This window comes from Fusicatenibacter saccharivorans (genome assembly GCF_027667425.1).
GTDB lineage: Bacteria > Bacillota > Clostridia > Lachnospirales > Lachnospiraceae > Fusicatenibacter > Fusicatenibacter saccharivorans.
Map to the genome: position 1 here is coordinate 1 of NZ_JAQEGR010000018.1, position 57,671 is coordinate 57,671.

Below are 57,671 nucleotides of genomic sequence, written 5' to 3' on the forward strand. Positions count from 1 at the left end.
CCGAAACCATGCCGTCATTTTATCGGAAGAGATAAAGAACTGGAAGAATTATATACCATGCTTGAAGAAAACCGTCATGTTTTTCTTTGCGGAATTGCCGGTATTGGAAAAAGCGAACTTGCCAAAGCCTACGCAAAACATTACAAAGAGTATTACACTAACATTCTATATGTAGAATATACCGGCAATCTTCATCAGGATATTACTGACATGGATTTTATTGACGATCTGCCGGAAAGCACTGAACAGGAACGGTTTCAAAGACATAACCGTTTTCTGCGTTCCCTGAAATCTGATACTCTGTTGATCATAGATAATTTTAATGTCACTGCTACACAAGACAGCTTTCTGTCAGTAGTATTAAAATATCGCTGCCAGATTTTGTTTACAACCAGAAGCAGACTGGATGAATACTGTACTCTGCCATTAAAAGAAATATCAGATATGAACGCTCTCTTCCAACTGGCATCAGTATTTTATTCAGAGGCAGACACGTACCGGGCAACAGTTGAAAAAATCATCGAAACTGTTCACTCTCATACTTTTGCCGTGGAACTGGCAGCAAAACTTCTGGAAAATGGAATCTCGACTCCAGACCAGTTATTAACAAGACTTCAGGCGGAAAAAGCATCTTTCCATAACGAAGATAAAATTAAAATAATCAAAGATGGACAAAGCAGCAAAGCCACCTATTACAATCATATCCATACGCTGTTTTCTCTATACACTTTATCTCTTAAACAGCAGGATATCATGTGTAATCTATGCTTTCTTCCTTCCACCGGTATTTCTGCCCGTATATTTGCCAAATGGCTGGAACTGCCCACACTAAATGAAATCAACGATTTAATTGAGACTGGTTTCGTTCAGACAACAACACGTCGCACACTCTCTCTGCATCCGATGATTCAGGAAATCACTCTTTCAGAGACAAAACCATCTGTAAGTAGTTGCCACACATTGCTGGATTCTTTACAGCACATATGTTTAATGCATGGAATGGAAGTAGATTATTATAAAAAGCTATTTCAAACAATAGGAAATATCTTAGATCTGATTGAAAAAGATGATATGCCAAAGTATCTGCTTTTTTTGGAAAATGCATTTCCATACATGGATAACTATAACTATCACAAAGGTATGAAGGAAATCATTCAGGAACTGAAGGTACTGTTAAAGACAAAAAGCATTGGCACCGACTCTGACCGGGCGTTATTACTGGATTTTCAGGCAGCCCTTGAAACCCAACCTGAAAAAGCAATAAAACTGGAAAAAAATGCACTTGCCCAGATAGAAAATATCACTGCTGACAATGCTCGCCTCGTTTCTAACCTTCATGCCAATCTCGGAGGACTTTACCGCATGAACGGTTATCCCGATCCTGCAAGAGAACACATGGAAAAAAGCATCTCACTGCTTGACCAATTTAACCTGCTTCATATAAATGACAGCATACCTCAGATTGCCAATTATGCAATGTTCCTGACAGAACAGCAGGAACCCGAAAGAGGAATCTCCGAATTGCAAAAATTATCCGGTATCATCAAGGAATACCATTCCGATGAATGTCTGGATTATGCCAAAGTACAGGAAAACCTTGCAACCATTTATCTGATGACCGCCAATCTTTCACAAGCCAAAACACATTTTAAAAAAGCTTTCAAAATATATGAAAAGATCTGGGCTGATGAGCCTGAAATGATTGAAGCAAAATATCGGGAGATTCAGGAGTTATATCCACAGATTGGATTTTCCATTGGAAAAACTCTATCTGGTCTTTTAACATAATACGTGCAATTTAAGGCGGGCAACTTGCCCGCCTTAAATCTTTAAATTATGCTTTGATTTTTCCAGAAAATATTTTACTTACTTTGTTTTTCATGAGTATGAATACAATTTTTACTTATTTCCGTATCTGCGAAAACTCTTATAAATAAAAGGCAGTAAGGCTATTGCCATCACGGTATACATTACCATTACAAGCGGAATTTGTCGAAATACACAATTCCCAATCTGATAAATAAGTGGGACTTTTACACTTGCCTGTACATTTGTCAAAATTGTTGGTATCAAATTGAAAAGCGTTGTATACCCAGAAAGTGCCCGTCCTATAAATGGCAATAAGCAATATAAAAAGAACGGAATGCAAACAGCGACACTAATTGTATGCATTTTAGCCGCTACTAACATAGACACTGAAGCCGCCAGCATACTGGCTATAAATCCACATACAACTGTCAACAAATAGTATTGTCCATATGACATAATGTAAATACTATATGCCTGATACATTTGATAGGGTGTATTCATACCACTGGTTCCCATAATTCCAAAGCAAATCACACTAAGTAATATAATTCCCATACAATAAATCATAACTGTCGTAACTATTCCTGCCAGTATTTTTGTTTTAACAGCTTTTGTACGTCCATACTTTGTAGAGAAAAATACTGCATCTGCTTTTGTCTGAAAATCATCTGCAAATATTCCAGCACAAATAAAACCAACTATGATTGCCAGAATAATAGAATACGTTTCTACATACATAATCATAGTATCCCATGAACTATAAGATTCGTATTCTACTGGTAATTTTATTTCATTATATTTCCTTTCCAAGTATTTTTTCTGAACAGCAGTCTTTCCATATTCTTCTGCCACCTTTTTCATATTTTTATGATAAGTGTTATAGAACTCTTGTATATTTTCTTCTGTAATTTGATTCAGAACACTTTCATCATATTCTGCATCCGGTGTTAATACCGATATTATAAAACCCCTAATATCATCTATCGGTTGTAATGTCGTTCCGTAAATCGCATTTTCTTCTGAGGATTGTGTCACCGCATTTTTATTTTGTTCTATAACTTTTCCAAGTTCATCTTCTGTCAATGTACCTTTCCATGCTCGTCTGTTATCTGTAAGTTTTCTTGTTGCCATAATTCCAGTACTAGCATTTCCATTCTCATCCACATAGCGATTACTTGTAACTGCAAATCCGCTAAAAATGACAGCAAGTATCAATGCCAATCCGATTGCAAATACATTAATTTTCTTTGAAAAAATTCGTTTTAATTCTAATTTAAGCATCTTGTTTTTCCTCCGATTTTTCTCCAAAATAAAATAGAAATGCATCTTCCAGATTTTTTTCTACAGCCACAGCATCTTCTGTTGGCTTTTCTATTGAAATAATTCTAAGCTCTGCTCCGGTTTTTGTTGTTTTTATATTTCCAACCAAATATTCATTCATATATTTGTCTATCATACTTCTCGAAACATTACATTGCCATACCTTTTCTTTCATAGAAGATACTAAATCTTCCGCAGTACCTGCATAAAAAAGTTCTCCATCTTTCATTAACATAATGTTATTCGCAATGTACTCAATATCCGATACAATATGTGTAGACAAGAGCACCAAACGTTCTTCCGACAATTCACTAATTAAATTACGAAAACGTATTCTTTCATTCGGGTCTAATCCAGCGGTAGGTTCGTCCAGGACAAGAATTTGCGGATCGTTTAACATCGCCTGTGCTATTCCTACACGTCTAACCATTCCTCCAGACAAATTCTTCATTTTTCTTTTACTGAATTTTTCCATTCCTACTTGATTTAATAATTGCTTCACTTTTTTTCTGGCAAACGGCATTTTTAACCCTTTTATAGAAGAAATGTACATCATATAATCATATACGGTCAAATCTGGATAATATCCAAAATCCTGTGGTAAATATCCCAGAACTTCTCGGTATTCACCTCCTAGTTTCCATATATCTTTACCATTCCATAATATTTGTCCTTCTGATGGTTGAACAATCGTACAAAGCATACGCATTAATGTGGTCTTTCCTGCTCCATTTACTCCAAGCAGTCCATAAATTCCTTTTTCCATAACACAATTCACTTTATTAACAGCATTTACTTCTCCGTATTGTTTTGTTACATTTTTAAATTCTAATTTCATACGTGTAATCCTCCAAAATTTTTTCATCAAATACTAATGACTTCTGAACACAAAAAACAAAATATACAAAAGTCAATATCAGCATAGCCACCCATACCGGAGTTACAATTTTCTGATAAATAACATCATTTGCAACAATCATCATCCATAAACCAACCCATACCAGACAAGAAAGCACTGCTATATATTCTGATTTTTCCCATCTGCTGTACAATACACGAAAACATATACAACATGAAACATTTACCGGAAGCAAAAAATTAACCACCAAATCACTTAACGAGAGTATTGTTGTTTGATATGTAATTGCCAAAAACACCATAACGATCACCAGATCCACTACTCCAAACATTAACATTCTTGCTGTACAAATCTGACGCAGTGTGTAATAAGACGCCTGCTCAATCTCAATCGCACCATTTCTTCTGTTTTTCCAAATTTCCGGGATAACCAGAACCACAAATATTGTGGCAGATATTCCCATAATCCTCATCATATCTTTTATGTCTGACGTATAATTACTCAACCATATCCATAGACACATAAGAACACAACCTTGTAAAATCCACCATCTTTTTTTTATGAATTTTGTCTGCTCATACAAAAATTCAAAATAAGATGTTCTATGCGATTGTTTCGATAAAACCGACTCTGACAAAATATTCTGACATGCTTTTACTGTTTTGTTCTCTGCTTCAGCCCTTACATACTTTTCTTCAATCTCCTCTTTATATTCCTTTATTTGTTGCTTATAATTCTTCATCTTTTTTCACCTCCAACTCTTTCATTAAAAGTTCTTTTGCTCTTCCGATTCGATATTTTACAAGAGAAAGTTTGATATGAAGTAATTCTGCAATTTCTCTTTGCTTCAATTCCTGAAAAAAATATAAAACTGCCGTTTCTCTAATTTCTTCCGGTAACTTTCTCACTGCCTGTTCAATAGTTAATCGGACTCCTAGCTCTTCTACATGATTTTTACTACAGTCCTCTGATTTTAGCAGTTCCTCTGATGGAATATCTTTTTTCTTTTTGTAATAATTTTTAACGGTATTTCCGGCAATTGTATAAAGATAATTCTTAACTTTTCCATATTCTTTATATCTATATAAATTGGAAAAGAAACGTGTAAACACTTCTTGTGTCAAATCCTCTGCCTCATATGGATCATTGATATGTAGCAAACAATATTGATATATACTTGAGTAATATTTTTTGACCAGTTTTTCACACGCATCTTCATCTCCTGCTCTTGCTAGATGTACTAACAAAGAATCAGTTTTGTATTCCATTCGCAAATTTGCCTCCCTCTGTTTTCTAAATAATATAACAATCCTACTATAAAAAAAGTTAGGATTCTTTTGTTTTTATTTATATTTTTCTAAAAAGGCGCATGGATTCATCAAATCCATACGCCTAATTTACATATTGTTATTATTCTTTCCGAATCCTTTCAACAATGCTTTCCCGACTCATCTTTTCAAACTGATACTTTGGTATCACATACGCAATCCCAACCAAAATTGGAATCATAAGCACACATGGCACGATTGTAAGATGCAGCCGGAAGAAAAATGCCGTACCGAGCGTATTTACTAAAATCTGCTTTGCTCCAAATACAATTAGCAATACTGCAATCACAAATGCGCCTCCCAAATATAGGAATCCCTCAGTCACTAGCATTTTCGATACCTGTTTTTTCGTCATTCCCACAACTTCCAAAAGTGCCAGTTCTTTTTTTCTGCTGATTACAGAGGTTGCTGTTGTATTAAAGAAATTCATAATGCCAATAAAAGCTAAAATAACAACAAGAAAACTACCGATCATATAATATTTACTGACATACCGCTGAAAGCTCTCTTTCATGTCCAATACAGAAAACACGTTGATCATATCATTTTCTTTCAAAATATTTTTATCAATGTATTCTTTTATCTGCTTGTCCTCGCCCTTCTTTGCATCAATGGCAGCATACATGGCTGATTCATTTCCTGTCTGGGTGATATACTCCTCTTCGGGAACCAATACCGTGATATAGATACAGTCCGCATACGGATAATCCAATGCATATGGCATCAGTGCTTCTCCGATGACTTCGTAATCTTTTTGGTTTCCATTTTTGTAATCCATCTGAAAAATACCCCCAGTCTGATAATAAGAAACCGGACGCTCTGCATATTTATTACCATAATCTACAAGCACATAATTTCCGCTTTTAAATGTATCCCAAGAGCATTTTTCCCCTCTCCATTCTAATTTGTCAAACACCGACTCGCTGATTCCGAGAAAATGAACACTTACTGTATTGGAAGCCTTTGCCTCTTCCCAAACCTGTTTTTCATAATCGTTCCAGTTTTTTTCATATTTATCTGCGAATGCTTCCCATGTTTTCAGAAGTTCCGGCTCCATCTTGTGGGTTTCCTCAGAATAATACACATATCCTGTCTTAGCACTATCAGGACATTCGTCCAGAATCTCTTTGATTTCAGGTGTAATACCGTTGAAATTCGTATTTAACAAACTTCCCGTCATCTGATCCAGTTGAAAATCGGAAGCTAAAAGCACTTTTCGGTAAGAATCAAAATCATATCCCTGCACCAGCATCACGATACAGTTGACAACCACCATAGAAAGAGCGATAGAAAGCATAACAATCAATCCCTTTTTCCAATTTCGTAACACATTTTGAACTGCCATTCCCCACCAGGTTACAGAAGTATTCTTTTTTATTTTCCTATGTGACTGCTCTCCCTCTGCCAAACGCAGAGCTTCCACAGGAGATACCCTTTCCACCATTTTACAAGCCTGCAGACTAGAGAGATACACCGTTAAAAGTGTCAAAAGCGCTGCTGCAAGAAAAATCAAAGGATTTGCTGATACTACTGTCTGAGCAGTCTGTCCTGCCTGTGCACTAATTTCAGCATCTGCTGTCAAGGACGGAGCCATACAAAGACCTGCAAGATAACCACAAAGCAATCCGATTGGAATACCAATAGCTGATAATCTCCACGCCTGCATACGTACAATTTTTTTCAACTGCTTTCCCGTTGTTCCCACGTTCTTTAACAATCCGTAAGCCCGGATATCAGTTTTCACAGAAATGTTAAAGATATTATAAATAATCAGGTATCCAGCTAATATAACAAATAGAATCATTATAATTAAGGAAGAAAATGAAAATGAATCCTCTTCAAAGAGATTATATGCCGGATTGACTTCCATTCCTGTCCCAGCTCTCGTAAATCCCGCTGCTTTAGATATCTTTTCCGTTTTCTTTTCCAGATTCCAAAGGTTCTTGTACCAGAGAAAATACTCTTTTCCTCCATTGTAGATACCATTTTCTAATTCTTCCTGCGTAACGGGATAACGATTCTCCTTTGCATAGGCTTCGGATACCCAGACCATCTGACCTAAAACAGCTTTGTCTCCTTGCCAGAATCCACATATCTTAAACGTATCTGTCTTATATTGTTTCAGCATGGGATTTACTTCCCAGGTCAGCGTTACTTCTTCCCCAATCTTTGGTGTAACTCCCAGAGATTCCAATACCATGCTGCTAAGTGCTACTTCATTTTCTTTCTCCGGCAGTCTTCCTGTGGTTGGCAGACAATTAAAACTTTCTGCCGTATTTTCATCTGCATATCGGACCTCTACGGAAAAACCAAACCTTTCGTCCATTCCAGCTCCCAGAAAAATACCGGAACCATATCGCTTAACATCTTCACTCTGTTCGATTGTTTGCTGCAATCGCTTTGCATCTTCTTCTGACAGATTCTGTGCACTGGCATGGGCAGAATCCATAAACTGCTTAATTTCCGTTGCTCTTTTGGAAAGAATCATAGATACACTTCCCACAAAGAGACTTGTGAATAAAAGGGAAGTCAGAATGATTGCAATAACGGCAATAACATTCCTGGCGCGATTCATTTTCATAAAACGACTCGTTAATAATCGTAACGTCTCTTTATTCTCTACTTTTACCATAAAATCGCCCCCTGCTATACCACACCACTGTCTGAAACAATTTTTCCGTCTTCTATCTGTAAAATCCGGTCTGCCATCTGGGCAATCTCTTCATTATGGGTAATCATAACGATGGTTTGGTGAAAACGCTTACTGGTTACTTTCAGAAGCCCTAATACATCCTGACTTGTCTTCGAATCCAAATTTCCAGTCGGTTCGTCAGCGAGCAAAATGGCAGGTTTTGCAGCTAAAGCCCTCGCAATTGCCACTCTCTGCTGCTGTCCGCCGGATAGAGCACTTGGCAGATTTTCCAATTTTGTTCGAATACCAAGTGTATCAATGATTTCATCTACATATTTCTTTTCAATCTTTTTTCCATCCAGCTTCACGGGAAGAATAATATTCTCCCATACATTCAACATCGGAACCAGATTATACTGTTGAAATACGAAACCAATATTCCTGCGTCGGAAAATGGTAAGCTCTTCATCTGTCATATGGCTTAAGTTCTGTCCATCCACAATTACCTGCCCAGATGTTGGATTATCTAATCCTCCAATGATATGAAGCATCGTAGACTTTCCGCTCCCGGAAGTTCCAACAATCGCTACAAACTCCCCCTTTTCCACTTCTAAATTTACACCATCAAGGGCTTTGACTTCTGTTTCTCCTTGTCCATATATTTTTTGTAAATCTACCGTTTTTAATATATTCATGTCTTCCTCCCTGTCTTATATTTTAAAAAAGCCTGTATTGCTCTTTACAATACAGACTTTATCACAACAATGTCTCTATCCGGTTTCTGAAATATCACAGTTTTGATACTATTCCTTTTTTGATATCGGGAGAAACACAGAAAAGATAGAACCCTTTCCTCTCTCTGATGTCACTTTTATATACCCTTTTTGTGCCTGAATAATCTCTCTTGCAAGGAATAAGCCAATTCCTACTCCTGGCTGGTCTGCCACTGACAGACTCCGATAAAACCTTCCAAATATCTTTGGTATTTCTTCTTTTTCTATTCCAATGCCATCATCAATAATATCAATCTTTACAAAGAAAGAATTCTGCTCAGCTTTTACCTGAACATTTCCCCCACATGCTGTGTATTTAATCGCATTATCTACAATATTTCCGAGTGCCTCCACAGTCCATTTTGGATCACATAGAACATGCAAATCCGTGTCACATAGGCTCAGAGTAATATTCTTCTCCCTTGCTTTCACGCTAACCTGCTGCTGTATGGATTCAAGCATCTGTGTAATAGTAGTATCCTCCGAATGTACTGCGATAATTCCACTCTCCATCCGTGATAATTTGACCAATGATTGTATCAGGAAATCTAATTTCTCTGTCTGCTCCAAAATGGTATCTATCTCCTCCTGATTTTCATGATTTGTTTCAGAGAGTATTTCACCATAAATTTTCAAATTTGAAATAGGAGTCAACGTCTGATGCGCAATGTCGGAAATAAGTTTCTGTATCACTTCTTTTTGTTCCTGTTGGTTCTTTCTTGCCAGAAAGCTACTGTCTAAATGTTGTTTCATGCTGTTTTCAAGAGCAGAGTACTTTTCTTCTGATATTTCTGTCCGTTCCAGTTCTCCATCTATAGCACAATCCAGCATTTGCTGCAGCCGGTTCAAAAGCTTTTTTTCTTTCTGATAAAAAATGCTATGCCAGAAGATTCCACTTAAAACAAATATTCCTACAATCAATATAATTATTTCTATCATCCATTCACCGCCCAGGTATAACCAATTCCATAAACCGTTTTGATATATTTAGGCTTCTGCGTATCATCTTCTAATTTGTCTCTGAGACGTTTAACTGCAACAGTCAGAGCATGAGCATCCACAAACTCTGTATCTCCTTGCCATACCTCGTCAATCAGGTATTCTCGCTTCACTACTTTTCCTCTGTTTTCGCACAGCACTTTCAAGAGTTTTTGTTCTGTCTTACTCAGTTCAATAAGTTCTCCATTTTTGAAAAATTCCATTTTATCGAAATAGAACTCGAATCCATCAAACTCCATAGAATTCTTAACTACTGCATCTTTATTTCTAAGCTGCACAGACACTCTTGCACGCAAAACCATCAAACTAAACGGTTTCGTAATATAATCATTTGCCCCAGCGTCCAATCCTGTTACGATATCTACTTCCATGTTATTTACTGTAAGCAGGATAATCGGCACCTGACTGTTTTTCCTTATTTCTCTTACAAAATCAATCCCATTCCCATCCGGCAAGTTCACATCTAATAAAACCAATGTGATATCTTCCTTTTTCAAGATTTCTCTAGCCTCCTGCAAAGTCTGGCACTGATAAAAGAAATAGGAATCATTCTTCAATGCGAGACGTATTCCATCATTTAATTTTTTGTCATCTTCAACAATCAGTAAGTTTTCACTCATATTTTCTCTGCTTTCTTTCAAATTACGCTAATTGTATCATTGCCAGTTTTATAAATCAAATTATTAAATCAAAATCTCCGGCAGAAATTATCTTATAAACAGAAAAAAGCTCCCGAAGGGGCTTTCCACGTTTTAAATGTACACTAATTCTCTTAACACAACCTCTTCTGCATCATTCCATATTTCCCATGAAGAATGTTGTAAATTAGTACTATCCACAACAATAACAGGTAATTTAATTATTCGTATTTTTTCCCGATAATGTAAATCGAAACTACCATACCGCCTAATATCATAATTAGGAAAATTTTATTCAAAATATCCCATAAAGCTATATTGAAACAATTGATTATTATAATACCTGCAAGAGGATATAAAACAACTGTTGCAAGTATCCATATTTTTAAAGTTGTGCAGATATATATCCAATTTCCATTGTTAAAAGATAAACCAACTAGATGTATTCTAAAAATTCCTTGTGAAACATAATTTATCTTGTTGGCATCATAATATGTTGGTAATATGTCTTTTGCAAAGAAACAAAACCATGCACCAAATAAAAGCATTCCCCCGGTAACTAGCAATATATCCCTTTTCATCTCAGCTAACGAACTTCCAGATACAACTAACATAATAATTTCTGTAATAGATATAAAAAAACATAACAAATATGCTAATATCCAGTTTTTTCTATGCTGGTGAATAGAATCCCTAACAGCCATATCGAGAGAGCCTACTACCAATTCCTCGATTTCTTTTTTATCAATATTTTTCTGTGTATCTATTTTTTCTCCACGTAACAATTCTGTAACGGTAACATCTAATATATCAGCTATTGGTATGAGTAATACGACATTGGGCATACTAAGACCACGTTCCCATTTGCTAACTGTTTTATCTGATACATATAATTTTTCAGCCAAATCCTTTTGAGTTAAATTCTTTTCCTTTCTTAATTCGGTTACAAATAAACCGAATTTTTCATTACTAATCTGATACATATATCCACCTCCTGCACACATATTATAATGAGAGTGTACATAAATCAATCGACCAGCAGTAGAATTGCAGAATATTAGCACATAATTCATCAAATAATCTCCCCATCATGAGCTCGACCGTGCTATCCGCTGTGGAAATAATACCGATGCTTCTGTCTACAATGATAGAGGCATTCTCTTCTTGTAAAATACAAAAATTGTCAAATTTTAATAGTTTCTGCATTTCAGTGCATAAACTTAATTTTTTTCATGAGTTTATGTTTACTCTTTCCATGTTGATTTCAATTGCGATATTTATGTTACTGGTTCGAATGCTTATATGCTCTCCTCTGAATATGCTACCTATTTATCAGGCAGATGCGTAGAAATAAAGATGCTTCCATTGTCCTTCTCTGAATTTTTAACATTCCATGATTTTGAAATAAGAGAAACCAAAAGTGCGTTAGGTGGCACACGCAAGCAAGCATTTGATAAAACCGGCGAACACTATGAACTCCAAGCGCTCACACTGTTCAGGCCTATGTGAATGCGCTACTGGAAGCATACTTCTTCTATGACATCAAGAGATTTGATATTAAAGGAAAGGAATTCTTACGTACTCTTGGAAAGTATTACATCGTTGATATCGGACTTAGAAACTATCTGCTTGGATTCAGGGATCGTGATAGCGGACATGCAATAGAAAATGTTGTTTACTTTGAACTGCTACGTAGAGACTATGATGTCTCTATTGGTAAAGTGGATAATTCCGAAGTGGATTTTATCGCAACAAAAGTAGATGACAAACTTTATGTTCAGGTCACAGAGTCCATGTATATCAATACACCGGTACCGGTGGCGAGGAAAAAACTATCAAACATCCGCTGTATCGACTGATTCACGATGAACCAAATCCGGAAATGCTAACATCTAATCCACAGCCTAAACCCTACCGCAATTTTCCGGCCATCCACTTTTTCTCCAATCAGACCAAAAAGTAGATATGTTTCCATATAATAAAACCGAGCTTTCCGCAAGGCTTCTCTGATGATACCAACCTTACAAAAAGCTCGGAAATACGCTACTTTTCAGTACTTGATTTTATTTTCTTGACAGCAAACAGACCGTCTCGACATACTCATCATTGTCCAAACTCGTATTTTTACCAACTTCTAAAAATCTCTTTTATGAAAATTAATTCTTACTGTTTTTCTTTACTGTACTGTGAATATTTTTAATGCTTTCCAAATATTCTTCTTCAACCGGCGATAAGTTCTGCACCTGATATTTCCGATATTCTTCTGTTGCTTTTTCAATTGCCTGTGCATGACTAATCGTTCCGGCTCCTTGCAACACTTTTTCACCTGTAGTTTTCAAAACATTATCAAGGTGTTCCACATAATCTTCCATATGCATGGGATTGTGACGCATAGCTTGAATCTCCGCAAAATCAAAATATCCCGATACAATATTATTTAGGATCTTTAACTCTTCATCATTGAGATAATTTTTGGCAATACTGATATCTTTCAATACAGGAAAATCACCAGAAAAACTTTTTAATCCCATAAAAGGCTGACTGGCGTCCGCACGCTCGTATATAACTTCTGCTGCTGTATGTCCATGTGCTGCATAGTGTAATTTATTTTGTACCATTTTAAAAAATGCAATGGATTCACTACTCTTGGGATCATAATCAACACTTGTTGCATAAAGGTCAAGTACCTGTCGGTACATCACTTTTTCAGATGAGCGAATATCCCGAATACGGTCTAATAACTCTTTCCAATAATTACCCCCACCCAGATTTTTTAGCCGTTCATCATCCATTGTAAAGCCTTTTATCATGTACTCTTTTAATCGTTCAGCAGCCCACCGACGGAAATTTGTAGCAATCTTGGATTTCACTCTATATCCAAGAGAAATAATCATATCAAGATTATAATGAATTGTATTATAGTTTTTTCCATCAGCTGCAGTTGTTCGGAATTTCCGAACAACTGACTCTTCATCCAATTCTTCCTCTTCAAAAATATGCTTGATATGCTCGCTGATATTAGATTTACTTGTCTGATACAACTCACATAATTGTGCCTGTGTAAGCCAAACGGTCTCGTCTTCAAATTTAACGTCAATTTTTGTATATCCATCTTCCGTTTGATATATGATGATTTCACTCCCAATAATATTAGGATTGTCTCTTTGATCCTCCATCTTTTACCCCTCCCTTTACCGTTCCATTAAATTCCCGATAACCTCTCTCTTAATTAAACATCTATCTTCACCTCTGTAGCAAATAGTTTCTTATTCCCTTCTCCTGGAATAAAAGATATTTTTTTACCCTTTTGAATCACTTCTATTGCACTCTCTGTCTTAGAATAAATACTTTCGGTAATGGAATATTCTTTTCCATCAGCACCAACTACATAGGCATAAAAACTTTCTGTTCCCTTTCCAACATATTTGACCGTTCCTGTAATGCGTCTAAAATCCGCATCAATAATGAGTGTCCGTGTCTCGTCAACCTGCATGCGCAACTCATTCTTGTGTGCATGATCATCCACAAGATACTGATTTTTATATTCTCTGATAATCCGATCCGTATCTGTTGCAACATCACACCCAAGCCCAAGATACAATTTCCTATCACTAATAATATAAAACTCCTCTTTGGCCCTCGTCGCCGCAACATTCATTATGTTCGCTTCGGTTACTGCCCAGCGTGCCGCTCCGCTGCTCTGCCTGTCGGCACCGAGTACAAAAAATACGATTGGAGCCTCTTTCCCCTGAAACGTATGGACAGTTCCGACATTTGTCGGTTTTCCCTGTTCATCATATCGGGTAAAGTGAATTTTCCGTAATTTCTGAGAAAGCTGATATGCCACATTGGAAAACGGTGTAATTACATAAACCACATCTTTTTCTTTTTTATCTAAGATTTTCGGATTTTTATCTATCATCTCCTTGAGCTTATGCAAAAGGAATTCTCCCTGTTCCTCGACATATTTATTGTTCGCCATTCCACCAACATCAAACCAGTCTGCTTTTCCGTACTTTTCCATTCCCTGCACCATAAATCCGTCATAGGAAATCATGTTCGAAATTGTAAACATCGGATACCGACATCTTCTATGCACCCATAGCGGAATTCCAACCCATGAATCCTCCGCCTTGTCCTGTTTTCGATAAAACCCGTACTGACTTGCCGCATCTGCTAAAATCTGTGCGGATGCAGATGCAGATAAATATTTTTCTGTCACTCCAAAATGCTCCCCCAACATATATAGGGTATTAGAATCCAACGTAAGAACCGGTTTAATCTGCAACGGATCACCGACCACCATTACATGCCTGCTGCGATAGATTGCACCGACAGCCGCCTGTGGCAGCGCCTGTCCTGCTTCATCGATAAAAAGATGCCCCAGTGTCTCAGCTCCAAGATTTTTGCACATACGCGAAAAACTGGCAAACGTAGAACTAATCACCGGAATTGTCATATTAATCCAGTTCCATGCCGCCTCAATCACATGCTTTCGATCCAAATACTTCTCCTGCTGATCCCAGACGATAATGGCCGCCTTTACATTTTTTCTGTTCTCATAAAGAAATTGTTTTCGAACACGTAATGCCATAACAAACAATTTTGACTGTGCGACACGATACGCTTCGTCAAACCACGGGTTTGATATCTGTAAATCTTCATACTCCTGATTCATATTCAGCGGTTCTGTCTTACTGTCGTTTTTTATATTTTCATATTCGCGGACTCTTTTCTCCAAATTTGAAATTTTACCTGTTTCAACCGTCTTCCAACTGTTAAACTCCTGCTTAAGCTTCTCCTGTTTTTCATTACTTTTACTCAGCCTTGTTTGCCGCAAATGAATATTTTCATTAATTTTTTTCTCCTGTTCCCTGCATTCTATATCTTCATCATTTAATTTTACTAACTGATCCGTAATCTCATTTAATCTGCTCCTATATTCCTCTTTCTTTTTCTTTCCCGCAAAGAAGCAAGGACGTTGCTCCTTGTGTACTTGAAGGCACTGGTTCATACTGTCCATATTTTTTCGGACAGCTTCTGCCCTGTTTTGTACCTCTTTCAAACTGAGATGTAACTGTTCCAACTGCTGCCCGCATTCCTGTTTATTTTCTGCAAGCTTCTTAAGTTCTACGCACAATTCATGCTCTTTCTTCTCTAATTTTTCTTGATAGCTGCCACGAACCTGTTCCATCTTTTGAGTATATTCCTGATACATCCGAACGCTATCTGCAAATTCCTGCCTTTTTGTTCGAATCGCTTTTACTTCCTCATAATGACTCAGAAATTGTTTATATATACCTTGATTCGGCAGATAATCTTCTTCCAAATATTTGTGGATATGCTTCATATTCGTGAGGATATTGCTCATATTATTCGCTTTTCCACCTTCAAGTGAAAATACTCCCCAAAACTTTTCTTCTCCCGGAACAGATTCTTTTACCAGTTCCTCTCTTTTCTTCCCGTTCTCATCTTCCAACCACTCTACCGACACCTTCGCATTCGATATCTCACAAAAATAGTCCGCTTCTTTCAGTTCATCGATTAGAAAATTGTCAATCTCCTTACTCAACGGAAGTTCGTTCACAATGTTTTGAACCGCACCATTATTCGAACTTGCAACCACGATATTATTTTCGATAATATGTTCCGGGATCTCTCCAATCGATGCATGATTAAAATAAATTGTTTTCTCTGTTCCTTTGATAAAATGGTCCGAAAGTTTCGCAATACTATACGCCTGCTGTACCACTAACTGCGCAAATATGTCCTTCAAAAGCGTCGTTTTTCCGGTTCCAGGCGGACCGTTGACACTTCTCATCTGATTGTTGTCAAAGCCGATGGATAAGTTTACCGCAACTTGCTGCATCAGAGAAAGCGCATATGTCGTATTGCTTGGAAACCTTCCCAGGGGATAATTCTTCGGCTGCAGAATTTGTTCAAACAGATGCGGATGAAAATTCACTGAATCTTTTTTGCTGTCAAGGTTCATGCGTTCCTTTTTATTTCCATACAAATAAGCATTCAAATTAACCGTTTCGATTTTTTTTGCTTTTTCCAGATCATCGATGAAAAAAGAATGCAGATTCGTCGCTTCAGTCTCGATATTTCCCAGAATCTTCATCCGGCAATTTATTATATCAACCTCATGTTGCAGGAGTTCCTTTTGCATCGCAGCATTAAACTTCGCCGAATCCCCTGCTGTCTCATCAAAATCCTGAGCAAGCTGATTTTTAAAATCTTTCTCAAATTCCCGAAACTCTTTCTCATAGGGAACTTTTTTGAATTTCCGTATGTAAGCACTTTCTGTAAAGAATGTCATATCCTCCAGAAAATTAAGATTCTTATCGAAATACAGCGCGAAACTGAACTTGTCTCCGAAACGAATATCCTCATCCGTCGATTCCAAGCCATACTCTGCATGAAGTATGTCCACAACTTCCTGAAATTTAAAAATATCAAAATAGACAACGACTCCTCCTTTTTGCCGTCGATTCCATTTCTTTTTCTCAATTTTATGCAGAAACAGAGAATAGAAATCCTGTTCCTGCAAATCATTCAGAGTGAGAATAGCCTTATCATTCAAACCGATGTCTCCCTCCGATAAATGTTCCACCATTATCCATGATTCTAAAATCTTATTTTTTTCTATCATTTATGAACAAAACTCCTTCGTATCTGTTTGAACTCTCTATCTATCTTCCGATACGTATTCACGTTTCTTCAAATGTAAAATTATGTCCCACTAACCAAAACTAACAAAGGGACTTAAAGAACCAAGTCAAAGAAAAAGGATTCTTCTATTTCTACGATATCGTCATATCATCCGAAAATGTTCCAGTGCCTCCCTTATAGCCGCTTCTTTCCCTGGCGGACACTTCGGCTGTCTAGAGTTTTCCAATTTTGACAGGTTATAATTTGCCCTCTCAATAATGCCGCATTTCTGCTTCACCTGTGCGATATACAAGTTGCTAACTTTCAATCCGCTTTGCTTCAGAAACATAATCCTTGACTTCCGCATAGATCGCTTTACTCTCCGCCGCCATCAAATCAAGCTCATCCATCTCTAATTCCACATTGATATGCTTCAACTTATTTGATTTAAGTTTGGAAAGCAACACGATACTTTCCACATGCTCCGACCACGCGAACATATCATACCCCCATGCCTCTTCTGCCTTATATCCATGTTTCGTCAGATACCGCAGGTCTCTCGCCAATGTCTCCGGATTGCAGGAGACGTAGACCACTTTTTTCGGTGAAAGGGTTACGACAGAGGACAGAAAGGCTTCATCACTGCCGGCTCTTGGCGGGTCCATGAAGACGACGTCGGCTTTTTCGCCTTTTTCAGCCATGGAGACCATGAAGGCGCCGGCGTCGTTCTGGTAGAAGGAGACGTTTTTGATTTGGTTTCGTTTGGCGTTTGTTACGGCATCGCGGACGGCGTCCGGGTTCAGTTCGACGCTGATGACTTCTCTGGCATCGCGGGATGCGATGAGGCCGATGGTTCCGATTCCGCAGTAGGCGTCCATGACGCGTTCGTTTCCGGTGAGGCCGGCCAGGGAGATGGCTTTTTCGTACAGGTTTTTCGTCTGAACCGGGTTGACCTGGTAGAAGGACTGCGGGGAGATGCGGAAGGTGCAACCGCAGAGTTCATCCTCGATGTAACCGCGTCCGAAGAGGACAATGTCGCGTTTTCCGAGTACCATGCTGTCGGTGCGGTCGTTGACGTTCAGTACGATCGTGGTGATCTCCGGGTGGAGTTTGCGCAGGGCCTTTACGAAGTTGTTTTTTGACGGGAAGACTGGTGATACGCAGACGAGGACGACCATGATCTCGCCGGAAGCAAAGCCGGTGCGCACCATGACGTGGCGCAGGAGGCCGTAGCCGCTGTCCTCGTTGTAGATCATGATTTTGAAGCTCTTCAGCAGACTGCGGATATCGCGGATGATGGCATCGGCACGCTGATCCTCGAGCAGGCACTCATCGACCGGAACCACTTTGTGTGTGCCCTTTTCATAAATGCCGGATATGATCGTTCCGTCTTTTTTGCGTGCAAAGGCGGAATTGACTTTATTCCGGTAATGATAAGGATTTTCCATGCCAACCATGCCTTTGACCGGGACGATGCCCTTCAGAGTCTTCTTCAGGAACTGCTCTTTTTTCGCGAGCTGCTCTTCGTAGGAGAGGTTCAGATATGTGCATCCGCCGCATTTTTTCTGATAAGGACATTTCGACGATGATGAACTCTTTTTCTGCTTTCCTTTTTCCGGTGCCACGCTCTTTGTTTTCTCGATACGAACAGCTTTCTTTTTATTTTCCCTGTCGAAATACGTCTTTTTTCTTCCGTCAGATCTTTTATTCTTCTCTCTCGTGTTTTCCACTTTCTCTTACCTTCTTCCTCTATTTCGCAAACCCGCGCAGCAGCGCGATCTCTTTTGCATATCCGTCCAGCTCATTCGGTGTTTCCAGATAGAACGGCAGTCCCGCCAGCGCCGGATGTGTCACAATCCGCTCAAATGCCGCAAGTCCCAGCGATCCCTCGCCGATCTTCTCATGGCGGTCCTTATGGCTCTCAAACGGATTCTTGCTGTCGTTCAGATGAACCGCTTTCAGCTTCGAAAGTCCTACCACGCGGTCGAACCTCTCAAGCACATCATCGAGGTGATCCACAATATCGTATCCCGCATCGTACACATGGCACGTATCCAGGCAGACACCCATGTGGTCTTTTAATTCCACGCGCTCCAGAATCGCCGCCAGCTCCTCAAACGAGCGGCCGACTTCGGTTCCTTTTCCTGCCATCGTCTCGAGCAGCACCGTGGTCGTCTGCTCCGGTTTTAAAATTTCATTCAGCATCTCCGAAATCAGACGGATTCCCTCTTCCGCCCCCTGTCCGGTATGGCTGCCCGGGTGGAAATTGTAGCAGTTTCCCGGCGTATACTCCATCCGTTTCAGATCATCCGCCATCGTCATCCATGCAAACTCTCTCGTGTGCGCATCCTTCGAGCACGGATTCAGCGTGTACGGCGCATGTGCCAAAATGCGCTCGATTCCATGCTCCTTACTGTAAGAAAGAAACGCTGCGACATCCGCCTCGTCGATGGCTTTCGCCTTGCTTCCTCTCGGGTTTCTTGTAAAAAACTGAAAGGTATTCGCCCCGATGGACACCGCCTCTTTTCCCATGGCAAGATATCCTTTGGACGATGATAAATGACATCCTATTGTCAGCATAACTTTTATTCTCCTTTATTTCCAAACCACAACTCACCGATTCTCTGCGAGCCGCATTACTTAAAGCACAATTTTCCGGTACGGAATTCCCATCTCCGAGAGTGCTTCCTCCTCCCGCTTCTGACACGTAAAGAGCAGCACCTGCGTCCGGTTTTCCGCCAGCCATTTCAAAGTTTCTTTCAGCCGGTTTTCATCGTAAAACGCAAACGATTCATCGAGAATCACCGGCAGCTCCTCCTCGCCGCAGAGCACATCCATCGCCGCCATGCGGAGCGCAAAGTACGCCTGCTCGATCGTGCCGCGGCTGACCTGTTCAAGCGGCACATATTCGTCTGCGGTGTGAAGGCCGATCCGCAGATTCTCATCCATATTCACCTGCAGATAGCGGCCATTCGTCAGCGATGACAGCGTTTTTGACATCTGCTGTTTTAAGCGGTCGCCGATCCGGCTCTGCATCTGTACGGAGAGACTCTGGATCGTCTCCCCCGCCAGGGAAAGCGCATCGAGTTCTTCCTGCAGATGATCTTTTTCCGTCATGAAAATGCAGAGCTCTTCGTATTCACTCTGCAGGTTCGACAGCACCGTCTGTTTCTGCCCCAGCTCCTGCTTCAGGCGGTCCACATTCCACTGCTGGCGGCGGATCGCCTGCTCCTCCGGCTCCGTCACGACCTGCTCGACCTCCGTTTTCCGGTGACGGAACAGACTGTACGCCAGATACAAGAGCGCCGCAATCGCAAGCCCGAGTCCCGTTCTCGTCAGCAGCGAATCAATATGGAAGAACTGCAGAATGCATAAGAACAAGAGAAATCCAGCCAGCGCCACGCACGCGGCACCCCATTTGCGGCTCTTCCGAGATTCTTTTTTCATCTTCCGCACCCGTTCGATCGGCACATCCTTCTGATAAATATCCCGCTTCATCTGCTCTTTCGCCTGCTGCAGATTCTCCTCGCTCTGACGGCACTCCTCCGTAAAAACGGAAATTTTCGTCTCAAGTTCTTCCTTCCGTTTTTCCAGTCCCGCCAGCGTCTTTTTCTGTTCCTGCTCTAGGCGCTTTCTCTTCTGCTTCAGCAGATCCAGCGCCGCCGCCACATCGAGCTCTCCATCGCTGCTCCCCTGGTAATTTGCCATATAGTTCCGCAGCTCATCCGCAAGCCCTTCCTCGGTTCTTCCTTTTAACTGCCCGATCGAAGCCGTATTATCATACACAATCTCACTGACACCGCCGAGCAGCATGGAAAGATCGCCGTCCTCCACGGAGAGCACCTCGCCGTCCGTCAGGCACACCAGCTTTGCATTGGCGTTCTGCCGCCCGAAATTCCGGGTCAGACGGAACCGTTTGCCGCCGCTTTCAAGCACCATCTCTCCCGCATAGTATGCCGGATTTTCCCATGGCTCATAACGACTGTAGACATCATTTTTTGCCGCCCGCCCCCGGCCGCGTGTCATGCCGAACAGCATGCTGCGGATGAAGGTATGGACGGTCGATTTTCCGCTCTCATTTTCCCCGCTGATGAGCTGAATCCCATCGGAAAATTCCAGCGTGCGGTTCTGCATTTTTCCAAAATTGCGGATTTCCAGTTTTTCTATTTTCATCTTCTATACCTCCCGCAATCTTTTTTTCAGCCGTTCCTGCGTGCCGCCAGCAGCGCCTCGAGACCATAGTCGAGCGCCTTCTGTGACTGCGCATCCGTCTTTGTTTCAAATGCTTCAATATAGGCGCTGATCAGACTAGCGCCATACGTTTTCTTCAGCTGTTCCAGATCGTACGCCGGACGTGTTTCATCCTCCACGGAGATGACTCTGCCGCAGTCCAGCAGCCGTTTCGGAGAAAATTCCAGCTCGGCGGCACGGTGTCCCACAAGTTTCAGGCGGATGATTTTTCGGATCTTCCCATCCTCCCGCAGCGCCAGCTCCTGTTTCAGCTTCGTCTCCAGCGCATACTGTGTCAGATCCTCCGTCACGTTCAACACCAGATCTTCGTACTCATATCTGGCAAACGGCACAAACTGAATCCGCGTGCCGTGCTCGTCCACCGTTCCGCGGATGTAGCCGTGCGGCCCCAACTGCGTCTCATCCGTCGGTTCGAGTGCGCCTGCGTATGCCATTTTGTCGGGAATAAGAATCCCCGGCTTATGAATGTGCCCGCACGCAATATAATCAAACCCAGCCTGCGCCATGCGGCCCGGATTCCACGGCATGTGGCGGGCATCGCCGCCGTGCGCGAGCAGCAGATGATATTTCATTTTTCCCTCCGGCCGCACGCCGTCCAGCCGGTTTTCCAGAATCTCTTTTTTGTCGTAACTGCATCCGTACACCGCCGTCTTCTTCTCCGGGACTTCAACACACTCCGGCTCCGGCGACAGGAGCATTACCACGTTGTCTGCCCAGTCGAAACCGCGGTAAAAGCTCTCCCGTTTCACATAATCGTGGTTTCCGGCAATCAGCACGACGATCGTCTCCGGGATGGAAGCAAAGAGATCATTAACCTCTTTCAGTTCCCGCAGAAGCGGCTGGCACTGAAACAGATCTCCCGCAATCAGCAGAAAGTCCGTCTTTTCCCGACCGGCCAGGCGGATGATCCGCCGGAAGCTCTCCCAGATGGCCTCCCCTCGCTCCTCGCTCCAGGGAAATCCCGCATCCGGCTGCATGCCGAGATGCACATCCGCAATATGAATAAACCGCATAGGCGCATACCCCTTTCTGGATTCATTTTCTCCATTACTACAATACGGACGTCAGGCACACCAAATCCACATTGGATTCCACTGCACCCGGCATCCGTATTTTTTAAGTTTCTATATCACTTTTCGTAATTACAGCTCGCAGTTGTTTACTGTTCTCGGGAACGGGATGACGTCGCGGATATTGCCCATTCCGGTCAGATACATGACGCATCTTTCAAATCCCAGTCCGAATCCTGCATGGTGGGTAGAACCATATTTTCTGAGGTCCAGATAGAATCCGTAATCTTCCTCAGCAAGTCCCAGCTCTTTCATACGGCCAAGCAGTTTCTCGTAGTCGTCCTCACGCTGGCTTCCGCCGATGATCTCTCCGATGCCAGGAACCAGACAGTCCATAGCGGCAACTGTCTTGTTGTCATCGTTCAGCTTCATGTAGAACGCTTTGATCTCCTTCGGATAATCGGTAACGAAAACCGGTCTCTTGAAGATCTGCTCGGTCAGATAACGCTCATGCTCGGTCTGCAGATCGCATCCCCAGTATACTTTGTAATCGAATTTGTCGTTGTTTTTCTCCAGAAGCTCGATAGCCTCGGTGTAGGTTACACGGCCGAACTCAGAATTTACGACATGGTTCAGACGCTCGATCAGTCCCTTGTCCACGAAACTGTTGAAGAACTGCATTTCTTCCGGTGCATGCTCCATAACGTAGCGGATGACATATTTCAGCATTGCCTCAGCAAGCTCCATATCATCCTCCAAATCAGCGAAAGCGATTTCCGGCTCGATCATCCAGAACTCTGCTGCATGGCGGGTGGTGTTGGAATTCTCTGCACGGAAGGTCGGTCCGAAGGTGTAGATATTGCGGAATGCCTGTGCAAAGGTCTCGCCGTTTAACTGTCCGCTTACGGTAAGGCTTGTCTTCTTTCCGAAGAAGTCCTGTGTGAAATCAACAGCGCCGTCCTCGGTTTTCGGAATATTGTCAAGATCCATGGTGGTTACCTGGAACATCTCGCCGGCTCCCTCGCAGTCGCTTCCGGTGATCAGCGGGGTGTTGACATAAACGAAGTCTCTCTCCTGGAAGAACTGATGGATCGCATAGGCGCAGAGGGAACGAACACGGAATACTGCCTGGAAGGTGTTGGTTCTCGGACGCAGATGGGAAATGGTACGAAGGTATTCCATGGAGTGGCGTTTTTTCTGCAGCGGGTAATCCGGTGCGGAAACGCCCTCTACGGTAACTTCTGCCGCCTGAATCTCAAACGGCTGTTTTGCCTGCGGGGTAGCAACGAGGGTACCTTTTACGATGATGGCTGCGCCGACGTTCATTTTGGAAATCTCAGCGAAGTTTTCCATCTCATCGTGGTATACGATCTGCAGGGTTTCGAAATAGCTTCCGTCGTGCAGAACGATGAAACCAAAGGTTTTGGAATCACGTACGCTGCGCACCCAGCCGCCTACGGTTACTTCTTTGTCCAGGTATGCTTCCCGGTTTTTATAAATCTCTCGGATGGTTGTAAGTTTCATTGTCTTTTTTCTCCCTAAATATTCATAGTGCTTTCTTTATTCTAGCACTTTTTGCGTCATTAGAAAACCCCGCAAATCACTCGATCTTTACTTTTTTAATATAACTGATGAAGACATTGCCGTTCTGTGCGAACAATGCATCGCTGTCATCGTCAGAAAGTGCAGTTGTCTCGCCCGTTGCCGGGTTATACAGCCAGGAATTTCCGAAAATATCGTATCCGGTCAGAAGCAGACTCTCGTTCTCGCCGGTCTTTACAACAACGCCGTAGCCGCTGCTGATCATGTAGAGAATTTCTTCTCTTGTGCAGCCCGTCAGGTTCAGCAGTTCGTAATCATCACCGAGTGACTCCTTCAGCACGTTTTCGTCCAAAGATGCACTCTGGAATCCCGACGGCATCGTTGTCTCGTCGAGGCGCATGCCCTGCTGGCGGTTTCCGCGCTCCCACACATAGGACTGGCTGCTGTTCAGCACAACGCCGACATTCTCATCGGCAAGCTGTACGGCCTCGGCCGGGGAGCTTAAAATGGCGATCAGTTTTCCTTTTCCATATACATAGTAAAGCTCTGCGCTGCCTGTTTCGTACGACATCGTAAGATCGGTCCGTAAGGTTGAATAGATATATTTCGGTGTCAGTGTCAGAAGCGACTGTGTTTTGCCGCTCGTCGAGAATTCCAGAAGGAACTGCTGCTCTCTTCTGTCGTCCACCGTTGCCAGGCGGCCCGTCACCAGTTCCTGGCTCTGCTGCTCGCCGTTCATGATGTGATCCTCCGGCGCATCCGCATAGCCGTTTTCCTGGCGTACCACGCGGTCCAGCTCCAGAAGGCCGTCCGAAATCGACACGCCTGTCACATAATAGCCGTTCTGGTGATACTCTTTTTTCACGGTTCCGTCGATGCTGACAATCCGCACCGTATGCATAGCGAAAACTTCATTGCCGGAAATATCTTTTAAAATATCGCTGTCGTTTGCCATACCATAGACAAAGTCTTCATTGATAAAGCCAAGTGCCCGGATCTTCTGTCCGTCATCCGCCGCAAAGCGCTGCGTTTCCCCGCTCTCCAGATTCATCACGGTGATGTTCATCGCACTGCTTGCATTGTCCGCATCCATCCACGCGATGCTCTCCTGGCTTTCCGATACTACAAAGCAGTCCTCCGGGATACTTTCCCGGACCACCGTCGTCGTGCCGGTTCCAATATCAACCTTGCACAGGTTCTCATTCAGATAGAGATACATCTCTCTCTGCTTGTTGACGTAGGAGAGGCGGTCGAGCTGTTTTTTCAGCATCTCGTAGGAAATATCCGCCGGAACGAAAATCTCCTCGGTTGCCACATTCCGCTCGGCGCGATAATAGTAAACGGCTGCTCCCACTTCACCCTCGTGGTTTCCGCGGTTCATATAGCCATAAACAACAAACGTCACATCGCCCGCATCATCCACACGCACAATGTTGACATCATGCTCTCCGTGCTGTTCCCGGTCATCCATGCTGCCGTTCTCACGGAAGCTGAAAACGCGGATCGTCTTGTTGGCGCTGCGGTTGTAGCACCAGAGATCACCGTTTACTACAAATGCGACAATATCACCTGCCGTATTCGTCACATACTCGGTATCCTCGCCGGTCACACCGAGGTTGATGCCGGATTTCGTCAGAACACCAAGCTCCGGATCAAAGATCTGCTGTACGCTCCGCTCGAAGTCCAGCAGAATAATCTCTCCGTCGGACTCTCGCATCCGGTAGAACTCGCTTACGGTATAATACTCCGTCTGTCCGTTCTCATCCTGCGCACTGATCATGTACTCCTGTGTGATGCTGGTCGTCGTCTCATTCGCTTCTTTGATCTGCTGCACCGGCTGCTGTACGATCGTCGGTGCGAGGCTTCCCCAGGAAATCTGGTCGAGGCTGGAATGAATGTTGACATTGAGGAACGAAGAATTATCCCCCGTCTCATCCGGCTCAAGCTGCGGAACGAGCGCTTCCGCCTGCGTTTTATCCAGGCATGTCTGCGCAAACATCTGCGTGTAGGCCAGATAATCGCCGACCTCCACGCCGTTGCGCTGTACAATGCGGGTGTAATACCAGGCAGACTGGCCGTTTCCGTAGGCAACCTCGAGCTTCAGCGTATATTCCTGATTCATCAGAATCGCGGTCTCTAACTGGAAGTCTGCTTTCAGATAGCTTCCGTCCTCGTCAAACGATTTCAGCACCGAGTTTTCAATCAGCGCTCCGCCGTCTGTGCTTTCCACCGTATAGGTCACGTTTTTAATTTTCTGTCCCTTCGCATCAATTTCCAGCGTAAGCGAACGGTCCATCGGCAGCGGTGTCAGGTTTTCTCTTGTCGTTACGCCGTTCATCTCCTGGCAGTATCCGTACATGCGGTTCACTGTCATGTCCGCGGTCTTCATGTACAGCACCGGAAGACTCGCTGCGTCCAGATCGGTCGCATTCTCCGTCGTCTCGTGGCTCATCAGGTGTGTGAACACACCGACTGATGCGGCAAAAACAAGAAAAAGGATCAGAATCCTTGCTGCTCTTTTATTCATCACGGCTCCTCCTTTTCTGTGAGGAGGTCTGCCAGTGTCGGCTTCACATGGTACGCTTCCATGCACGCTTTCAGTTCTTCCGGCAGTTTTTTCGAGCCTTCCTGGCGTTTTACCGCGCGGATGAGAAGGTTCTTCGGCGTGTGCTCCATGTCGATGAATTCGAGAATCTGTGTCTCATAGCCTGCATTCTCCAGAAGCTTTGCCCGGATTCCGTCGGTCAGAAGCGCCGCCATGCGCTCTTTTAAGATGCCGTAATCCATGATCGGATACAGTTCTTTGTTTGCAATCTGGCGGTTCAGCTCATGCTGGCAGCACGGAACGGAAAGAATAACTTTTGCATTCCATTTGACGGCCTTTTCCAGCGCATAGTCAGTCGCCGTGTCGCACGCGTGCAGCGTCACCACCATATCGACCTCGTCGCGGCCGGTATAAGAAGCGATGTCGCCCTGATAGAAATGCAGCTTTTCATAGCCGTATTTCTCCGCCAGTCCGTTGCAGATCGCGATGACATCCTCTTTCAAGTCAAGTCCGATGATATTGACATCCAGTTTTTTCAGTTCGCGGAAGTAATAATACATCGCAAACGTCAGATACGATTTTCCGCAGCCGAAATTGAGAATCGTGATCTCGCGGTCCGATGGGAGCTGCGGCAGGATATCTTCGATGAACTCCAGAAAGCGGTTGATCTGGCGGAACTTGTCGTAGCGGGTCCGCACGATTTTGCCTTCTTTTGTCATAACACCGAGATCCTGTAAAAAAGGAACCGGGATTCCTTCTTCCAGAATATACCGTTTCTTCCGGTTGTGCGCCAGATTGACGGGTTTGCCGGTTCCTTTCATATGCGGTTTCTTTTTGATCGTCATCGTTCCCTTTTTGCTGACCAGAACGGATGCTGTGCAGGTGTCGGATTCGAGCTGCATCTGCTTGAAGGTTCCGTTCATCCAGTCGCTGATCCGGGTGATCACGTCGTCTTTTGTCATATTTTTATGAAACTCCTTCGTGCCGACAGTCTCCTGGCACTGAAAGAGCAGTTTTCCTTTTATTTCAACCGGGCGTATTCTCACTTTGGACACTTCACTGTCCCCTCTTGGGCCGCTGATCGTGATACGATACAGCCCTTCCCGGATTTCATCCTGTAATAATTTCTGTAATTCCATTTATACTCTCCAAACTTCCTGAATCGTTTGTAAACATGTGTAATAAAGCCCCTTACAACCTCGCTAATATTGTAATCTGTTTTCCGCAAAACCACAACAGAAAAATTATTAAAAATGTGTTACCCTCTTATTACTTTATGGCGCAGTTTAAAGCCACAGATTGTAATAATGTTTCCTCCTGCTCCGCCTCCGGAACATTTCATTATAAAAAAGAACGCCGATCAAATCGAGCAGTTCCTCTTCTGCCGTTTTCTCATCCTTCCCGCCGTTTTCCCTGCCGTACTGACGTGCGATATTCCGGCAGGTGTGCTCCATCATGAGCCGGTCCGGGAATTCGTCGTACATCATGCTGCCGCGGTAATCCATGCGGTCACACTCTGCCTCCACCAGCCGCTGCAGATCAGATGCCGTCCGGGAATAATACGACTGCATCCGCTGCCGTTCCCGCGCTTCCTGCTGCTCCTCCATACTTCTTCCCCATAAGGGCTGTGCCGCAAAAAACGGCTCCGGCCGCTCCATCGGATTTCCCTGATAGGAATTTCTTCTATTTTCATACACTCTATCCTGATTCATGCCTGTTTTATTTCCTTTTTGCTCTTCCTTATACCATATGCACACCGCCGCCATTCTGCCGTTTCCCAGATCTCAAACACAATTTCACTTGCCAAAACCGCCGTTCCGTACTAAAATACAACCTGTATCTATTTTTCCGATACATCATATAGGAGTGAATATCATGAATCTGAATATGCAAGCTTTTAACATCAACACGCTGCTTGGCGGTCTCGATAAAGTCCGGGACGTCATGGGTGTTTACCAGCAGCAGCTTCTTCTGATTGTGATTGTTTTTGCCCTGCTGAACTGTTTCTTCGGCTATGCGCTCCGCAAGCTCTGGAGCGTCATTCCCGGATTTTTTCTCGGCGCGGCCGCCGGTTATGCAGCGGGTACCTACACGAATCAGACCACGACGATCACCCTGGCGCTTGCCGTCGGCACCGGTCTTCTGACCGCAATCATTGCCTTCGTCCTCTACCGGATCGGACTTTTTCTTCTGATCTGCGGGCTCGTCGGCTTTTGCCTCTGGCATCTCGTTAATCCAAACGATACCACAGGTTATGGACTCGTCGCCCTCGTCGCTTTCGTGATCGGCCTGATCTGCGTTCCGTTCGAACGCATTTCCGTAATCCTGGTCACCTCCATCTGCGGCGCCCTCACGACGATCCGCATGGCATATTTCTTCAAGGACCTCGATCTGAACATGATGTTCTGGATTGTCTCTGCCATTCTCGCCGCAGCAGGCATGCTCTTCCAGTTTAAACCGTGGAAAGAGGCGGACTACTGGGAGGATGACGACGAAGAAGAACGCGAACACCGTGCAAAAGCGCGCGCCAGACGGAAGCGCAGATCCGGTTTCGATCCTCTTCCATCCAGAAAGAAGAAAAAGAAACGCCGCGGCTCCTCTTCCTCTTCTTCCGGCAACGCAAGAGATCCGTACCGCAGCTATCAGAAACCGTCGAACCGTACCCGTGTTTCGCAGAACACCATGTACGATTTCCGTTTTGTTCCGGAAGAACCTGACGATGACGACGATGAGAAAGATCTTCCGAAAATCATCCGCCGCCGGCCATCCGCAAAACCGGCCGCTCCGGAGGAGTTTGACGAAGAAGAAACATCCCCAAAAGCTTCCATGGGCGACACGAAGCCGTATACCTCTCCTTCCAAACCGCAGATCACCGAGGACGGCATCCCGGATGTCGATCTCTCCGCGATCCGGCAGCAGATTTCCGAAGAGGTACAGAGAATTTACGAAGACGATCAGAACTCGTAATCCGCACTGCAGCGCAGAAAACCCGGCAGGCAAAGGAACATTCCCTTGTCTGCCGGGTTCATTTTTTATCCTGATTTTCAGTTATAAAGATACTTCTGATTTGTCTCCAGATCGATCGTGTCTTTGTCGAGCCACTGATATCCCGTATCGATCTTCTGATCTACCGGAAGTCCCTGAATCGCGCGGACGGCCGCCACGATTGCCGCATAGCCAAGACCGTACGGATTCTGCGTTACGGTACCGTACTCGCGTCCCTCCTGGATCGCTTTCTGCTGTTTTTCACCGGAATCAAAACCGACAATCTGAATCTGCTCAGTATTTTCCATATCTGCCAGCGCATCCAGCGTCTGGTCTGCCATGTCTTCGTTCGTACAGAAGATGCCCTTCAGAGCCGGGTAGGTTTCAAGTGTATTTTTCAGCATGTCCGCGATGGATTCTTCTCCATCTCCGTAATTCACCTGAACCACTTTCACATCGGTATATTTTTCTTCGATCTCTTTTTTAAATGCTTCCACGCGCTCTACGCTGCTCTCGGTGTTGTACTGATGTGCAACAATCGCAACCTCTCCGCTGTTGCCGATGGCCTCGCAGAGATGATCTGCCGCAAGCTTTGCTGCCGCTGCGTGATCAGTCGCACATGTCGAGGTGATCAGATCACTCTCGATACCGGAATCCGCGATGACGACCGGAATCTGGCTGTCGGAAGCCTCTTCCATCTGTGCCTGTCCCGACTGCTGGTCAATGATGCCAAGGATCAGCGCGTCCGGATTTTCCGAAATGACAGAGTCGATGATATTGATCTGAGAGTTGGTGTCACTTTCATTTTCCGGGCCTTCAAATGTCATATAAACTTTGTCGTTTCCGGTGTAGCCAAGCGAGGCGTTCAGATCGTCAAGTGCCTGCTGCGCACCGGCTTTTACGGCTTTCCAAAAACCGGCACTTAAGTCTTTTGCAACCACGGCGATGTAAGAGCCTTTTTCAACGGTAAGTCCATCCACGGTGTCGTACAATGCTTCCATGCCGTCTTTGTGCGGAACGGTGATTTCTATTCGTTTTTTGTCTGCTTCTTTTCCTTCATCTCCAGAGCTTTCAGAAGATGTGGATGCACTGGCTGACTCTGCTGTAGAATCTGCGCTGGACGATGAGGCCTCCGGGCTTTCTTCTGCCGCCGGAGTTTCTGTCACTTCCTGAGACGACGATGCTGCGGTGCTCTTGTCTGTCACTGCTTCTTTTCCGCATCCAGCTGCCGAGCACAGCAGGATTCCGGAAAGCAGTACTGCAATCATTCTGCGTTTCATAATTCTCCCTTTCTGCTTTGCCTGATGAATCATTTTCCATTACTTTTTACAGTTTTGTTACATAACCTTTCTCTATTATACACAAACCGTAAAAATAGTCCAGTCCTGTTTTCTTATAATTTTCTGAACTTTTTTGCAATTTCACATAGCTCTGAATAGTTACACAAAGCTGTGGAAGATTTCACCTTCTGGTTTTACGGTAAACGAAAGTCGTTTGCCTGTCCGCGGATGCTTCAGCTCGAGATGATGCGCGCACAGCGCCAGAGATCCTTTCTCTTTCGCCCCATATTTTGCATCCCCCGCCAGCGGATATCCCGCATGGGAAAACTGGACGCGGATCTGGTGGTGGCGGCCCGTTCCGAGGTGGATCTGCACCAGGGTTCGGTTCTCCTGTGTCCTTATCACTTCATATTCCAGCACCGCTTTTTTCGCTCCGGCGGTGCCTGGCTGTACGACGCGGGATGTGTTGCTCCGTCCGTCTTTTACAAGGAAATCCTCAAACTTCTGCACGCCCTGTTTTTCGATTTTTCCCTCACAGACGGCGAGATACTCTTTCTTCATCGTCCCGTCCTTCACCTGCCGTCCCAGTTTTCCTGCGGCGTCTTTGTTTTTCGCAAACACCAGCACGCCCTCAACCGGCTGATCGAGCCGGTGAACGACCGCCAGATATGGAATCTGAGTCCGCGCCTGACCCGGTGTTTCCGCCCTTGCCTGCTTCGCCAAATAATTCAGCAGCGCATGCTCCAGATCCATCTGTCCCATCCGCGCATTCTGCACTGCCATACCCGCGTGCTTGTGAACAACAAGAATATCGTTATCTTCCATTAAAATATCTTCTCTGCAAAATCCAGCCACTTTCTTCTCCTGTTCTGACTTCTTATTTTCGATACACGGATTTCTCCGCTGTTATGCTTTAAGAAGTATGCACCATTTCTGCCGCATCTGTCAAGAAAAACATGCCCGGCGGACGAATTACACAACACAGAAAGCGATCGCCATACCAATCATTTTTTCTGATACAGCGACCGCTTTTTCTTTATTTTCCATATTCAGTTTTTTCTCTACTTTCAAGGATTTTCACTGGTTTTCTTTCTTTACCGATCTGTGATCTTTGTTTTCGCTTTCGTTTGATATTTCAAAGATCGTTTCTCTTCCATTTCCCTGTTGTAGATTTTCTTTTTTTCGGGAAGATGTTCTTTTTCAGAGGCTTTTCCTTTGCGGTTAAGATTTCCACTCCGAAAATCTTTTCCTTAGGATTTCCTAAGATCTGCTCTGATCTCATGTTTATCAAAAGGTTTTCTTTCGAACTTCTTTTGTATGGATCTTTATCTCAGGTTTTCTTTCCTTTCGGAAGTCTCTCATCTTAAGAACATCTTCCTTTTCCCTTTTTTTCCATTCTTCTATAGAAGATTTCTCGTCTCTTTCTATGAAAATGGTTTGTTCTCTTGAAAAGGGGGTCCCAAGTCTTTCTCTTTGTACCTCTTGGTTAGGTTTTTGTTTTCTTGTTTCTTTGTGATTTTAATATAACAGATCCGTCAGCATTTGTCAATACATTTTTAAAATATTTTTACTGTTTTTTTATATCACTTTTCCTTTTCTTAATTATTGTGTTTATTTTCTGAATTTTATATTGTTTTCTGATATTTTATTTCAAATAAGTGCGCAGAAAAAGAGCTATGAAACAGACTTTTCTCCTGCCACACAGCTCTTTCTCAAATACTTATCCTCTATAATAGTTGATCAGGCATCCCTTGCGGATGATTTCTCTCTCATCATCGGTCAGCGCGCCTAACGTCATCTCGAACGGAACAAGTGCTCCGTCTTTTACAACGTACGCTTTGATCACATCGGCTTTCTCTTCCACTGCCTTGCGGATCTCCGGTACAAAGATGTAATCTCCGTTTGTAAACGGCAGATCTCCCTCCGGGATCAGGAATGGAAGCATGCCCCAGTTGATCAGGTTGGAGCGGTAGCGCTTCGTTGCATACTCGTTGGCGATGTTTGCCCAGCCGCCTAATACCTTCTGGCAGGAAGCTGCCTGCTCACGCGCAGAGCCGTCGCCCGGTTTTACAGCGAAGATGGTGGATCCGACACCGACGTTTGTCTTGTCGATATCCGGGTACTGGGTATGGATGGCTGCGAAGACCGGTTTCAGTTCCGGAAGTGCCTCTGCCGGGCAGTTTCCTTCCTGGATGGCTTTCTCTGCGGCCTGTACTTCTTTTGCACGTCCCACGTAAGCCGGATCTTTTCTTGACAGGGTGAACTCTGCCAGTCCGAGCGGGTTGGAACGGAAGGAAGAAGTCTCGCCGGATGGAATCAGCTCATCGGTTGTCGTAACCGGATCGTGGATCTCGGAAACAACCTTCAGAATCAGGTTCTCGGCAAGCTGCGGCATAGCCGGCCAGTCTTTGATGTTCGGTCCGAACTGGATTTCTACAGACGGATCTGCCACACCCTTGCTGTCGAAGACACGGTTCTCGTAAATCTTCTTGTCGAAGTGGTATGCCGGTTTCGTGTATGTTCCGGTGAACTCGTCTGCTGCGGTCAGGAATCCCTTGTTTGCTGCGGTTGCTGCAATGGAACGTGCATCCATCAGGGCAACGGAAGAAATCTGGCCGTTCTGGATCTTGGATCCCTCGCGGTTCGGGAAGTTTCTGGTGGAGTGACGGATTGAGAACGCATTGTTTGCCGGAGTATCGCCTGCGCCGAAGCACGGTCCGCAGAATGCGGTTTTTACGATCGCACCGGTTTCCAAAAGGTCTGCCAGTTTTCCGTTTCTTGCCAGCTCCATATAGATCGGGGTACTTGCCGGGTAAACACTTAAGGTGAACGCATCGTCGCCAATGCTGTGGCCTTTCAGGATATCGGCTGCGTCGCAGATGTTCTCAAATCCGCCGCCGGCGCATCCTGCGATGATTCCCTGGTCTACCAGGAGTTTTCCGTCGTGTACTTTATTTTTCAGAGTGAACGGAACTTTTCCGTCGAGGCTGATGGCTGCTTTCTTCTCTACATCGTTCAGGATGTCATCGAGGTTTGCTTTCAGCTCTTCAATGGTATAAACATTGCTCGGATGGAACGGCATCGCGATCATCGGTTTGATCTTGTCGAGTTCTACTTTTACAACGCCGTCATAGTAAGCAACCGCGCCAGGATTCAGCTCTTTGTAATCTGCGCTTCTGCCGTGGATCTGATAGAACTCGCTGATCTTCTCATCGGTTCTCCAGATGGAGGACAGACACGTTGTCTCGGTTGTCATAACGTCCACACCGATCCGGTAATCTGCGCTTAAGGAAGATACGCCAGGTCCTACGAACTCCATAACTTTGTTCTTTACGTAACCATTTGCAAAGACTGCACCGATGATGGCAAGTGCAATATCCTGCGGTCCTACGCCCGGCTGCGGTGCGCCTGTCATGTAAATTGCGATCACTCCCGGCATAGCGATATCATATGTTTTGGAGAGAAGCTGTTTTACCAGCTCCGGTCCGCCCTCGCCCATGGCCATGGTTCCGAGTGCACCGTAACGGGTGTGGGAATCGGATCCGAGGATCATTTTTCCGCCGCCGGCAAGCATCTCGCGGGCAAACTGATGAATTACTGCCTGATGAGGCGGTACATAGACGCCGCCGTACTTTTTCGCACAGGTAAGACCAAACATGTGGTCATCTTCGTTGATGGTTCCGCCGACTGCGCAAAGGGAGTTGTGGCAGTTGGTCAGCACGTACGGTACCGGGAATTTTTCCAGTCCTGACGCGCGCGCGGTCTGAATGATTCCAACAAAAGTAATGTCATGCGATGTAAGTTTGTCAAATTTGATCTGCAGATTTTCCATGTTGCCGGAAACATTGTGGTCTTTTAAGATTCCATAGGCAATGGTTTCTTTTGCAGCATCCGCCGGACACGGCACAGCGCCGGTACGCGCTTTGAGTTCCGCGCGGCCTTCTTCTGTATCCGGGATGATGTCGATTCCGTTGACAAGGTATGCACCTGTGTTCAGTAATTCAATCATGTCGTTGCTCTCCTCTTGTTGTTGATAAAATGTCAGGGTCAAAAAGTCTTTTGACCCCTTCGATACCCGGATTGCTCCGTGCTTTGCACTCCCGCAATCCTGTACGGCTCTGAACGGTTTTACAGATTTTCGCTGTTGTTCATATACGTCATGTAGCTTACGACCATCATGGCAATTTTAAAGGTCAGCGCATCGTCAAATTTACGAATGTCGAGTCCTGTGCTCTTCTCGAGCTTCTCCAGACGGTACACCAGAGTATTTCTGTGTACATAGAGCTGACGGGATGTCTCGGACACATTCAGGTTATTTTCAAAAAATTTATTGATTGTGGTCAGTGTTTCCTCATCGAACGTATCCGGCAGATTTTCGCCGAAGACTTCGGTCATAAACATTTCGCACAGCGGAATCGGGAGCTGATAGATCAGACGGCCGATGCCGAGGTTGTTGTATGGTACCACGTTTTTGTCTGCGTAGAAAATTTTTCCTACCTCAAGCGCCATCTTCGCTTCTTTGTAGGAACGCGAAACACTCTTAATCTCGCTGACCGGATTTCCGTAAGAAACACGTACCTGGGACATTGCCTCTGCATTCAGCATATCAACCAGCATTCTTGCGGTCTGGTTCATATCCTCGAAGGTGTCGGTATCCTTCAGTTCTTTTACAATGATAATGCTCTTCTCATCGACTGCGGTGATGAAATCTCTCGGTCTTGAAGCAAAGAGGCTCTTTACTGTCTCCTGTGCGCTGATGTCTTTTTCCAGCTTCGTCTCTACCATGTAAACAACGCGGCGCACATCTGTGTCGATGCGAAGCTTTTTCGCGCGGTTGTAGACATCCACCAGAAGAAGATTGTCGAGAAGAAGGTTCTGGATAAAGTTGTTTTTGTCCAGACGCTCTTTGTATGCAATGATAAGATTCTGAATCTCACATACGGCAACCTTTCCGATCATATATGCATCGTCGCTACTTCCTTTAGAAATCAGAATATACTCCACATTCTGGTTGTCATATACTTTAAAATAATGATATTCCTGTACAATCTGGCTGTCCGCAGCGGATAATACAAAAGAACGGATGCTTTCTGCATCAATCGCGGTTTCCGGGAATGTGGTCACCAGCAGAACACCATCCGTATTCGTCACACATAAATCAATTCTCGTAATATTTCTTAATTCATCAAGGGTTTTCTGTAATACCTGACTTGATACCAAATCTGCCACTTCCTTTCTCCTGGCGTATTTTACTCCAGGGTGCGTCTTATCTATAACTATAGCTTATTTTTTTCTCATTGGCAACTATTTTTTGCTTCGCAAAAGGAGGGCGGTGCATATGCAAAAAGGACCGGCATCCGAACGGATGCCGATCCTTTTCTCTATGTTTGCGCATACGCGCTGATGTTCATATGGATTAGTTGGTAATGGTGATCTCTGTCTCTTTGTCGAACAGATGAACTTTCTCCATATCCAGAGCAAATTTAACGGTATCACCGCTTCTTGCAGTTGTACGAGGATCTACGCGGGCTGTCATTGGGAAGCCTTCGCAATCGAAGTACAGGTAAACTTCTGCACCTAACAGCTCGTATACGTTGATCTTGCACTCAACTACGCTGTCTTTGGAAGTTTCGATGAACATCTGAGAATCATGTACGTTCTCAGGACGGATACCCATAACAACGGTCTTTCCGTCATATCCGCCGTCGATAACAGCTTTTGCTTTGGAAGCCGGCAGTTTCATGTTGTATTTACCAACAGTAAGAGTAACGTCGTTTCCGTTAACTTTTACTTTTGCATCCAGGAAGTTCATCTGCGGAGATCCGATGAATCCTGCAACGAACAGGTTGCCCGGTGCGTTGTACAGGTTCTGCGGGGTATCTACCTGCTGAACAACTCCGTCTTTCATAACAACGATTCTGGTACCAAGTGTCATAGCCTCGGTCTGGTCATGTGTTACGTAGATGATGGTAGCGCCCAGTCTCTCATGCAGTTTGGAAATCTCGGTACGCATCTGTACACGAAGTTTTGCATCCAGGTTTGACAGAGGCTCGTCCATAAGGAATACTTTAGGATCACGTACGATTGCACGTCCCATAGCAACACGCTGTCTCTGACCACCGGAAAGAGCTTTCGGTTTACGGTCAAGCAGTTTCTCCAGGTCAAGGATTTTAGCTGCTTCTTTAACCTGTTTGTCGATCTGATCTTTCGGAACTTTTCTCAGTTTCAGACCGAATGCCATGTTATCATATACGGTCATGTGTGGATACAGAGCGTAGTTCTGGAATACCATTGCGATATCACGGTCTTTCGGCTCTACATCGTTTACTACTTTATCGTCAATTTTCAGAGTACCATCGGAGATCTCCTCAAGACCTGCGATCATACGAAGTGTTGTAGATTTACCACATCCAGATGGTCCTACGAAGATGATAAACTCTTTGTCAGCGATTTCCAGGTTGAAGTCTTTTACTGCTTCAAAACCGTTCGGATATCTTTTTGTAATGTGCTGTAAAGATAAACTTGCCATTTTTGAATCCTCCCTAAATGAACATCATGCGTTTTATTATGAGTTTTGCATTTGCATCTCTCTTGCTTATGGGATTAGTATACCTTTTCTACCCGCATTCGACCATGCCACAATTACACAAACTTTCCTCCGGCAGATTGGCAATTCTGCTTTCGGATTTTCTCGAACCGTTCTCTTCTGTCCACTTTGCACAAACAAAATGTTCACTCTTATACAAAATGACGAAACGAAAAGTTTATATTCTCTTCATTGCATTTTTCTGAAAAATTCGCTATACTTTTCTATGATGTCTGCCAGCCGGAACGTTAATCGGCGGCACACTTAATTCAACAGAAAAGAGGAACAAATTATGAGTTTTTTCAGCCTGGACAGTAAGTTCTCGCAGATTATGGGCCGTGTCTTCGACCTGATGATGCTGAACATTATTTTCCTTATTATGTGTATCCCGATTGTGACAATCGGCGCCAATTTCACAGCAATGTACTACGTCACGCTGAAGATGATCAAAAATGAGGAGACGTATATCTTCCGTACCTACTGGAAATCCTTCCGCGAAAACTTCAAGCAGGCAACTGCCATCTGGCTCATCCTGCTGGCGGTTCTGATTGTTCTGATTCTTGATCTTCTGCTGGTCATGAGAATGCCGGGTACCATCACCTACCTGCGTTTTGTTTTCCTGGTACTGATCTTTTTCGAGGCCATGGTACTTTCCTATGTATTTCCGGTACTGAGCCGCTTTGACAATACTGTAAAAAACACGATCAAGAACTCCATCCTGATGGCAATCCGCCACCTGCCGTGGACCATCATGATCCTGCTCGTCAATCTCTGTCCGCTGCTGATCTATGTATTCTCCACGACAAAGATTGTCAGCTATCTGATTCTTCTGATGTTCCTTCTGGGCTTTTCCACGGTAGCGCTTGGATGCTCCTGGTTCTTCGTAAACAAAATCTTCCCATTCTATATGCCTGAGGAAGAAAACGAGGTTCTGACACCGGAAGAAGAATCCTTACGGGCACTCGAAGCAATGGACAGACCAAGCCCGCTGACTGAACGTTCCGATGACGCTGCTCCGGCTGAAACTACCGATGCTGCAGAAACTGCTTCGGAAGAGGAATCTGCAAGCCCGGCTGAACAGACAGAAACAGACGAAACAAACGAATAAATAAACTGCATTTCATAAACAACTCCCCGCCGGGAACCGCATCTGCTGCGTGTTTCCCGGCGGGGAGTTGTCGTTTTCTATTCTCTTTTATTTTTCAACACTTCTCAGGCATCCTGCTGTGCTTCCTCCTGTACCGCTTCCGGTACGATCATCGGAGGCATCGGTTTTTTCTCCTTTACAGCTTCATCAAACGTAATCGTAACCTTGAACAGGTCGCCGTCCAGATAAATGTTGAAGCTTCCATGCTGCAATACCGTTAGGTTCTTTGCGATTGAAAGACCCAGGCCGCTGCCCTCGGTGCTCCGGCTGACATCGCCGCGGATAAAACGCTCCGTCAGTTCATCTGCCTGGAAGTTCAGCGGGTTCTCGGAAATGTTCTTAATCGAGAGCTGAATCTTTCCGTCTTTTTTGATGGCATCCACATAAACCCGTGTTCCCGGCATGGCATATTTGCAGACATTTACGTACAGGTTCTCAAGCACGCGCCAGATGCGGCGGCTGTCCGCACGGATCAGAAGCGGTTCCGGCTGGAGAATACAGATCAGGTCGAGATTGCGGCCTTCGAACCGCTCCGCAAATTCTCCGTTCACCTGCTGTACCAGTTCATTCAGGTTCAGGTTCATGAATTCCAGTTTAATATTTCCGGAGCTGATCTTCGATGCCTCGACAAGGTCCTCCGTCAGCTGTTTCAGGCGCTGTGATTTTTCGTCGAGTACGCGGATATAATCTTTCGCTTTCTCGTTTTCAATATTTTCCCGTTTCAGCAGATCGACATAATTAATAATAGAAGTAAGCGGTGTCTTGATATCGTGGGATACGTTGGTGATCAGATCCGCTTTTAAGCGCTCGCTCTTCATCTGCTCCTGCACTGCCGCTTTCATTCCCTCTCCGAGCGAATTGACAATTCCGGCAAGCTGAAGGTTGTCTTCCCCCTGCAGCTCCGTCAGGTCAATCTTGTAATCCAGATCGCCCGCAGCAATCTCTTTTAAGCCATGTTCAATCTGTTTTCTTCCGGATGCCTCGCGCAGCAGAAGAAGCAGCACTGCGGCATCCATCACCAGGGTAAGGAATACGCCGAACATTCCGAAGCCGCAGCAGAGAATGATCTGCACGCCGCAGAAAACGCAGAACATAAGGATCGTTCGCTCCGACTCCTGTCTGCCTTCATAGAAGGTTCTTCCGGCAGACACGATCCGGTGGCCGACGCAGTACAAAAACGACTGTTTCCAGACGTTGCGTGCTTTGATCCGGCGCACCAGTGAGCAGTACGGAATCAGTGTGATCAGAAATCCGGCGAGGATGCCCGATGCGGCCACCAGGCTTCGCCATGTATCTGCTTCATTTCCATAGGATCCGCTGTAGATGTAGTTTCCGTCAAAATTCTGGATATAATGAACGCCGCCGTAGGAAAGTTCGATGCAGACAGCAACGATTCCAACTGCTCCCATCACAATCAGGATGGCGGCTGCAGCTGCGATTTCCGTGTACCACTGATCGAAAAAGTAAAGGCGGATTTCTTTGTTTTTTCCATTTCTTCCTGCCTGCAGTGTGAACAGGACCAGGCAGACCAGCGTTCCGATTCCGCCAACTGCAATCATCAGAAGAAGGAGCTGCATTTTCGGAAGCCACTGGCTGTAGATCTCACTGTACTGGGAGAAATAGTCGCTTGCTGCCAGATCCGGATCCAGTGCAACAAAGATCTTCTGATAATTATCTGCAATCTGATTGTTCAGTAGATAGCTTCTCGCTGCTTCCACGGCCGGGCTGTTTTTTCTTGTTGCATAAGAACGGACTTTGTCGGCACCGCCGGTCCGGTCAACAGCAAAGGCGAACGGATAGGGCGATTTCTGCGCAATGGCTGTTGTGTAACCATTTTTCCAGGAATCCACATTCGTATAGATATTTCCTTCTTTATCCTCCAGACAGTACCAGAGATTGGCATCGTCCGCATCGACGCTGATGCCGCTCTCCTGGTTTTTAAAAGCAGCAACTTCTTCCGTGACCCCGGAAAGTGTCATATACAGATCGCGGATGGATACCTTTTTCAGATTTGCCGCCGCGTACTCATAGAGGTACGTTCCCGCTTTCGTTTTCTGCGTTTCCAGGCTCATTCCCTGATCGTATAGATACAAAAACTGGGAGGAAACATCAGCAGGATCAATTTTTTTCTCTTTCAGGCTTTTCACTGCATTATCGGAAGGAAAGTAGACCTCGCCGTCCGGGGAAAAGCTGTCAAACGTCTCTGCATCTGCCGCGCTCACTTCTTCGGTGAGTGCGGCTACATCCGTCTCTTCTGTTTCCTGGCTCACGTCAGTTCCATCTTCGTATGCAAGATAGGCTTCTTTGTCAATTCCGGCATCGTTCGTCGCATAATTGTCCGCAGTATACGCTGCCACCTCATTGAGGTCTGCGCTGCTGCCGTCATCGTACATCTTGACAAGCTGGTCAATGGTGTACGTTGTACTTATCCCGCCGCTTCCCTCTCCATCGGTTGCAAAGGCACGGTAATCAATCTCTTTTGTTCCGTCGTATCGACCGTTTGTGCCGAATTTACTCATATCATTATAGTAGCTCATGACGTTATGAAGCTGCCGCTGCACCAGTGTGCCGCATGCGGTGGTTTCTTCAAACGCATACTTTTTTGCTGCCGCATTCGGCGTCAGGCCGACGCTGGAAAGCATCAGTGTCTGAATGCCCCCGAACAGCGCACTGGCGGCAAAAACGATCAGCAGAAGAAAAACGATCAGCTTCCCCGTCAGGCTGTAGAGTTTTCGTTCTTTCACAATTATTCACTCCTTATTATTGTTTCTCAATCTTATACCCAATTCCCCATACAACTTTCAGATAGCGCGGCTCCTTCGGGTTGATTTCGATTTTCTCACGGATGTGACGAATGTGGACCGCAACGGTGTTGTCCGCACCGATCGCCTCCTCGTTCCAGATGCTCTCGTAGATCTGTTCAATCGAAAATACCTTGCCTGGATTTTTTACCAGCAGCAGGAGAATGTTATATTCGATCGGGGTCAGTTTGACTGGTTCACCCTCGACGCTGACTTCTTTTAAATCGTCATTGACGAGAAGCCCGCCGACCTGATACACATTTTCTCCGTCGTCCGCCGGAAGATTTCCAAGTTTCGTGTAGCGCCGCAGCTGAGATTTCACCCTCGCCACCAGCTCGAGCGGGTTAAACGGCTTCGTCACGTAATCATCCGCGCCGATGTTCAGTCCCAGAATTTTGTCCACATCCTCTGATTTTGCGGACAGAATAATGATCGGAATACTGCTCTTTTCCCTGATTTTCAGCGTCGCACGGATGCCGTCCAGTTTCGGCATCATGACGTCGATAATCAGCAGCTGAATCTCCTCCCTCTCGAGCATCTGGATGGCCTGCATGCCGTCATATGCTTTCAGCACATGATAGCCCTCCTGGGTCAGATAAATCTCAATGGCGTCTACAATCTCTCTATCATCATCACATACTAAAATGTTGTACATTTCTTCTTTCTCCACCTTTCATTTTTTCTTTTCCGGCACTTTTTTTCCGCGCCGGACCTCCCACATGATTCAAAGATGATTGTACCGCAAATTCCCTCAAGTTGCCAGATGTCTTTTGTTTTCATCCTTACTGTACCAAAGGAATCTTTAGGTCCGCAAAGGAAAATCTTAAGTTTCTATAAAGTTTTGTCTGTGAATTCAGAGCTCAAACATTTTTTAGACAATTGCAATTATTTTCTTAGCACATCCTGCTTGCCGTCTATGCGGATCTCAATAATTTAAAGATCATCAACGACCGATACGGGCATGAAGAAGGGGACTTCTCCATCCGCCTTGTCGGACAGTTTCTGCAGGATTCCATCGGCAAACGCGGTGTCTGCGGACGCATCGGCGGCGATGAATTCGCATGTCTTGTTCCGTGTTCCGACGAAACAATGTCCAGGGATCTGTACCGGACGCTGCACTCCGCATTCGACATTTTTAATAGAACGAACGAAAAAGCATATAATATTACCGTTTCCACCGGCTTTTATCTGCTTCCGAAAGACATGGATTCCACACTTCCGGAGATGCTCGCGCATGCGGATGCAATGCTTTACGAGGAGAAACAGAAACGAGATAAGAATGTTGCGAAAATTTTACCAAAATAGGAATTGATTTTTTTCTGGAAAGCAGTTAGAATACTTGAGGGATGATTTTTGAATCCCGTATTTCAAGCGAAACAGACCGGCAAAAACGGCTGTTTGATCAAAAAATTTCTAAAAAAAGGCAGGTGAACAGAATGGATAGTTGTGATTCTCATGGGCGAAGTACCAGCATAGGACGGGAACCGGAAAATATGCAGGATGACGGCCATCCTTCTGTCCTGCTTTAATCTTAAATATTTTCCCTTCTTATCCTATGAAAACCCGAAGTAAGACACATGATCCAAACCAGTTTTGAAACGTAATTCTCTGGTTCTTTTTTCGTGTGCTTTTACTGCCCTGTGAGGGTTCCAACATGCTTTTTCGCACCGACAGCACGCATGTTTTTTTCTGCTGTCAAAAAAAAGAATGGAGGATAACGAAAAAATGGAAAAACGAGTACAGGATTATACCCAGGAGATCCTGGATACAATCCGCAGTAACTCTTCTCCGGCTGTCATGGGCAGCCGCCTGGAAGATTACCACGAAAATGACCTGGCAGATGTTCTGCCGCTTTTAACGGTTCCGGAGCGATGCAAACTGTACCGCATTCTGGACACGGACATGCTGTCCGATATTTTTGAGTATGCTGAATCCGACAACGTAGCCGAGTACCTCGAAGAGATGGATGTCAAAAAAGCCGCTTCCATCCTCTCCAAAATGGAGACCGATGCACTGGCCGAGGTTCTGCAGAAACTCGACAAAGCAAAGAAAAAACTTCTGATCGAACTGCTCGATCCGGAAGTACGCCACGATATTGAGATGATCGCCTCCTTCGATGAAGATGAAATCGGTAGCCGCATGACGACAAACTGCATCATCATCCGCGAGGATCTGAATGTCAAACAGGCGATGAGCAGCCTGATCGATCAGGCCGCAAAGAACGACAACATCTCTACCATCTTTGTTGTCAATGCGCAGCAGAAATTTTACGGAGCGATCGATCTGAAAAACCTGATCATCGCAAGACGCGACGAGACGCTCGAGGATCTGACCGTAACTTCTTACCCGTACGTATATGCAGAGGAGCCGATCAACGAGTGTATCGAAGAACTGAAGGATTATTCCGAGGATTCTATTCCGGTCCTCGACAATGACAACCGCCTGCTCGGTGTCATCACATCATCAAACATCATCGACCTGGTTGATGATGAGATGGGTGAGGACTACGCGATGTTCGCAGGTCTGACCGCAGAGGAGGATTTAAAAGAGCCGTTAAAAGACAGTATGAAAAAACGTCTTCCATGGCTGATCATCCTGCTCGGTCTTGGCATGCTGGTTTCTTCTGTAGTCGGTATTTTCGAACAGGTTGTCACAACCCTTCCGATCATCATGACCTTCCAGTCCCTGATCCTTGACATGGCCGGAAACGTTGGTACCCAGTCCCTGGCTGTTACCATCCGTGTCCTGATGGATGAGTCCCTGACCGGAAAACAGAAATTACAGCTTGTTTTCAAGGAAATGCGCATCGGTTTCTGCAATGGTCTTCTGCTTGGTGTTCTGTCCTTTGCTGTCATCGGACTTTTCATCTTCTTATTCAAAGGAAAGACCATGATGTTCGCATTTTCTGTTTCCGCCTGCATCGGTATCGCGCTGCTGCTGGCTATGCTGATTTCCAGTGCCGTCGGCACCTGCATTCCGCTGTTCTTTAAAAAGATCCACATCGATCCGGCGGTTGCTTCCGGCCCGCTGATCACAACGGTCAACGACCTTGTCGCTGTCGTTACATTCTATGGCCTGAGCTGGCTGTTCCTGATCGAGATGCTGCATCTCGCAGGCTGATCTTTTGATACGACTGAAAAATTTTTAAGAGGCAGATATCAACTTTTTCTGGTTTCGGAAAAAGCTGATATTTGCCTCTTATCTTTTCTCTTCCCTTCTTTACATTCCAAACAGAAACCGATATAATAGCAGGTAACGGTGCTTTTATGCTTTGACGTTTCACAGTGCCGCAAATATTTTGAAATGAGGGTTTTTGAAAACATGATTGTCAATCTCATCACCACAGTCTACAACTTTCTCTGGGGCGATCTTTTTACGATTCCGCTCCCGGGCGGCGGCAGTCTCGGAATCTCCCTTCTGATTCTTCTGCTGATCCCAACCGGCATCTATTTTACGATCCGGACACGTTTTCTTCCTATCCGTCTGTTCCCGGACATGATCCGTGCCCTGTCGGAAAAGAAAAATGAAAAAAGCAGCCTTTCTTCTTTTCAGACACTGATCGTTTCCACCGCAACGCGTGTCGGTATGGGAAATCTGGTCGGCGTTGTCGCTGCAGTCTCCGCCGGAGGCGCAGGTGCTGTGTTCTGGATGTGGGTGACGGCTATCATCGGCTCGTCTACCGCGTTTATCGAAGCTACGCTCGCACAGCTTCACAAAGAAGAAGATCCTCTGTACGGCGGCTACCGCGGCGGTCCTGCCTACTACATTCACGATCTGGTTGAAGACCACCTCAAGAAGAAAAAACGATACGTTCTGCCGGCTGTTCTGTTTGCCATTGCCGGTCTGATCTGCTGGTGCGGTATCAGTCAGGTAATCAGCAACTCCGTGGCTTCTTCTTTTAAAAATGCATTTTCCATTCCGCCGCTTTACACCAGTATCATGCTGGTGATTCTTTCTGCAATCATCGTACTGCGGAAAAATGCAACCGTAAAGGTGCTGGATTTTATAGTTCCTGTCATGGCAGTCTGCTATTTCTTTATCACACTGTTTATCATCGCAGTCAACCTCCGTCAGATTCCTTCTGTGTTTGCACGCATTTTTGAGGAAGCCTTCGGACTTCGTCAGATGGCAGCCGGCGGTTTTGGTGCTGTTCTGATGAACGGTGTAAAGCGTGGTCTGTTTTCGAATGAAGCCGGTTCCGGCTCCGCTCCATGCGCCGCTGCCGCCGCAGAATGTGACCGCCCGGCCAAAGCAGGCCTTGTACAGGCGCTCGGCGTTTTTGTTGACACAATCGTCATCTGCAGCTGCACCGCAATGATTATGCTGCTTGCACCAAAGGATCTGATTAATGGCCTTTCCGGCATGGATCTCTTGCAGACCGCCATGCAGTATCATCTGGGAAAATTCGGTGTGATTTTTATCGCACTTACGCTGTTTTTGTTCAGCTTTTCCACGTTCCTCGGCATTTTGTTCTATGCAAGAAGCAACGTTGCCTACCTGTTCGGTGACAAGTGGTGTTTCCAGACCGCTTACAAGGTTCTTGCACTTGTAATGCTGTTTATCGGCGGTATTGCCGCATACACTTTTGTGTGGGATCTTGGTGATGTCGGCATCGGGCTGATGACAATTTTCAACATTATTGCACTGTATCCACTTGCAGGTGAGGCGCTTTCCGAGTTAAAATCATATGAGGAGTCGAAGAAATTGTAAATCCTGTGGATTGCTGTTTCGGACCGAAAAAGGGGTTTTAGAAAAAGGAGGTTTTTACACATGATCATTGAACCATCAAACTACACGTATGAGACAATGCCGGACTACACGGACGCGGTAGACGGCGCCGTGGAAATTCCGGTGACCGGAGAGGAAATGGAGATCCGCTATGCGCATGAAGTTGTCTACGACGAGGCGCACAATCTTCATCTGGAAATTTTCACACCATTCCAGATGGCGCACCCGGAGCGCACCTGGCCGTGCATCACATTTATTCAGGGATCCGCCTGGATGAAACAGTATGTCTACCAGAAGGTCGGCATGATCGCCCGTCTGGCGCAGCGCGGCTACGTTGTTGCAATCGTCGAATACCGTCACAGCGGAATCGCACATTTCCCAGCGCAGATCATCGACGCAAAAAATGCGGTACGTTTTCTGCGTGCGCATGCGGAGGAATACAAGCTGAATCCATCGCAGATGTTCCTAATGGGAGATTCTTCCGGCGGACAGGTTTCTTCCGTTGCCGGCATGACCGCAAAGAGCGGAAAACTTGACGAGCCGATCAATGAGGAAAGCTGCGAGGTATGCGGTATTATCGATCTGTACGGAGCTGTTGATGTGACACTGCCGTACGGCTATCCGATAACGCTGAACCATCAGAAACCGGACAGCCCGGAGGGCATGCTGATGGGCTATGACATTACCGAGCATCTTGAGGAGGCTAAGGCAGCCTGCTCCAAAACATACGTGAACGAGGATTTCCCGCCGATGCTGATCGCACACGGCACCAAGGACACGATGGTGTTCTGCCAGCAGAGTGTCGATCTCTACCACGCATTAAAGGATGCCGGAAAAGATGTACAGCTGTATCTTCTTCGCGGCGCAGACCACGGCGGTGCAGCATTCTGGACCGAGGAAATGATTACCGTTTACGATAACTTCTTCAAAAAATGTTTGGGTGAATAACATGAGAATTGCTTACTGCGAAGATGAACCGGCGCAGCGTTCCCGGATGGAACTGCTGCTCCACACCTTTGCGGAGCGAAAAAGGCTTCCTCTTACCGTGGAAGCCTTTTCAGACTCCGCTGCTTTTCTGTTCCACTACCCTGACTCGTATCCGTTCGATCTCATCTTTCTCGATATTGATCTCGGCGGAATGGACGGCATGGCGCTGGCGCGGAAAATCCGTGAGACGGACAGCGAGGTGCCGATTCTCTTTCTGACGAACCACAGAGAATACGTTTTCGAAGGGTATGAGGTGCAGGCGTTCCGGTATCTCTTAAAGCCGGTGACGGAAGACACACTGTTTCCGCTGCTCGACGAACTGCAGACGATGCGCGGACAGGAAAAGCCGCATCTGCTGCTTTCACTTGGCGGGGAGACGCAGAAGCTGTTCCTCTCGGATCTGCTTTTTGTGGAGTCCGATAATCATTATCTGACGCTGCATACGGCCGCCGGCACGGAAACGTTTAAGAAAAATCTGTCGGAGTTCCGCGAAGAGCTTTCCGCCGCATGGCAGGCTTCTGGTGGGACAGGAGAATGTTTTGCGGCAGCACACCGGAGTTATCTTGTGAATCTCGCTCATGTGGAGCGGATCACGCGGACGGAATGTCTCTTGTCGGACGGAACAAAAATTCCGGTCAGCCGCGGATGCTATGCATCACTCAACCAGGTGTTCCTGCAGTTTTACCGGCCGAATGCGTTTTAAAGGTTTTGCATTTTTTAATTTCCAATTCCGAACGAACCGAGGTGATGTTTCATGGCGCACATTCCATTTTTATCCCATTATCTGGAACGCAAAAATATCGAATACCAGAACCAGCTTCTCGCCCGCCAGGTCGAGGAAGTGCAGAATATCTATCTGACAATGCGCGGCTGGCGTCATGATTACCACAATCATCTGCAGTCAATGAAGGCATATGTTGAGATGGGACAGTATGATAAGCTGCAGGAATATCTCGGGCTGCTCGAAAATGATCTCGATCAGGTCAACCAGCTCTGCGACTCGGGGAATGTGAATCTCGATGCGATTTTAAATTCCAAAATTTCACTCGCCGAAAAGAACGGCATCCGCGTGGATTACAAGGCAGCCTGCCCGGCCAATCTTACGGTGAGTGATATTGATCTCTGCGCGCTGATCGGAAATCTGATTGACAATGCGGTGGAAGCATGCGAGGGCCTTGCGGATCCCTATATCCGGCTTTATATTGGTGTGCTGAAAAACCAGCTGTATATTTCCGTTACGAATGCAACAAAGGATACTGTGCGGAAGCTGGACAGCGAGTATATCACCACGAAGCGCGGAAATCACGGGCATGGGCTGAAACGGATCAATCTTGTTGTGGAAAAGTACGAAGGATATATCAACCGGCAGAACGAGCCCGGCGTTTTCGTGACGGAGATTATGCTGCCGCTGTAAAAAGCTCTTTCCAGAATTTTTTGATTTTGTCCGATGATTCTACAGAAAAATTTTGCAGAACGTGAACACTTTTTTTGCTGTTCGCGTTCTTTTTTGTTCCATTTACGTACTTTTCCCCCGTGTTTTGCATGAATATGGTAGGATAACTACAGTTCACGAAAGACATGTGACAGAGGAGGTCTTTATGTATTCATTATGGTCTAACTACATTTATATTCATCGGGAGCTGTGGCATTACAGCAAAAAGCCGTTTCTCTTTCAGGCACTCGAAATCGTCTCACAGGTGCTCACCGGCTTTTTCGGGATTCTGCTTCCTGCCGGGATTCTCCTGTTTCTGGAACAGAGCAGCGGCTTTTCCGGATTTGCACTTGGAACGCTCGTTCTCTTTCTTTGCTATGCCGTTGTTTTTGTCAGCCACACCTTTCTGCAATCGCGGAACGCCTGGCAGTATACCGAATTCCGGACCGGCTTTTTTACGCGCCGCCTTCTCTGTCATTTCATGCAGATAGATTATGCGGTTCTGACAGAACCAAAAACGCTGCAGCTCGCCGAAAAAGCCGTCGGAGCCACCTGCAGCAACTGGGTTGGCGTGGAAGGCATGTTCCGATACGATGTCACAATTTATTCTTCGTTTCTTGGGCTGATTCTCTACGCAGGACTGATCGGAACCGTCCATCCGGCTATCATTCTTCTGCTGCTTGTGCTCTCGGTTCTGCAGTTTCTCAGCTACCGCCGCGCGGCTTCTTACGAAGTCCGCCGCAGAGACGATCTGTCTGAAATTGAAGTATCGCAGCGCTATTTCCAGAAACAGTCGTACAACACATCCGCCGGAAAGGATATCCGTCTGTATCAGCTGAACGGATGGCTCGATGGTGTTTATCGCCAGCTCAACAAGCGGTATCAGAAAATTCTGTTCCGCATCCGCAGCGCCTACTTTGCAAATGATCTGCTGACACTTACACTACAGCTTCTGCGCGACGGAATCTGCTATGGCTTTCTGATTTACCGTCTATCCCACGGCACGATGACCGTATCCGGCTTTGTGCTTGCGCTCGGTGCCGTCTCCGGTTTTTCTTCATATTTTAACGAGATCACCGCCGCGCTCTCCAAATCCGTGCTCTGTCTCGAGCAGATCCGCTGGCTGCGGGAATTCTTCGATCTTCCGTTCCCTGCAGGCCACACGCTGCCGTTCCGGCCGGAACTTGCGGAAGAAAAACCGCTGGAAATCTGCTTTTCCCACGTCTCGTTTTCCTATCCGGGCAGCGATAAAAGGATCCTCGATGATGTCAGTTTTACGCTCCATGCGGGTGAGCATACGGCACTTGTCGGCATCAACGGCGCCGGAAAATCCACAATTGTCAGGCTGATCTGCGGACTATATCAGCCGACAGAAGGGAACATCACCATTAACGGCATTCCCCTTGGCAGTCTGAATCCGGCACAGTATTACAAAGCAATCGCAGCGGTTTTTCAGGACCCGTTTGCACTTTCGTTTTCGATTGCAGAAAATGTGAGCTGCTCCCCGCTGGAAGAGACCGATCGTAACCGTTGCCGAGAAGCACTCATCCGCGCCGGACTCTGGGAAAAAATTGCAAGTCTGCCGCAGAAAGAAGAAACCTATCTTGGCAAGGATATGGCGGACGACGGCATTACGCTTTCCGGCGGTGAAATGCAAAAACTGATGATGGCGCGGGCACTCTATAAAAATTGCCATCTGCTCCTGCTCGATGAGCCGACGGCTGCGCTCGATGCAATCTCGGAAAATAAAATGTACGAAACCTACAGCACACTGCTGAAAAATAAGACTGCGCTTTTCATCTCGCATCGTCTTGCATCGACACGCTTCTGCGATACGATCCTGTTTCTCGAAAACGGAAAGATCAAAGAATGCGGAACCCACGATGAGCTGATTGCCCTCGGCGGATCGTATGCGCATATGTTTGAGGTGCAGAGCCAGTATTATCAGGAAACGGAGGAAGATATCTGATGAAAATGAAAGAACGGTTTCATGCCATCTGCCGCTTTTTAACTATGGTGAGCCAGGGCAATCACCGCGTGCTGTTCTGGCTTCTCGGAAGCGCTTTTGCAGCTGCAACGCTGCCGTATCTCTCCTTGTTTTTCTCGGCGCGAATTTTGAATTTACTGCTTGCAAAGTCGTACCGCGCCTGTCTGTATACTGTTGTCGTCTTTCTGCTTACGCAGTATGGGCTGGGATTGTTTGAAAAAATCTGCCGTCAGTATCTCGACGGCCAAAAAGAACTCTGTCTTGCACGCACGGAACAGAAAATCACCGCAAAGGCGCTGGAGCTGGAGTTTGAGAAATTCGAAAAAACAGAGACGATGGATGCCATCCGGCGCACCAACGTCTCCTCCATGGGATCGGGAAATGTGGGTGACCAGCTCATTGTCATTCATACGCTGATCACTTCCCTGCTCTCGGTTCTCTATGCCCTGTTTTTCCTGCTCCGTCTGTTTCTTCTGTCCGCCAGCAGCAGGAAGAACTTTTTCACCTCGCCGTTTTCGATGCTTGCACTGCTCCTGCTCTGTGGTGTGCAGCTTGCACTTTCCTCCCGCATCAACCGCAAGAGTACACAGAAAAAGATAGAGCTGAACCAGGGCAACGACCATTCCAACTCGGTTGCCAATTATCTCGCCAATGCGACGCTGGAAGAACGGCGCGCGGACGATATCCGCATCGGTCATTTTGATCACTTTCTCGACACACAGTTTGGAAAGGCCATGGAACATTTCCTGCCGATGTACCTCGACTTCGCCCGCTTCTCCACCATCACAGACGGAAAAAACGCGCTGCTTTCGCTCCTTTCCAATTTCGCTGCGTACCTTGTGATCGGCGCCAGGGCTCTGTACGGCGTTCTCCCCATCGGGGATGTTCTTCTGTATGCCGGTTCCGTGACACGCGCCATGAGTGATCTTCAGACATTTCTCGCAACCGGATCGGAGTTCGACTATATCAATTCCTATCTCTCGACCTATGAGGATTTCATCGCGCAGCCGTCTATGGCCTACGACGGTACACTGCCGATTGAGAAACGCGACGACGGCCAATATGAATTTGCGTTCCACGATGTCTCATTCTCCTATCCCGGCACGGATCTTCCGGTGCTCGAGCATGTGACACTGTCCTTTGCCGTCGGCGACAAAACCGCCCTCGTTGGCCGCAATGGAGCCGGAAAAACGACACTCATCAAGCTGCTCTGCCGCCTGTATGAACCAACTTCAGGTTACATTACCCTAAATGGCATTGACATCCGCAAATACAATTACAAAGAGTACACCCAGGCCTTCTCCGTGGTTTTCCAGGATTTCCACCTGTTCTCCCTTCCGCTCGACGAAAACATCGCCGCAGGGACTACGATTGATGAAGCTGCTTTGCAATCCTCTCTTGCAAAAGTCGGTCTCACCGACCGTGTACAGCAACTCCCGCAGGGCGTCCGCACCCGCCTTTACAACAACAACGGCTCCGGTGTCGACCTCTCCGGCGGCGAGGCCCAGCGCACCGCCATCGCCCGCGCCCTCTACAAGGATGCCCCGTTCGTCATCCTCGACGAGCCGACCGCAGCCCTCGACCCGATCGCTGAGGCCGAAATCTATGAACAGTTCAGCCAGATGATCGCCGGTAAAACGGCTGTCTACATCTCCCACCGCATGAGCAGCTGCAAATTCTGCGACCGCATCATCGTCCTCGACCACGGCCGCATCGCCGAAGACGGAACCCACGACACCCTCCTCGCAAACCACGGCATCTACGCCAATCTTTACGAAACCCAGGCCCAATACTACACCTGAGTCCTCACCCTCCCGTCCCCCACAACGTAAATGGGAGTCAGAAAAACACAACCCCTGGCAGTTCGTGCTAAGAACTTCCAGGGGTTGTGTTTTTCTGGCTCCCCTCCACTTATTTCAGGAATGCAAACGGCTCCTCATCATGAATAAAATGCATCAGATGATAAGAACACATAATTGCTACATTTTCTTCCTTTAAGATTCTCTTTGCCTCCTCGCGGTCAGCAAGGACAACTTCGATCACTTCGCTCTCTTCGAGGTATTTGCGGCTGATCTCGCCCTCGCACCAGCCGTAAACGGCAGAGCATGCTTCATCAGTCAGGCCGATTGTGGTGAAGAACGGTTTCTCGTAGCAGGGATCTACTTTCAACGGGTGAAACGTAAGACCGGTCTCCTCATGCATCTCGCGCACGGCAGCCTCATGGAACTCCTCGCCCGGTTCCACCAGGCCTGCCGGGAATTCGTAGATGTAGTCATCAATGGAAACGCGGTACTGGCGCACCAGGACAATTTTGTCGCGTTTTTCCCCGTACAGACTGTACATCAGCACACCGTCCGGCGTATTTTTCCTTGTTTTAATCTTCATCTGCTCGATGGATTTTGCGCGGGAAGCCACGTAATAGCGGAAGTGATGGTTTACTTTGTTTGTCCCTTCCACCAGGTAAAGATTTACGAACGGATTTTCCGTCTGTTTTGTGATTTTTTCAACATTCGGCATAAGTAACAACCTCTTTCTTTTCTCTTTTACTGGTCAAAATCAGTCTCAAACACGCCCTCCGGGGTGCGCATCGTCAGCACGCCGAGGTTGAATTCATCATCCATCACCGTGATGTGGTACTCGAAAATCACATCATCATCAAATTTCGATAATACCACATAGGAACCGTTCTCTTTTCCCTCGATCTGGTCGCAGATGTCATCGTAAACATCGCTTCCCGAAATCGGCCGCGGATAGCCGGATTCTTTGATTTTCTTTTCAATCATTTCATATAATTCGTTCATGTTCTGCCCTCGTTTTTCTTTTTATCGGTTATGTTTCATTGTACCACGAAAAGACCCGCGGGGACAATCCATTGCGGCGATTCACCGTGAACTTTTTTTATTTTCATACATCTTCTGGTCCGCCTGTTTCATGATGACGGATTCCGAGATTTCCATGTTTTCCCGGACCATTCCGCCGACGGTGCCGTTGATTCTGTTGTACGCCGTCATGATGCCCTCTGCACCGCTCTCCTCAATACATCTGCGGAACGGCTCGAGATACAGCTCATATTTATTCCGCGGGTCAATCGAAGAGTTCTTCCAGCCGCGGCCGACCTCGGTGTTGTTTCCATAGAAGTGTTTCAGGGTTGATGCACAGCGCAGATATTTTGGATCGTCGCCCTGCATTCCCTCGATGTAAGCGCCGGCCATTTTTCCGGTCAGCACAGGGTTCTCGCCGTAGCACTCCTCGTTTCTTCCCCATCTCGGATCACGCTCGAGGTCAACGGTCGGTGCCCAGCGGCTGCGGGAAGGATGTCGTCACGTCCGGCTTTCCTTTACGATCTCAACCGCCTCTTTCACCAGCTCTTCAATGCGGTCGAATTCGTTGTTTTCAATCATCGTATTTTTTACCATCCAGCTTCCGCCGCATGCTGCGATGCGGTCGTATGCCAGGTATTCTCTTACATTCTGCGGGTTGATGCCGCCGGTCGGCATGAATTTCATCATGGTGTACGGTGCTGCGATGGCACGGATGTATTTCAGTCCGCCTGCCGGTTCTGCCGGAAAGAATTTCACCATGGTGAGCCCAAGACCGATTGCCTGCGCCATCTCAGTCGGGGTCACGATGCCCGGGATCACTGGTACTTCGTGTGCCTGGCACCATTTTACTACCTCCGGGTTGAGGCCCGGGCTGACGATAAATTTTGCTCCGGCTTTCACGGCGCGGTCCGCCTGCTCGGTTGTGAGCACAGTTCCGGCTCCCACCAGCATCTCCGGGAATTTTTCGCTCATAATGCGGATGGATTCTTCTGCCGCATCGGTGCGGAAGGTCACCTCGGCGCAGGCAAGTCCGCCCTTGCAGAGAGCTTTGGCAAGCGGCTCTGCTTTTGCTGCATCCTGTAAAACGACAACCGGCACAATGCCGTATGTTCCAAGCTGTTCGAGAATCTGATTCATGATAGCTGTTCCTCCGTTTTGATCTTTATCTGAAATTTATTCTGCATTCTGTTTTTATTTTATTCCCTTGTATCATAACCGGACAAGTTGTTTTTTTCTATTGTGCGAATTGCCGAATACATTGTAAAACTTGCTGTTTTGTGATATGCTGGGAATTGTTGTTATGGTTCAAAAATATCATTTTTTTGCAAGGATGCTTTTATTATGAAAGAAAAACTGCAGACGAAATTTGCCACCCGGCAGTACATGATTTCGGATACGTTTGAGTTATACTATTACAGCACCGACGATGTGCCCGGCGTAAAAGAACATACGCATACGCATTATGAGTTCTATCTCTTTCTCGAAGGGGCGATCTCACTGGAAATCGACGGAGTGCTCTACACACCGACGCCCGGCGATCTTCTTCTGATTCCGCCCGGCGTGCCGCATCATCTGGTGATGCACGACCTGTCTGTGCCGTACCGCCGCTTTGTTTTCTGGGTCAGCGCCGCTTTTGCAGAGCAGCTCTGCGCCCGTTCCGCCGACTACGTTTACCTGATGGAATACGCTGCCGAAAATCAGAAATATCTGTTCCCTCTCGATTCCGTCGAGTTCAACACGATCCAGTACCGCACCATCCGCCTGATTGAGGAAATGCGGTCCGATCATTTTGGAAAAGAGACGCAGATTTTTCTCTACGTCAGCGACCTGCTGATGCAGATCAACCGAACGGTGTATGAGCAGCATCACCCGCTCACCCGGAAAGCACAGCTCTCGCTGTATGAACAGCTCTGTTTCTATATTGATGAGCACCTGTCCGAGGATCTGTCGCTCGAACGGCTGGCGGCGGAACTTTTTGTGAGCAAATATCACATTGCACACGTTTTCAAGGATGAAATCGGCATGTCGATCCACCAGTACATTTCCAAAAAGCGGCTGGCAAGGTGCCGTGAAGCGCTGCTCGGCGATGTACCGGTCACAAAGGTGTATCTGCTGTTCGGATTTCACGACTATTCGAGTTTTTACCGCGCGTTTAAAAAAGAGTACGGGATCTCGCCGAAGGATTTTAAAGAACTGCATACCGTTACCAGCGATTAACACGGTCGTTCCAAATGCACTGTTCACTTTGTACTTTTCAGGAGGATTTTTAATATGTTTCAGATGTGGGGAAAATTAGTGGAAAACAATCATATTCTTCAGGATCTTACCGTCTGCATCGACGATGAGGATACCAGAACGCACAAGGTCTTCCGTGCGCTCGATGAAATCTGTGATGCCTGGAATCTGGCTAAGCCGATCTGGCTCGATACGAATATTTCGGAGTTTAAACGGAGATCGAAAACGCGGTTCACACAGGATAATTTTATTGAATCGCTGGAGTTTGATTATCTGGAAATTCAGATTACAGAGGAATAATGTTCTCTCGTTTTTGCAGCGAATAAAGCAAATGCAAAAGCCGGGCATCCGGCGGAACTTGGGAGCGGCTGTTCTTGCAGTCCCCTCTGCGGTTCCGTCGGATGTCCGGCTCTTTTTATGTATTTTGTCCCTGGATTTGTATCCCTTTTATACCACGCGGTTTTCCATGCCGCCTTCCAGGTACGAAGCAATATTTTTCTGCACCAGCCCGATCAGGCGCGTGCGGGCTTCCTTCGATGCCCAGGCGATGTGCGGCGTGATGTACAGGCGGTCGTCGTCCGCCATTTTCAGTAACGGACTGTCACTGCGGATCGGCTCGCTGGAAAGTACATCGAGCGCTGCTCCGGCGATCAGGCCCTCGCGCAGGGCACAGCAGAGGTCACGCTCATTCACGATCGAGCCGCGGCCGACGTTGATCAGAATTGCGTTCCGCTTCATGTTGGCAAACGTTTCGATATTCATCAGGTTCTCGGTCGCCTCATTTAACGGGGCGTGGATGGAAACCACATCAGAATCCTTCAGCAGACGATAGAGATCGACCCGCTCGTAGTCCGGATCGTCGTGTGTACCGGAGGTGGAGTAATAGATCACACGGCAGCCGAATGCCTGTGCAATCGAAGCCACTTTTCTGCCGATCGCGCCAAGGCCGATGATGCCCCACGTCTTGCCCTCCAGCTCGGTGAACGGTCTGTCCATGCAGGTGAAAAGACTGCTGGCGGCGTAGCTGCCGTTTTTTACGTAATCATCGTAATAACGGAGTTTTTCTGCCAGATAGAAGTACATCGCAAAGGTGTGCTGGGCCACGCTGACGGTGGAATAGCCGGCGACGTTCGTCACGGCGATGTTGTGGCGCTTCACATAATCGAGATCGATGTTGTTGATGCCGGTTGCGGTGACGCAGATCAGTTTCAGGTTCTCCGCGCCGGACAGGGTGCGGCTGCACATGCGCACCTTGTTGCAGATGACGATATCCGCCTCCCGCACACGCTCCGGGCATTCCTCCTCCGTTGTTTTTTCATATACTGTCACTTCTCCAAAACGGGAAAAGCCGGACAGATCCATGTCCTTTCCCAGTGACTCTGCCTCAAGAATTACAAGTCTCATGTTGGTTCCTCCTTTTGCAGATGATGATTCTGCTTTATCCGGGAAAGCAGTGCCGCCTGTCTGTTTTGAAAGACGGCACTGCCTGAAATATTTTTATCTTAGATACCTGCGGACTGCCGATTCGGAAATATGGTCATGTCGATATGCCATGCTCCCCGGCCTGATCCCCTGGTATTTACACGTATTCGCTGATAATCTCCCTCATCAGCTTCTCTTCCTCGGGCGTCAGCATTCCGGCAAACCTGCTCTCGGCCGCGGCGGTCTGGCGGATGCCCTCCCTGACTTTCGAAATCCTCGCTTCTTTTTCCGGATCTGCGAACAGTTCATTCCGCTCTTTGGCGGACTCGCTTCCCGCAGTCTGCGGTTTTGCTTTCGCCGCTCCGGTTCCTGCCTGTGCCATGGTTTCCGCCTGCACCGGCTGCCGTTCGGTCTGCTGTACGGTTTCCAGCACCGCACTCTGTTTCGTCGCTGCAAACTCATTTTCCAGATAGTCTGTCCAGCCGTTCAGCAGAATTTCCTCTTTTCCGCCGAAATCCAGACAGAGTCGGAAAAAGACAAGGCCTCCGGCGAGCGCGGTGCCCGTTCCGAGGTAGCGCATCAGCTCCGCCTCTCCATAACGGTATCGGTAGATCGCCCACAGCGAAAGAATCGACAGCGCCAGAACCGTGAGGATCATATTCTGGCTTCCGCGCAGAAGCGTCGGGACTGCCATTCCCGCTGACCTGCCCTGTGCAATCTGGCTGCGCATAAACGCCCCGGCATTCGAAAAGGGATGCGCTTTTCTCTGACACGTTTCCAGCACCGACCTGGTCCATTTCGACTTTGGTTCCTTCAGCCTTCCGAGATCGCGGATGGCCCGGGTGTAGAAACGGTTATTCCAGAACAGGCACCACACACCGGCGATTCCTGCTGCTATC

46 protein-coding genes and 1 pseudogene (1 of these 47 running past the window's edge) are annotated in these 57,671 nt (G+C 46.1%); 15 read left to right on the top strand and 32 right to left on the bottom strand.

Annotation, left to right across the window (positions count from 1 at the left end):
* Positions 1 to 1,788 (top strand): tetratricopeptide repeat protein (locus tag PGS38_RS14875; protein ID WP_270476395.1); only part of this gene is annotated, 1,788 nt, incomplete at its 5' end.
* Positions 1,789 to 1,899: 111 nt separating this feature from the next.
* Here the strand turns inward: PGS38_RS14875 and PGS38_RS14880 are convergent.
* From PGS38_RS14880 to PGS38_RS14920, 9 genes are all read right to left on the bottom strand, one after another.
* Positions 1,900 to 3,090 carry an ABC-2 family transporter permease gene (locus PGS38_RS14880; protein ID WP_118659482.1) on the bottom strand — a complete coding sequence of 397 codons (1,191 nt, stop codon included), beginning with the start codon at positions 3,088 to 3,090 and terminating at the stop codon, positions 1,900 to 1,902.
* On the bottom strand, positions 3,083 to 3,967 hold the full coding sequence (locus tag PGS38_RS14885; RefSeq protein WP_005338319.1) for an ABC transporter ATP-binding protein: 885 nt from the start codon (positions 3,965 to 3,967) through the stop codon (positions 3,083 to 3,085). Before PGS38_RS14885 ends, PGS38_RS14880 begins: the two co-directional genes overlap by 8 nt.
* A complete protein-coding gene (locus PGS38_RS14890; RefSeq protein ID WP_270476397.1) occupies positions 3,951 to 4,730 on the bottom strand; it encodes a hypothetical protein in 780 nt (259 codons plus the stop codon). The genes PGS38_RS14885 and PGS38_RS14890 overlap by 17 nt, the downstream gene beginning before the upstream one ends.
* Positions 4,717 to 5,256: an RNA polymerase sigma factor gene (locus PGS38_RS14895; RefSeq protein WP_005348545.1), complete on the bottom strand. Its 540-nt coding sequence runs from the start codon at positions 5,254 to 5,256 to the stop codon at positions 4,717 to 4,719. The genes PGS38_RS14890 and PGS38_RS14895 overlap by 14 nt, the downstream gene beginning before the upstream one ends.
* Before the next feature lie 142 nt (positions 5,257 to 5,398).
* A complete protein-coding gene (locus tag PGS38_RS14900; protein WP_117802492.1) occupies positions 5,399 to 7,948 on the bottom strand; it encodes an ABC transporter permease in 2,550 nt (849 codons plus the stop codon).
* Positions 7,949 to 7,962: 14 nt separating this feature from the next.
* Complete coding sequence (locus PGS38_RS14905; RefSeq protein ID WP_055265588.1) at positions 7,963 to 8,643, bottom strand: ABC transporter ATP-binding protein; 681 nt, start codon at positions 8,641 to 8,643, stop codon at positions 7,963 to 7,965.
* Between the two features lie 108 nt (positions 8,644 to 8,751).
* Positions 8,752 to 9,660, bottom strand: coding sequence for a sensor histidine kinase (locus PGS38_RS14910; protein WP_055265586.1), 909 nt, complete (start codon positions 9,658 to 9,660; stop codon positions 8,752 to 8,754).
* On the bottom strand, positions 9,657 to 10,340 hold the full coding sequence (locus PGS38_RS14915; protein WP_055265584.1) for a response regulator transcription factor: 684 nt from the start codon (positions 10,338 to 10,340) through the stop codon (positions 9,657 to 9,659). The genes PGS38_RS14910 and PGS38_RS14915 overlap by 4 nt, the downstream gene beginning before the upstream one ends.
* A 239-nt stretch (positions 10,341 to 10,579) precedes the next feature.
* Positions 10,580 to 11,341, bottom strand: coding sequence for a helix-turn-helix domain-containing protein (locus PGS38_RS14920; protein WP_055265582.1), 762 nt, complete (start codon positions 11,339 to 11,341; stop codon positions 10,580 to 10,582).
* Between the two features lie 319 nt (positions 11,342 to 11,660).
* On the opposite strand from PGS38_RS14920, the gene PGS38_RS17860 reads away from it, so the two are divergent.
* A complete protein-coding gene (locus tag PGS38_RS17860; RefSeq protein WP_416388056.1) occupies positions 11,661 to 11,867 on the top strand; it encodes a hypothetical protein in 207 nt (68 codons plus the stop codon).
* Positions 11,864 to 12,217, top strand: a complete 354-nt coding sequence (locus PGS38_RS17865) for a DUF4143 domain-containing protein (RefSeq protein ID WP_055265580.1) — start codon at positions 11,864 to 11,866, stop codon at positions 12,215 to 12,217. The genes PGS38_RS17860 and PGS38_RS17865 overlap by 4 nt, the downstream gene beginning before the upstream one ends.
* Positions 12,218 to 12,514: 297 nt before the next feature.
* Here the strand turns inward: PGS38_RS17865 and PGS38_RS14930 are convergent, their stop codons facing one another.
* From PGS38_RS14930 to PGS38_RS14975, 10 genes are all read right to left on the bottom strand, one after another.
* Positions 12,515 to 13,534, bottom strand: a complete 1,020-nt coding sequence (locus PGS38_RS14930; protein WP_055265578.1) for a virulence RhuM family protein — start codon at positions 13,532 to 13,534, stop codon at positions 12,515 to 12,517.
* A 53-nt stretch (positions 13,535 to 13,587) separates the two neighbouring features.
* Positions 13,588 to 16,134: an AAA domain-containing protein gene (locus PGS38_RS14935; protein WP_158565961.1), complete on the bottom strand. Its 2,547-nt coding sequence runs from the start codon at positions 16,132 to 16,134 to the stop codon at positions 13,588 to 13,590.
* 1,195 nt (positions 16,135 to 17,329) lie between these two features.
* Positions 17,330 to 18,742, bottom strand: coding sequence for a 23S rRNA (uracil(1939)-C(5))-methyltransferase RlmD (gene rlmD, locus PGS38_RS14940; protein WP_270476398.1), 1,413 nt, complete (start codon positions 18,740 to 18,742; stop codon positions 17,330 to 17,332).
* Between the two features lie 19 nt (positions 18,743 to 18,761).
* Complete coding sequence (locus tag PGS38_RS14945; protein ID WP_117509937.1) at positions 18,762 to 19,592, bottom strand: deoxyribonuclease IV; 831 nt, start codon at positions 19,590 to 19,592, stop codon at positions 18,762 to 18,764.
* Positions 19,593 to 19,652: 60 nt separating this feature from the next.
* A complete protein-coding gene (locus PGS38_RS14950; protein ID WP_118640940.1) occupies positions 19,653 to 21,185 on the bottom strand; it encodes an ATP-binding protein in 1,533 nt (510 codons plus the stop codon).
* A 26-nt stretch (positions 21,186 to 21,211) separates the two neighbouring features.
* Positions 21,212 to 22,276: a metallophosphoesterase family protein gene (locus tag PGS38_RS14955; RefSeq protein ID WP_118640938.1), complete on the bottom strand. Its 1,065-nt coding sequence runs from the start codon at positions 22,274 to 22,276 to the stop codon at positions 21,212 to 21,214.
* A 129-nt stretch (positions 22,277 to 22,405) separates the two neighbouring features.
* Positions 22,406 to 23,797, bottom strand: a complete 1,392-nt coding sequence (gene asnS, locus PGS38_RS14960) for an asparagine--tRNA ligase (protein ID WP_117762055.1) — start codon at positions 23,795 to 23,797, stop codon at positions 22,406 to 22,408.
* A 76-nt stretch (positions 23,798 to 23,873) separates the two neighbouring features.
* Positions 23,874 to 26,342, bottom strand: a complete 2,469-nt coding sequence (locus PGS38_RS14965) for a hypothetical protein (RefSeq protein ID WP_118640936.1) — start codon at positions 26,340 to 26,342, stop codon at positions 23,874 to 23,876.
* Positions 26,342 to 27,499, bottom strand: a complete 1,158-nt coding sequence (locus PGS38_RS14970) for a class I SAM-dependent methyltransferase (protein ID WP_118640934.1) — start codon at positions 27,497 to 27,499, stop codon at positions 26,342 to 26,344. Before PGS38_RS14970 ends, PGS38_RS14965 begins: the two co-directional genes overlap by 1 nt.
* Positions 27,500 to 27,646: 147 nt before the next feature.
* The gene (locus PGS38_RS14975; RefSeq protein ID WP_082424871.1) at positions 27,647 to 28,072 is read right to left on the bottom strand and encodes a hypothetical protein; all 426 of its coding nucleotides are present in this window, start codon (positions 28,070 to 28,072) and stop codon (positions 27,647 to 27,649) included.
* Positions 28,073 to 28,235: 163 nt separating this feature from the next.
* Between PGS38_RS14975 and PGS38_RS14980 the strand changes: the two genes are divergently transcribed.
* The gene (locus PGS38_RS14980; RefSeq protein WP_022461538.1) at positions 28,236 to 29,327 is read left to right on the top strand and encodes a TM7S3/TM198-like domain-containing protein; all 1,092 of its coding nucleotides are present in this window, start codon (positions 28,236 to 28,238) and stop codon (positions 29,325 to 29,327) included.
* Between the two features lie 77 nt (positions 29,328 to 29,404).
* On the opposite strand, the gene PGS38_RS14985 is transcribed toward PGS38_RS14980, so the two are convergent.
* The 5 genes from PGS38_RS14985 to PGS38_RS15005 all read right to left on the bottom strand — a co-directional run bounded on the left by PGS38_RS14985 (position 29,405) and on the right by PGS38_RS15005 (position 37,154).
* Positions 29,405 to 30,625, bottom strand: a complete 1,221-nt coding sequence (locus PGS38_RS14985) for an ABC transporter substrate-binding protein (RefSeq protein ID WP_158565876.1) — start codon at positions 30,623 to 30,625, stop codon at positions 29,405 to 29,407.
* Positions 30,626 to 30,784: 159 nt separating this feature from the next.
* Entirely contained in the window at positions 30,785 to 31,450 is a 666-nt protein-coding gene (locus PGS38_RS14990; protein WP_055265689.1) for an RluA family pseudouridine synthase, read from the bottom strand.
* 895 nt (positions 31,451 to 32,345) lie between these two features.
* Complete coding sequence (locus PGS38_RS14995) at positions 32,346 to 34,634, bottom strand: hydratase (RefSeq protein WP_199696582.1); 2,289 nt, start codon at positions 34,632 to 34,634, stop codon at positions 32,346 to 32,348.
* A 119-nt stretch (positions 34,635 to 34,753) separates the two neighbouring features.
* On the bottom strand, positions 34,754 to 35,845 hold the full coding sequence (locus PGS38_RS15000; RefSeq protein ID WP_055219318.1) for a PucR family transcriptional regulator: 1,092 nt from the start codon (positions 35,843 to 35,845) through the stop codon (positions 34,754 to 34,756).
* 196 nt (positions 35,846 to 36,041) lie between these two features.
* Positions 36,042 to 37,154, bottom strand: coding sequence for an ABC transporter ATP-binding protein (locus PGS38_RS15005; RefSeq protein ID WP_055219170.1), 1,113 nt, complete (start codon positions 37,152 to 37,154; stop codon positions 36,042 to 36,044).
* Positions 37,155 to 37,503: 349 nt separating this feature from the next.
* Here PGS38_RS15005 and PGS38_RS15010 point away from each other — a divergent pair, with 349 nt between their 5' ends.
* Complete coding sequence (locus tag PGS38_RS15010) at positions 37,504 to 38,319, top strand: YesL family protein (protein ID WP_070100805.1); 816 nt, start codon at positions 37,504 to 37,506, stop codon at positions 38,317 to 38,319.
* Positions 38,320 to 38,423: 104 nt separating this feature from the next.
* Here the strand turns inward: PGS38_RS15010 and PGS38_RS15015 are convergent, their stop codons facing one another.
* Complete coding sequence (locus tag PGS38_RS15015) at positions 38,424 to 41,102, bottom strand: sensor histidine kinase (RefSeq protein WP_117509947.1); 2,679 nt, start codon at positions 41,100 to 41,102, stop codon at positions 38,424 to 38,426.
* 16 nt (positions 41,103 to 41,118) lie between these two features.
* Complete coding sequence (locus PGS38_RS15020; protein ID WP_022461396.1) at positions 41,119 to 41,814, bottom strand: response regulator transcription factor; 696 nt, start codon at positions 41,812 to 41,814, stop codon at positions 41,119 to 41,121.
* Between the two features lie 248 nt (positions 41,815 to 42,062).
* Here PGS38_RS15020 and PGS38_RS15025 point away from each other — a divergent pair, with 248 nt between their 5' ends.
* The 8 genes from PGS38_RS15025 to PGS38_RS15060 all read left to right on the top strand — a co-directional run bounded on the left by PGS38_RS15025 (position 42,063) and on the right by PGS38_RS15060 (position 52,095).
* Positions 42,063 to 42,464: a GGDEF domain-containing protein gene (locus tag PGS38_RS15025; protein ID WP_179965882.1), complete on the top strand. Its 402-nt coding sequence runs from the start codon at positions 42,063 to 42,065 to the stop codon at positions 42,462 to 42,464.
* Positions 42,465 to 42,884: 420 nt separating this feature from the next.
* Complete coding sequence (gene mgtE / locus PGS38_RS15030; RefSeq protein ID WP_022461398.1) at positions 42,885 to 44,279, top strand: magnesium transporter; 1,395 nt, start codon at positions 42,885 to 42,887, stop codon at positions 44,277 to 44,279.
* Between the two features lie 201 nt (positions 44,280 to 44,480).
* Positions 44,481 to 45,869, top strand: a complete 1,389-nt coding sequence (locus PGS38_RS15035; RefSeq protein WP_055226893.1) for an alanine/glycine:cation symporter family protein — start codon at positions 44,481 to 44,483, stop codon at positions 45,867 to 45,869.
* A 60-nt stretch (positions 45,870 to 45,929) separates the two neighbouring features.
* A complete protein-coding gene (locus PGS38_RS15040; protein ID WP_118601528.1) occupies positions 45,930 to 46,835 on the top strand; it encodes an alpha/beta hydrolase in 906 nt (301 codons plus the stop codon).
* A gap of 1 nt (position 46,836) precedes the next feature.
* Positions 46,837 to 47,577, top strand: coding sequence for a LytR/AlgR family response regulator transcription factor (locus tag PGS38_RS15045; protein WP_118601527.1), 741 nt, complete (start codon positions 46,837 to 46,839; stop codon positions 47,575 to 47,577).
* 51 nt (positions 47,578 to 47,628) lie between these two features.
* A complete protein-coding gene (locus PGS38_RS15050; protein ID WP_055219159.1) occupies positions 47,629 to 48,288 on the top strand; it encodes a sensor histidine kinase in 660 nt (219 codons plus the stop codon).
* A gap of 184 nt (positions 48,289 to 48,472) precedes the next feature.
* Positions 48,473 to 50,275, top strand: a complete 1,803-nt coding sequence (locus PGS38_RS15055; RefSeq protein ID WP_118640930.1) for an ABC transporter ATP-binding protein — start codon at positions 48,473 to 48,475, stop codon at positions 50,273 to 50,275.
* Entirely contained in the window at positions 50,275 to 52,095 is a 1,821-nt protein-coding gene (locus PGS38_RS15060) for an ABC transporter ATP-binding protein (RefSeq protein ID WP_118640928.1), read from the top strand. Before PGS38_RS15055 ends, PGS38_RS15060 begins: the two co-directional genes overlap by 1 nt.
* Positions 52,096 to 52,204: 109 nt before the next feature.
* On the opposite strand, the gene PGS38_RS15065 is transcribed toward PGS38_RS15060, so the two are convergent.
* The 4 genes and pseudogenes from PGS38_RS15065 to PGS38_RS15080 all read right to left on the bottom strand — a co-directional run bounded on the left by PGS38_RS15065 (position 52,205) and on the right by PGS38_RS15080 (position 54,252).
* The gene (locus PGS38_RS15065; RefSeq protein ID WP_055219153.1) at positions 52,205 to 52,810 is read right to left on the bottom strand and encodes an NUDIX hydrolase; all 606 of its coding nucleotides are present in this window, start codon (positions 52,808 to 52,810) and stop codon (positions 52,205 to 52,207) included.
* Between the two features lie 26 nt (positions 52,811 to 52,836).
* Entirely contained in the window at positions 52,837 to 53,094 is a 258-nt protein-coding gene (locus PGS38_RS15070; RefSeq protein WP_055265559.1) for a hypothetical protein, read from the bottom strand.
* A gap of 81 nt (positions 53,095 to 53,175) precedes the next feature.
* Positions 53,176 to 53,583 (bottom strand): annotated as a pseudogene (locus PGS38_RS15075) (glycoside hydrolase family 3 N-terminal domain-containing protein); the annotation flags it as partial.
* Positions 53,584 to 53,613: 30 nt separating this feature from the next.
* Positions 53,614 to 54,252: a bifunctional 4-hydroxy-2-oxoglutarate aldolase/2-dehydro-3-deoxy-phosphogluconate aldolase gene (locus PGS38_RS15080; RefSeq protein ID WP_118601524.1), complete on the bottom strand. Its 639-nt coding sequence runs from the start codon at positions 54,250 to 54,252 to the stop codon at positions 53,614 to 53,616.
* 204 nt (positions 54,253 to 54,456) lie between these two features.
* On the opposite strand from PGS38_RS15080, the gene PGS38_RS15085 reads away from it, so the two are divergent.
* Both PGS38_RS15085 and PGS38_RS15090 read left to right on the top strand, forming a co-directional pair.
* Positions 54,457 to 55,332, top strand: coding sequence for an AraC family transcriptional regulator (locus PGS38_RS15085; protein ID WP_118667008.1), 876 nt, complete (start codon positions 54,457 to 54,459; stop codon positions 55,330 to 55,332).
* Positions 55,333 to 55,386: 54 nt separating this feature from the next.
* Positions 55,387 to 55,650, top strand: coding sequence for a hypothetical protein (locus PGS38_RS15090; RefSeq protein WP_055219147.1), 264 nt, complete (start codon positions 55,387 to 55,389; stop codon positions 55,648 to 55,650).
* Between the two features lie 147 nt (positions 55,651 to 55,797).
* Here PGS38_RS15090 and PGS38_RS15095 read toward each other — a convergent pair whose 3' ends face one another.
* Both PGS38_RS15095 and PGS38_RS15100 read right to left on the bottom strand, forming a co-directional pair.
* A complete protein-coding gene (locus PGS38_RS15095) occupies positions 55,798 to 56,754 on the bottom strand; it encodes a D-2-hydroxyacid dehydrogenase (RefSeq protein ID WP_118659452.1) in 957 nt (318 codons plus the stop codon).
* Between the two features lie 175 nt (positions 56,755 to 56,929).
* On the bottom strand, positions 56,930 to 57,671 hold the 3' portion of the coding sequence (locus PGS38_RS15100; protein WP_117802479.1) for a hypothetical protein. It continues 44 nt past the right edge of the window; only the last 742 of its 786 coding nucleotides appear in the window; its start codon lies off the right edge, out of view; it ends in the stop codon at positions 56,930 to 56,932.

Bases quoted from the DNA above. Each gene is read 5' to 3' on its own strand.
- PGS38_RS14880 (WP_118659482.1), bottom strand. From the start codon at position 3,090: ATGCTTAAATTAGAATTAAAACGAATTTTTTCAAAGAAAATTAATGTA.
- PGS38_RS14885 (WP_005338319.1), bottom strand. From the start codon at position 3,967: ATGAAATTAGAATTTAAAAATGTAACAAAACAATACGGAGAAGTAAAT.
- PGS38_RS14890 (WP_270476397.1), bottom strand. From the start codon at position 4,730: ATGAAGAATTATAAGCAACAAATAAAGGAATATAAAGAGGAGATTGAA.
- PGS38_RS14895 (WP_005348545.1), bottom strand. From the start codon at position 5,256: ATGGAATACAAAACTGATTCTTTGTTAGTACATCTAGCAAGAGCAGGA.
- PGS38_RS14900 (WP_117802492.1), bottom strand. From the start codon at position 7,948: ATGGTAAAAGTAGAGAATAAAGAGACGTTACGATTATTAACGAGTCGT.
- PGS38_RS14905 (WP_055265588.1), bottom strand. From the start codon at position 8,643: ATGAATATATTAAAAACGGTAGATTTACAAAAAATATATGGACAAGGA.
- PGS38_RS14910 (WP_055265586.1), bottom strand. From the start codon at position 9,660: ATGATAGAAATAATTATATTGATTGTAGGAATATTTGTTTTAAGTGGA.
- PGS38_RS14915 (WP_055265584.1), bottom strand. From the start codon at position 10,340: ATGAGTGAAAACTTACTGATTGTTGAAGATGACAAAAAATTAAATGAT.
- PGS38_RS14920 (WP_055265582.1), bottom strand. From the start codon at position 11,341: ATGTATCAGATTAGTAATGAAAAATTCGGTTTATTTGTAACCGAATTA.
- PGS38_RS17860 (WP_416388056.1), top strand. From the start codon at position 11,661: ATGCTCTCCTCTGAATATGCTACCTATTTATCAGGCAGATGCGTAGAA.
- PGS38_RS14930 (WP_055265578.1), bottom strand. From the start codon at position 13,534: ATGGAGGATCAAAGAGACAATCCTAATATTATTGGGAGTGAAATCATC.
- PGS38_RS14945 (WP_117509937.1), bottom strand. From the start codon at position 19,592: ATGCTGACAATAGGATGTCATTTATCATCGTCCAAAGGATATCTTGCC.
- PGS38_RS14950 (WP_118640940.1), bottom strand. From the start codon at position 21,185: ATGAAAATAGAAAAACTGGAAATCCGCAATTTTGGAAAAATGCAGAAC.
- PGS38_RS14955 (WP_118640938.1), bottom strand. From the start codon at position 22,276: ATGCGGTTTATTCATATTGCGGATGTGCATCTCGGCATGCAGCCGGAT.
- asnS (WP_117762055.1), bottom strand. From the start codon at position 23,797: ATGAAACTTACAACCATCCGAGAGATTTATAAAAACCGGGAAGCATAC.
- PGS38_RS14965 (WP_118640936.1), bottom strand. From the start codon at position 26,342: ATGAATAAAAGAGCAGCAAGGATTCTGATCCTTTTTCTTGTTTTTGCC.
- PGS38_RS14970 (WP_118640934.1), bottom strand. From the start codon at position 27,499: ATGGAATTACAGAAATTATTACAGGATGAAATCCGGGAAGGGCTGTAT.
- PGS38_RS14975 (WP_082424871.1), bottom strand. From the start codon at position 28,072: ATGAATCAGGATAGAGTGTATGAAAATAGAAGAAATTCCTATCAGGGA.
- PGS38_RS14980 (WP_022461538.1), top strand. From the start codon at position 28,236: ATGAATCTGAATATGCAAGCTTTTAACATCAACACGCTGCTTGGCGGT.
- PGS38_RS14985 (WP_158565876.1), bottom strand. From the start codon at position 30,625: ATGAAACGCAGAATGATTGCAGTACTGCTTTCCGGAATCCTGCTGTGC.
- PGS38_RS14990 (WP_055265689.1), bottom strand. From the start codon at position 31,450: ATGGAAGATAACGATATTCTTGTTGTTCACAAGCACGCGGGTATGGCA.
- PGS38_RS14995 (WP_199696582.1), bottom strand. From the start codon at position 34,634: ATGATTGAATTACTGAACACAGGTGCATACCTTGTCAACGGAATCGAC.
- PGS38_RS15005 (WP_055219170.1), bottom strand. From the start codon at position 37,154: ATGGCAAGTTTATCTTTACAGCACATTACAAAAAGATATCCGAACGGT.
- PGS38_RS15010 (WP_070100805.1), top strand. From the start codon at position 37,504: ATGAGTTTTTTCAGCCTGGACAGTAAGTTCTCGCAGATTATGGGCCGT.
- PGS38_RS15020 (WP_022461396.1), bottom strand. From the start codon at position 41,814: ATGTACAACATTTTAGTATGTGATGATGATAGAGAGATTGTAGACGCC.
- mgtE (WP_022461398.1), top strand. From the start codon at position 42,885: ATGGAAAAACGAGTACAGGATTATACCCAGGAGATCCTGGATACAATC.
- PGS38_RS15035 (WP_055226893.1), top strand. From the start codon at position 44,481: ATGATTGTCAATCTCATCACCACAGTCTACAACTTTCTCTGGGGCGAT.
- PGS38_RS15040 (WP_118601528.1), top strand. From the start codon at position 45,930: ATGATCATTGAACCATCAAACTACACGTATGAGACAATGCCGGACTAC.
- PGS38_RS15045 (WP_118601527.1), top strand. From the start codon at position 46,837: ATGAGAATTGCTTACTGCGAAGATGAACCGGCGCAGCGTTCCCGGATG.
- PGS38_RS15050 (WP_055219159.1), top strand. From the start codon at position 47,629: ATGGCGCACATTCCATTTTTATCCCATTATCTGGAACGCAAAAATATC.
- PGS38_RS15055 (WP_118640930.1), top strand. From the start codon at position 48,473: ATGTATTCATTATGGTCTAACTACATTTATATTCATCGGGAGCTGTGG.
- PGS38_RS15060 (WP_118640928.1), top strand. From the start codon at position 50,275: ATGAAAATGAAAGAACGGTTTCATGCCATCTGCCGCTTTTTAACTATG.
- PGS38_RS15065 (WP_055219153.1), bottom strand. From the start codon at position 52,810: ATGCCGAATGTTGAAAAAATCACAAAACAGACGGAAAATCCGTTCGTA.
- PGS38_RS15070 (WP_055265559.1), bottom strand. From the start codon at position 53,094: ATGAACGAATTATATGAAATGATTGAAAAGAAAATCAAAGAATCCGGC.
- PGS38_RS15080 (WP_118601524.1), bottom strand. From the start codon at position 54,252: ATGAATCAGATTCTCGAACAGCTTGGAACATACGGCATTGTGCCGGTT.
- PGS38_RS15085 (WP_118667008.1), top strand. From the start codon at position 54,457: ATGAAAGAAAAACTGCAGACGAAATTTGCCACCCGGCAGTACATGATT.
- PGS38_RS15090 (WP_055219147.1), top strand. From the start codon at position 55,387: ATGTTTCAGATGTGGGGAAAATTAGTGGAAAACAATCATATTCTTCAG.
- PGS38_RS15095 (WP_118659452.1), bottom strand. From the start codon at position 56,754: ATGAGACTTGTAATTCTTGAGGCAGAGTCACTGGGAAAGGACATGGAT.